This is a genomic window from Anaerotignum sp. (assembly GCF_040307045.1).
Taxonomy (GTDB): domain Bacteria; phylum Bacillota; class Clostridia; order Lachnospirales; family Anaerotignaceae; genus Chakrabartyella.
In genome coordinates, this window is record NZ_JAWRKF010000010.1 from 1 (window position 1) to 57,671 (window position 57,671).

General features: G+C 37.8%; 55 protein-coding genes, 4 tRNA genes, 1 rRNA gene and 1 pseudogene (1 of these 61 running past the window's edge). 47 read left to right on the forward strand and 14 right to left on the reverse strand.

The window, feature by feature from the left end:
• The 6 genes from ABVZ64_RS06850 to ABVZ64_RS06875 form a co-directional block, all read left to right on the forward strand.
• Positions 1–119 (forward strand): 23S ribosomal RNA (locus ABVZ64_RS06850); the annotation flags it as partial.
• Positions 120–194: 75 nt separating this feature from the next.
• Positions 195–270, forward strand: a tRNA-Trp gene (locus ABVZ64_RS06855).
• Between the two features lie 36 nt (positions 271–306).
• Positions 307–380: transfer RNA gene (locus ABVZ64_RS06860), tRNA-Asp, on the forward strand.
• Positions 381–385: 5 nt separating this feature from the next.
• Positions 386–458: transfer RNA gene (locus ABVZ64_RS06865), tRNA-Val, on the forward strand.
• Between the two features lie 89 nt (positions 459–547).
• Positions 548–724: a DUF6472 family protein gene (locus ABVZ64_RS06870; protein WP_352400292.1), complete on the forward strand. Its 177-nt coding sequence runs from the start codon at positions 548–550 to the stop codon at positions 722–724.
• An 11-nt stretch (positions 725–735) separates the two neighbouring features.
• Complete coding sequence (locus tag ABVZ64_RS06875) at positions 736–1,104, forward strand: ACT domain-containing protein (protein WP_352400293.1); 369 nt, start codon at positions 736–738, stop codon at positions 1,102–1,104.
• Positions 1,105–1,219: 115 nt separating this feature from the next.
• Here ABVZ64_RS06875 and ABVZ64_RS06880 read toward each other — a convergent pair whose 3' ends face one another.
• On the reverse strand, positions 1,220–1,633 hold the full coding sequence (locus ABVZ64_RS06880; protein WP_352400294.1) for a YrvL family regulatory protein: 414 nt from the start codon (positions 1,631–1,633) through the stop codon (positions 1,220–1,222).
• Between the two features lie 187 nt (positions 1,634–1,820).
• Between ABVZ64_RS06880 and lepB the strand changes: the two genes are divergently transcribed.
• The 6 genes from lepB (at position 1,821) to ABVZ64_RS06910 (ending at position 7,871) form a co-directional block, all read left to right on the forward strand.
• A complete protein-coding gene (gene lepB, locus ABVZ64_RS06885) occupies positions 1,821–2,324 on the forward strand; it encodes a signal peptidase I (RefSeq protein WP_352400295.1) in 504 nt (167 codons plus the stop codon).
• 404 nt (positions 2,325–2,728) lie between these two features.
• Complete coding sequence (locus ABVZ64_RS06890) at positions 2,729–4,291, forward strand: DUF3794 and LysM peptidoglycan-binding domain-containing protein (protein ID WP_352400296.1); 1,563 nt, start codon at positions 2,729–2,731, stop codon at positions 4,289–4,291.
• Positions 4,292–4,567: 276 nt separating this feature from the next.
• Complete coding sequence (locus ABVZ64_RS06895) at positions 4,568–5,413, forward strand: amino acid ABC transporter substrate-binding protein (protein ID WP_352400297.1); 846 nt, start codon at positions 4,568–4,570, stop codon at positions 5,411–5,413.
• A gap of 110 nt (positions 5,414–5,523) precedes the next feature.
• Complete coding sequence (locus ABVZ64_RS06900) at positions 5,524–6,255, forward strand: amino acid ABC transporter permease (protein WP_352400298.1); 732 nt, start codon at positions 5,524–5,526, stop codon at positions 6,253–6,255.
• 13 nt (positions 6,256–6,268) lie between these two features.
• On the forward strand, positions 6,269–7,030 hold the full coding sequence (locus ABVZ64_RS06905) for an amino acid ABC transporter ATP-binding protein (protein WP_352400299.1): 762 nt from the start codon (positions 6,269–6,271) through the stop codon (positions 7,028–7,030).
• Positions 7,031–7,043: 13 nt separating this feature from the next.
• The gene (locus ABVZ64_RS06910; RefSeq protein WP_352400300.1) at positions 7,044–7,871 is read left to right on the forward strand and encodes a histidine racemase CntK family protein; all 828 of its coding nucleotides are present in this window, start codon (positions 7,044–7,046) and stop codon (positions 7,869–7,871) included.
• A gap of 128 nt (positions 7,872–7,999) precedes the next feature.
• On the opposite strand, the gene ABVZ64_RS06915 is transcribed toward ABVZ64_RS06910, so the two are convergent.
• The 11 genes from ABVZ64_RS06915 to ABVZ64_RS06965 form a co-directional block, all read right to left on the reverse strand.
• A complete protein-coding gene (locus ABVZ64_RS06915) occupies positions 8,000–8,224 on the reverse strand; it encodes a carbon storage regulator (protein WP_352400301.1) in 225 nt (74 codons plus the stop codon).
• A 1-nt stretch (position 8,225) separates the two neighbouring features.
• Positions 8,226–8,669, reverse strand: a complete 444-nt coding sequence (gene fliW / locus ABVZ64_RS06920; protein WP_352400302.1) for a flagellar assembly protein FliW — start codon at positions 8,667–8,669, stop codon at positions 8,226–8,228.
• A gap of 15 nt (positions 8,670–8,684) precedes the next feature.
• Complete coding sequence (locus ABVZ64_RS06925; protein ID WP_352400303.1) at positions 8,685–9,290, reverse strand: DUF6470 family protein; 606 nt, start codon at positions 9,288–9,290, stop codon at positions 8,685–8,687.
• A 26-nt stretch (positions 9,291–9,316) separates the two neighbouring features.
• Positions 9,317–10,309, reverse strand: coding sequence for a flagellin N-terminal helical domain-containing protein (locus ABVZ64_RS06930; protein ID WP_352400304.1), 993 nt, complete (start codon positions 10,307–10,309; stop codon positions 9,317–9,319).
• Positions 10,310–10,328: 19 nt separating this feature from the next.
• Positions 10,329–11,909 (reverse strand): flagellar hook-associated protein FlgK, encoded by a 1,581-nt coding sequence (flgK, locus tag ABVZ64_RS06935; RefSeq protein WP_352400305.1) that lies wholly within the window; start codon positions 11,907–11,909, stop codon positions 10,329–10,331.
• 32 nt (positions 11,910–11,941) lie between these two features.
• Positions 11,942–12,397, reverse strand: a complete 456-nt coding sequence (gene flgN / locus ABVZ64_RS06940; protein ID WP_352400306.1) for a flagellar export chaperone FlgN — start codon at positions 12,395–12,397, stop codon at positions 11,942–11,944.
• 22 nt (positions 12,398–12,419) lie between these two features.
• Entirely contained in the window at positions 12,420–12,725 is a 306-nt protein-coding gene (locus ABVZ64_RS06945; RefSeq protein WP_352400307.1) for a flagellar biosynthesis anti-sigma factor FlgM, read from the reverse strand.
• Positions 12,726–12,867: 142 nt separating this feature from the next.
• Positions 12,868–13,914 (reverse strand): protein-glutamate methylesterase/protein-glutamine glutaminase, encoded by a 1,047-nt coding sequence (locus ABVZ64_RS06950; RefSeq protein ID WP_352400308.1) that lies wholly within the window; start codon positions 13,912–13,914, stop codon positions 12,868–12,870.
• Positions 13,915–13,947: 33 nt separating this feature from the next.
• Positions 13,948–14,760, reverse strand: a complete 813-nt coding sequence (locus ABVZ64_RS06955) for a CheR family methyltransferase (RefSeq protein ID WP_352400309.1) — start codon at positions 14,758–14,760, stop codon at positions 13,948–13,950.
• Positions 14,761–14,777: 17 nt separating this feature from the next.
• The gene (locus tag ABVZ64_RS06960) at positions 14,778–15,257 is read right to left on the reverse strand and encodes a chemotaxis protein CheW (RefSeq protein WP_352400310.1); all 480 of its coding nucleotides are present in this window, start codon (positions 15,255–15,257) and stop codon (positions 14,778–14,780) included.
• Between the two features lie 13 nt (positions 15,258–15,270).
• Entirely contained in the window at positions 15,271–17,382 is a 2,112-nt protein-coding gene (locus ABVZ64_RS06965; RefSeq protein ID WP_352400311.1) for an ATP-binding protein, read from the reverse strand.
• Between the two features lie 114 nt (positions 17,383–17,496).
• Between ABVZ64_RS06965 and ABVZ64_RS06970 the strand changes: the two genes are divergently transcribed.
• From ABVZ64_RS06970 to ABVZ64_RS06985, 4 genes are read left to right on the forward strand one after another with little or no spacing between them, the layout of a single operon-like run.
• Positions 17,497–18,909 (forward strand): hypothetical protein, encoded by a 1,413-nt coding sequence (locus tag ABVZ64_RS06970; protein WP_352400312.1) that lies wholly within the window; start codon positions 17,497–17,499, stop codon positions 18,907–18,909.
• The gene (locus ABVZ64_RS06975) at positions 18,896–19,210 is read left to right on the forward strand and encodes an EscU/YscU/HrcU family type III secretion system export apparatus switch protein (RefSeq protein WP_352400313.1); all 315 of its coding nucleotides are present in this window, start codon (positions 18,896–18,898) and stop codon (positions 19,208–19,210) included. Before ABVZ64_RS06970 ends, ABVZ64_RS06975 begins: the two co-directional genes overlap by 14 nt.
• Before the next feature lie 48 nt (positions 19,211–19,258).
• Positions 19,259–19,867 carry a PilZ domain-containing protein gene (locus ABVZ64_RS06980; RefSeq protein ID WP_352400314.1) on the forward strand — a complete coding sequence of 203 codons (609 nt, stop codon included), beginning with the start codon at positions 19,259–19,261 and terminating at the stop codon, positions 19,865–19,867.
• Positions 19,854–24,992, forward strand: coding sequence for an S-layer homology domain-containing protein (locus ABVZ64_RS06985; RefSeq protein ID WP_352400315.1), 5,139 nt, complete (start codon positions 19,854–19,856; stop codon positions 24,990–24,992). The genes ABVZ64_RS06980 and ABVZ64_RS06985 overlap by 14 nt, the downstream gene beginning before the upstream one ends.
• A 134-nt stretch (positions 24,993–25,126) precedes the next feature.
• Here ABVZ64_RS06985 and ABVZ64_RS06990 read toward each other — a convergent pair.
• A tRNA-Arg gene (locus ABVZ64_RS06990) sits at positions 25,127–25,199 on the reverse strand.
• A gap of 184 nt (positions 25,200–25,383) precedes the next feature.
• On the opposite strand from ABVZ64_RS06990, the gene ABVZ64_RS06995 reads away from it, so the two are divergent.
• The 4 genes from ABVZ64_RS06995 to ABVZ64_RS07010 are packed head-to-tail and all read left to right on the forward strand — an operon-like array spanning position 25,384 to position 30,804.
• Entirely contained in the window at positions 25,384–26,982 is a 1,599-nt protein-coding gene (locus tag ABVZ64_RS06995; RefSeq protein ID WP_352400316.1) for a response regulator, read from the forward strand.
• An 11-nt stretch (positions 26,983–26,993) separates the two neighbouring features.
• The gene (locus ABVZ64_RS07000; protein ID WP_352400317.1) at positions 26,994–28,805 is read left to right on the forward strand and encodes a sensor histidine kinase; all 1,812 of its coding nucleotides are present in this window, start codon (positions 26,994–26,996) and stop codon (positions 28,803–28,805) included.
• 1 nt (position 28,806) lies between these two features.
• Positions 28,807–29,766 carry a hypothetical protein gene (locus ABVZ64_RS07005; RefSeq protein WP_352400318.1) on the forward strand — a complete coding sequence of 320 codons (960 nt, stop codon included), beginning with the start codon at positions 28,807–28,809 and terminating at the stop codon, positions 29,764–29,766.
• 12 nt (positions 29,767–29,778) lie between these two features.
• Positions 29,779–30,804: a galactose ABC transporter substrate-binding protein gene (locus tag ABVZ64_RS07010; RefSeq protein WP_352400319.1), complete on the forward strand. Its 1,026-nt coding sequence runs from the start codon at positions 29,779–29,781 to the stop codon at positions 30,802–30,804.
• Between the two features lie 55 nt (positions 30,805–30,859).
• Here the strand turns inward: ABVZ64_RS07010 and ABVZ64_RS07015 are convergent.
• A pseudogene (locus ABVZ64_RS07015) lies at positions 30,860–31,206 on the reverse strand (YjdF family protein).
• A gap of 697 nt (positions 31,207–31,903) precedes the next feature.
• On the opposite strand from ABVZ64_RS07015, the gene ABVZ64_RS07020 reads away from it, so the two are divergent.
• The 27 genes from ABVZ64_RS07020 to ABVZ64_RS07150 all read left to right on the forward strand — a co-directional run.
• Positions 31,904–32,938: a galactose ABC transporter substrate-binding protein gene (locus ABVZ64_RS07020; RefSeq protein ID WP_352400320.1), complete on the forward strand. Its 1,035-nt coding sequence runs from the start codon at positions 31,904–31,906 to the stop codon at positions 32,936–32,938.
• 97 nt (positions 32,939–33,035) lie between these two features.
• Positions 33,036–34,541, forward strand: a complete 1,506-nt coding sequence (mglA, locus tag ABVZ64_RS07025; protein ID WP_352400321.1) for a galactose/methyl galactoside ABC transporter ATP-binding protein MglA — start codon at positions 33,036–33,038, stop codon at positions 34,539–34,541.
• 16 nt (positions 34,542–34,557) lie between these two features.
• On the forward strand, positions 34,558–35,559 hold the full coding sequence (locus tag ABVZ64_RS07030) for an ABC transporter permease subunit (RefSeq protein ID WP_352400322.1): 1,002 nt from the start codon (positions 34,558–34,560) through the stop codon (positions 35,557–35,559).
• 97 nt (positions 35,560–35,656) lie between these two features.
• Positions 35,657–35,911: a hypothetical protein gene (locus ABVZ64_RS07035; RefSeq protein ID WP_352400323.1), complete on the forward strand. Its 255-nt coding sequence runs from the start codon at positions 35,657–35,659 to the stop codon at positions 35,909–35,911.
• A 14-nt stretch (positions 35,912–35,925) separates the two neighbouring features.
• The gene (locus ABVZ64_RS07040) at positions 35,926–37,191 is read left to right on the forward strand and encodes a galactokinase (RefSeq protein WP_352400324.1); all 1,266 of its coding nucleotides are present in this window, start codon (positions 35,926–35,928) and stop codon (positions 37,189–37,191) included.
• Positions 37,192–37,194: 3 nt separating this feature from the next.
• A complete protein-coding gene (gene galE / locus ABVZ64_RS07045; RefSeq protein WP_352400325.1) occupies positions 37,195–38,184 on the forward strand; it encodes a UDP-glucose 4-epimerase GalE in 990 nt (329 codons plus the stop codon).
• Between the two features lie 12 nt (positions 38,185–38,196).
• A complete protein-coding gene (gene galT / locus ABVZ64_RS07050) occupies positions 38,197–39,699 on the forward strand; it encodes a UDP-glucose--hexose-1-phosphate uridylyltransferase (RefSeq protein ID WP_352400326.1) in 1,503 nt (500 codons plus the stop codon).
• A gap of 3 nt (positions 39,700–39,702) precedes the next feature.
• A complete protein-coding gene (locus ABVZ64_RS07055) occupies positions 39,703–40,719 on the forward strand; it encodes an aldose epimerase family protein (RefSeq protein ID WP_352400327.1) in 1,017 nt (338 codons plus the stop codon).
• Positions 40,720–41,382: 663 nt separating this feature from the next.
• The gene (locus tag ABVZ64_RS07060) at positions 41,383–42,588 is read left to right on the forward strand and encodes a flagellar hook-length control protein FliK (RefSeq protein ID WP_352400328.1); all 1,206 of its coding nucleotides are present in this window, start codon (positions 41,383–41,385) and stop codon (positions 42,586–42,588) included.
• Position 42,589: 1 nt separating this feature from the next.
• A complete protein-coding gene (locus ABVZ64_RS07065) occupies positions 42,590–43,126 on the forward strand; it encodes a flagellar hook assembly protein FlgD (protein WP_352400329.1) in 537 nt (178 codons plus the stop codon).
• A 136-nt stretch (positions 43,127–43,262) separates the two neighbouring features.
• Positions 43,263–44,204, forward strand: coding sequence for a flagellar hook-basal body complex protein (locus ABVZ64_RS07070; RefSeq protein WP_352400330.1), 942 nt, complete (start codon positions 43,263–43,265; stop codon positions 44,202–44,204).
• 344 nt (positions 44,205–44,548) lie between these two features.
• Positions 44,549–44,752 (forward strand): flagellar FlbD family protein, encoded by a 204-nt coding sequence (locus ABVZ64_RS07075; protein ID WP_352400331.1) that lies wholly within the window; start codon positions 44,549–44,551, stop codon positions 44,750–44,752.
• Between the two features lie 44 nt (positions 44,753–44,796).
• A complete protein-coding gene (locus ABVZ64_RS07080) occupies positions 44,797–45,597 on the forward strand; it encodes a motility protein A (protein ID WP_352400332.1) in 801 nt (266 codons plus the stop codon).
• A gap of 65 nt (positions 45,598–45,662) precedes the next feature.
• Positions 45,663–46,454 (forward strand): OmpA/MotB family protein, encoded by a 792-nt coding sequence (locus ABVZ64_RS07085; RefSeq protein ID WP_352400333.1) that lies wholly within the window; start codon positions 45,663–45,665, stop codon positions 46,452–46,454.
• Between the two features lie 125 nt (positions 46,455–46,579).
• Entirely contained in the window at positions 46,580–47,578 is a 999-nt protein-coding gene (locus ABVZ64_RS07090; RefSeq protein ID WP_352400334.1) for a flagellar motor switch protein FliM, read from the forward strand.
• 28 nt (positions 47,579–47,606) lie between these two features.
• Positions 47,607–48,818 carry a flagellar motor switch phosphatase FliY gene (gene fliY, locus ABVZ64_RS07095; RefSeq protein WP_352400335.1) on the forward strand — a complete coding sequence of 404 codons (1,212 nt, stop codon included), beginning with the start codon at positions 47,607–47,609 and terminating at the stop codon, positions 48,816–48,818.
• Between the two features lie 39 nt (positions 48,819–48,857).
• Positions 48,858–49,217: a response regulator gene (locus ABVZ64_RS07100; protein ID WP_352400336.1), complete on the forward strand. Its 360-nt coding sequence runs from the start codon at positions 48,858–48,860 to the stop codon at positions 49,215–49,217.
• Positions 49,218–49,256: 39 nt separating this feature from the next.
• On the forward strand, positions 49,257–49,589 hold the full coding sequence (locus ABVZ64_RS07105) for a flagellar biosynthetic protein FliO (RefSeq protein WP_352400337.1): 333 nt from the start codon (positions 49,257–49,259) through the stop codon (positions 49,587–49,589).
• A gap of 66 nt (positions 49,590–49,655) precedes the next feature.
• Positions 49,656–50,312, forward strand: a complete 657-nt coding sequence (fliP, locus tag ABVZ64_RS07110) for a flagellar type III secretion system pore protein FliP (protein WP_352400338.1) — start codon at positions 49,656–49,658, stop codon at positions 50,310–50,312.
• Positions 50,313–50,327: 15 nt separating this feature from the next.
• Positions 50,328–50,585, forward strand: a complete 258-nt coding sequence (gene fliQ, locus ABVZ64_RS07115; protein WP_352400339.1) for a flagellar biosynthesis protein FliQ — start codon at positions 50,328–50,330, stop codon at positions 50,583–50,585.
• 149 nt (positions 50,586–50,734) lie between these two features.
• Positions 50,735–51,499 carry a flagellar biosynthetic protein FliR gene (locus tag ABVZ64_RS07120; RefSeq protein ID WP_352400340.1) on the forward strand — a complete coding sequence of 255 codons (765 nt, stop codon included), beginning with the start codon at positions 50,735–50,737 and terminating at the stop codon, positions 51,497–51,499.
• A gap of 139 nt (positions 51,500–51,638) precedes the next feature.
• Positions 51,639–52,703 carry a flagellar biosynthesis protein FlhB gene (flhB, locus tag ABVZ64_RS07125; RefSeq protein WP_352400341.1) on the forward strand — a complete coding sequence of 355 codons (1,065 nt, stop codon included), beginning with the start codon at positions 51,639–51,641 and terminating at the stop codon, positions 52,701–52,703.
• A gap of 18 nt (positions 52,704–52,721) precedes the next feature.
• Positions 52,722–54,779, forward strand: a complete 2,058-nt coding sequence (gene flhA, locus ABVZ64_RS07130; protein ID WP_352400342.1) for a flagellar biosynthesis protein FlhA — start codon at positions 52,722–52,724, stop codon at positions 54,777–54,779.
• A gap of 16 nt (positions 54,780–54,795) precedes the next feature.
• Entirely contained in the window at positions 54,796–55,563 is a 768-nt protein-coding gene (locus ABVZ64_RS07135; RefSeq protein WP_352400343.1) for a sigma-70 family RNA polymerase sigma factor, read from the forward strand.
• A 22-nt stretch (positions 55,564–55,585) separates the two neighbouring features.
• Positions 55,586–56,335, forward strand: a complete 750-nt coding sequence (locus ABVZ64_RS07140; protein ID WP_352400344.1) for a flagellar hook-basal body protein — start codon at positions 55,586–55,588, stop codon at positions 56,333–56,335.
• Between the two features lie 143 nt (positions 56,336–56,478).
• Entirely contained in the window at positions 56,479–57,255 is a 777-nt protein-coding gene (locus ABVZ64_RS07145; RefSeq protein WP_352400345.1) for a flagellar hook-basal body protein, read from the forward strand.
• A gap of 30 nt (positions 57,256–57,285) precedes the next feature.
• Positions 57,286–57,671: the 5' portion of a chemotaxis protein CheC gene (locus ABVZ64_RS07150; protein WP_352400346.1), read on the forward strand. The gene runs 241 nt beyond the window's last position; the window shows 386 of its 627 coding nt (coding positions 1–386); it begins with the start codon at positions 57,286–57,288; the stop codon falls past the right edge of the window.

The window sequence follows — 57,671 nt, forward strand, 5'->3', positions numbered from 1 at the left end:
TAAGATTTCCCATTCTTCGGAAGTAAGATCCCTTGAAGATAACGAGGTAGATAGGTTGGAGGTGTAAGCACGGTAACGTGTTCAGCTGACCAATACTAATAGATCGAGGGCTTGACCAATAAATCGATTGATGATATAATAATTCTTGTGTTCAGTTTTGAAGGTGTATCTTCGCTTTGCGAAATACCTTATAAAGGGGTATAGTTCAGTCGGTAGAACGTTGGTCTCCAAAACCAAATGTCGAGGGTTCGAGTCCTTCTGCCCCTGCCATTTAAATAAAAAATATCCAGCGCCATATTCTAATGTGGCTCAGTAGCTCAGTTGGTTAGAGCGCCGGCCTGTCACGCCGGAGGTCGTGGGTTCGAGCCCCATCTGAGTCGTTTATGGGAGTTTAGCTCAGCTGGGAGAGCATCTGCCTTACAAGCAGAGGGTCACAGGTTCGAGCCCTGTAACTCCCATTTTTAACCACTTCTTAATATTAAGAAGTGGTTTTTACTTTATAAAAAATTTTGTTTTAGAATAGGTTGTGAACATAGGGAGGTACAAAATGCAGTCAAACTGTGACACCTGTATGTATTTTTGTTATGATGAAGTGTATGATGAGTATTATTGCCAAGTAAATTTGGATGAGGATGAAATGGAGAGGTTTCTAAGAGATGAGCATCGAGAATGTCCCTACTATCACTTAGACGATGAATATAAAACTGTACAAAAACAAATGTGAGGCGACTAAATATGTTGTTAGAGTGGATAAGCGGGGATTTTTCAATTGCAAAATGGACAACAAAAAGAAAGATAGAAGATTTAGATCAGTTTAGCTTCTGGTCAAGAACGGATAAGGAGCTTTCTTTGGTTTGTCCCACAAATAAATTACCTAATGATGTTGAGATGAATGAGGATGGGTGGAAACTTTTTCGAGTGTCAGGAAAAATGGAATTTTCTTTGGTTGGTATTCTTTCTCAAATATCAGGATGTTTAGCGAAACAAAAAATAAGTATTTTTGCAATATCTACTTATGATACTGACTATATATTAATTAAGGAGATAAATGCAAAATTGGCACAAGAGGTATTAGAGTCCGAAGGGTGGGACTTTGTAGAATAAAAAAGTGATAGCTTATGCTATCACTTTTTTGATTTACATATTACAATTTAATATCTAATGGAATAATTTTTAACAAATATATTTAAAACACATTTAAATAATGTAGTTGACATCCCTAAAGTCCTTTTCTCTCGAAGTAAACAGTTATAAAGGACATAGTAAGGGCAAATATTAGAATAGATAATTTTGTAGAAACGATGCTAGGCATAAAACAGTCCACCACGTTCATTGTGATAAAACAAGTACTCACATCTAAAACGATATAAAATACACCATATGCCTCTTTTGCAATTCCGATTTGGATCAAAATATTTGTTATAAACAAAGAAAACGATTCCAAAGGAACACAGATGATACTTACTATAATAAAAAAGAGCACCAATGATGCTACAGTTTCATATTGAAACCCAAAAAGATGCATATAAACGCCACCAAACAGTGCAAGGAGGGTGATGACTGCAAGAACAGCAAAAATAATAATGAAATACCCTAAAATGTGTGAAATCCACTGCTTCATTTTATTCCACATAAGCCACCTCCTGTAAAAAATAGTGTAACGGAATTATAACTTATTATCAATAATAATTTAAAAGTTAAAAGGGAATAAATTACCAGTGTGTTTTTCTTGCTATTTTTGGAGAAACTTGTATACTTTTATATATAGAGGTTAAATTTTGGATTTTTGGGTAAATATTTGCATTGAGAGGTAAATGGTTTTGAATGAAACACTAAAAGATTGGGGAAACGTAATTCTGCGAGCAGCAGTAATTTTAATTATATTATTTTTCTTTTTCTGGCCTGTGAGGTTGGAAGGGAGTTCTATGGATCCAACATTAAATGATGGCGACATCGTCTGTATGAGTCGCTTTTATGCAAATATGGGTATGTACGAAAAAGGTGATATTGTAGTTTTTAGATACAACGATCATGGGAGGAAAAAAACAGTTCTAAAACGGGTAATAGCAACGGAAGGTGATCATATTCGATTTCTTGATGATGGCTCTGTAGCAGTAAATGGCGAGGTATTGCAAGAAGACTATATTGATAGCCTAACAAATGGTATAGTTGATATGACAATCCCTCCTAAAACGGTTTTCGTTTTAGGAGATAATCGGGATTTGAGCTTTGACAGCCGACACATGGGGGTAATTTCATGTGATGACTTGCAGGGAAAAGTTATTTTTCGTTGGTTCCCTTTAAAGGAAATGGAAGTTTTTTAAACCGGACTTTTGTCTCGTTGTAATAGGAAAAAGAAATAGGTTTTGTAAATATTTTTAGAACATACGATTAAAAAATGCTTTCAAAAGGTTTCATTTGAACTGGGAAGTAATAGTTTTTGAAAGTATAACTTGATTTTAGTTTATAAGTTCATAAGGAAAAACAAAAAAATTCCCTTAATGCATACCTTGAAAAAAAGGTTTTGTAATAAGGGTTTTTTAATGGGAACAATTCTTTTGGCATAAAAAGAGATGGTTTTTTCTTAGAAACCCTTAGTTTTTAGGAATACAATAGAAGAAAGCCAATATATTTATATATAGACAAAGGGTGGATGGTGACCGAGAAAAGGGAAAAGCCCGAAATCAGTGTCTGAAAACTGCCGCAAGAATAGCGAAGGAGGTTTTTTATGCCGATGGAATGGGAAAGAGAAGAAATCATATTGAAACAGCAGGGTGGGAAGCAATCTTCTCAAATCTTGCTGGAAGGGGATATCATCGCGCCTGACAGCAAGCCTGACGTAAATGAAGTTTTAAGTTGCCACGGAAAAATTAGAATGAAAGATGTACGGGCTGGAGAGGACCGAATTAATCTCTCTGGTGATCTGGAACTTAACATTCTATATACCTCTGATAAGGGGGAGGATGCTGTATATGCCATGACTGCAAGCCTACCAATTGAAGATGTAATTAATATGGATGGCTTGGATAAGGATATGCAGGTAAAGATAAGAACAGTATTAGAACATCTGGATTGCCAAGTAATCAACGATCGAAAGTTAGGCGTCAAGGCAGTAATTGGGTTAACTGCAGCTGCAGACCGCGTACATAAAGTAGATGTAGTTGTACCGTTAAATGGAAATGGTATGGCCTTCTTAGATGGAAAACTTCGACTGGAAGAGGCTGTGACTGAGAAGAAGGACAGGTTTACAATAAAGGAAGAAGTCACTTTGCCACAAACGGCTGCTGCAGTTGGCGAAATTTTAAGTAGTGAGTTTTATTTAGCTGATCAGGAAATTAGGCCAATGGATGGAAAAGTAATGGTACGTAGTAATTTGATTATGGATATTTTATATACCGATGATCAAGGGAGCGGCACAGTTCATGTATGGAGTGAAAAAATTCCATTTAGTGGTTATCTAGAGGCAGACGGGATTACACCTAAAAGCATGATTGAGATGGATTTGGACATTTCCGATGCATCCATTAAAACGGCCCTTGATGATGATGGTGAACCGAGGGTTTTGGATGTTGATGTAACAATTTTAGGAGAATTATCTGCTTGGGATGTTTCTGAGAAGGATGTTGTAACAGATGCCTATGCCCCTGGCATGGAGACAGAAGTAATGCAGGAAACCGTAACGTATCCTATTTCAATTGGACGTACCAAAAATCAATTTTCGTTAAAAGAGAAAATCACTCTAGACAAAAACGAACGTCCAATGTTGCAGGCAGGAAAGTGCTGGGGAACCCTTCTTATACAGGATGTAACAGCTGAAAATGATATGATTGAAGTTGAGGGTGTTTTAACTGTTGAAATTCTATATTTCTGCCAGGAGGATGATCATGCAGTTTGTATGGTGAAGAAGGGGATTCCTTTTAGTCAGAAAATAGAAATGAAGGGCGTTGCAGCCGAGGATGAAATCAAGGTTAAGGAGAATTTGGAAGAAATTGATTTTCAAATTTTATCTGACAAAGAGGGAGAGTTATTTGCTTCTATCATGCTTGAGGCTGATGCAAAGAGACTGGAAACTGCACAACTGGTAACGGATATTCGTTTGAAAGATGCGGAAAAGTCACAAAGACATTTGGCTGGGGCAGTAATCTATAAAGTTCAGCCAGGAGATAGTCTTTGGAAAATTGCAAAACGATTTGATACTACCATTGAGCGTATTTTGATGGTAAACGATATTGAGGATCCAAATAAGATTTATCCAGGCCAAAAGATTTTAATTATAAAGATGATTCGCTGATGGGAAGGTTAAAACTTCGAGTGGAACATTGTTCAGGCAGTTTCAAAGGCGCTGGAGGTAATAACAAAACATGATAGAAACTAGCTTGTTCAGAAACAAACCATTAATGTTATCTGTATTTTGTTAAAAAGCGGGCGGCAATTGCTGTCCGCTTTTTAGTAGAAAAAAATAAATAAGAAAAAAAACTTTACTTTAGTGTGGTAATGTGATAATATAATAAAGAATTAAGCGGCAATAGGTCGTAATAGTAGAAAAAAGGAAAAGGGGAAATGAAGTATGAAGAAATATTTAGCACTGCTTTTAACAATGGTAATGAGTGTTTCTGTATTGGCAGGTTGCGGTGGCAGCAATGCTGAAAGCAATGAAGCTCCTGCAGTCGATAATGCAGCAACTGAAGAGCGCACAAAGTTAATTGTTGGCTTTGATGCAGAATATCCTCCCTATGGATATCGTAACGAAGCCGGCGATTATGTTGGTTTTGACTTAGACTTAGCGGCAGAGGTTTGCCAACGTCGTGGTTGGGAGTTAGTAAAACAGCCTATCGATTGGGATGCAAAGGATATGGAATTAAATAGCGGTTCTATTGATTGTATCTGGAATGGCTTTACAATGACTGGCAGAGAAGCAAACTATACTTTCTCTGAGCCATATGTTGATAACAGCATCGTTTTTGTGGTAAAATCAGATTCAGGGATCAAAACAAAAGCGGACTTAGCTGGGAAGGTTGTAATGACCCAGGCTGATTCTTCTGCATTGGCTGCTTTGACTAATGAAGAAGATAATGAAGAAAATCTAGCTCTTGCTGCAAGTTTTGCTTCATTGGAGCAAACAGCAGATTATAATACGTCCTTTATGAACTTAGAAGCAGGCTCTATTGATGCAATCGCTGTTGATATCGGTGTTGCACAGTTCCAGTTGACTTCTCGTGGAGATGCTTTTGAAATGATGGAAGAGCCTCTTTCTAAAGAACAATATGCAATTGGTTTTAGATTGGGCGATACAGAACTTCGTGACCAGGTTCAGGAAACATTAGATGAAATGTTAGAAGATGGTACCTTTGATTCTATCGTAGCAAATTATAAAGATTATAATCTGGATCAAATGGTTTGCCTTGGTAAATAATTTGACAAAGGAATAAATTGGATCATTAAAGCGTGCTGGGAATCCGGCACGCTTATCCTCGCTTTAAAAGAATGAATTGGTAATAATTAGAAAGGATGGGGCGTTTTTATATGGGTATAGCCGAATATCTGAATATTATTCAGCAACTTGCAGGAGGTATGCTAGCAACGTTGGTAATCTTCGTTTTGACATTGTTATTTTCTATGCCTTTGGGACTTTTGGTTTCCTTTGCACGTATGTCAAAATGGGCACCCTTTGCTTTTTTACTTCCAGAGAACAAATTTGAGGCAAAGGTGTTAAACAAATGGATTGGTAATTTTAAGCCAATTCAATTTTTAGCAAGAGTGTACATTTCAATTTTAAGGGGTACCCCCTTAATGTTACAGCTTTTGGTTGTATATTTTGCACCATACTATATTTTTGGTATTACATTAAGTAAAAGCTACCGTTTTCTGGCGGTATTGATTGGTTTTTCTGTTAATTACGCAGCTTACTTTGCAGAAATTTATCGCTCTGGCATAGAATCTATTCCTGTTGGTCAGTATGAAGCAGCCTCCGTTTTAGGCTACAATAAACAACAAACCTTTTTTAAGATCGTTTTTCCTCAGATGGTAAAACGGATCTTGCCGCCTGTAACCAATGAAATTATTACATTGGTAAAGGATACAGCTATGGCCTTTGTATTAAATTACACAGAAATGTTTACATTGGCAAAGCAGATTGCAGCGGCAAAAACAACGATTATGCCTCTGTTTATTGCAGGCGTGTTCTATTTCATTTTCAATGGAATTGTGGCATATTTAATGGAACGGGTGGAACGATCCTTGAGCTATTATCGGTAAGGAGGTTATCAGAATGAAAGTATTGGAAATTAACCACTGTAATAAAAGGTTTGGCGAAAATGAAGTGCTAAAAGATATTTCTCTATCGGTATCCGAAGGACAAGTTGTATCTATCATTGGGCCTTCGGGTTCAGGAAAATCCACTTTGTTGCGTTGTGCCACCTTACTAGAAACTATGGATGGTGGAGATTTGATTTATTTGGGGGATTACGCTGCAAAAAGGGATGAAGGTGGCAAATCGGTTTATAGTGATACAAATAAACTGAGAGAGATCAAAAAACACTTTGGATTAGTGTTTCAGAACTTTAATCTTTTCCCCCATTATTCTGTAATGAGAAATATAACAGAGCCACCAATTTTAATTGGTAAGCGAGGGAAAAAAGAAGTATATAAAGAGGCGAGAGAGCTTTTGGAAAAAATGGGGTTATCCGATAAGGAGGATGCCTATCCATTTCAGCTTTCTGGGGGACAGCAACAGCGTGTTTCTATTGCTCGTGCTTTGGCAATGAAGCCTAAAATTTTGTTTTTTGATGAGCCGACTTCTGCTTTGGATCCGGAGTTAACTGGTGAAATCCTTAAGGTAATTAAGGATTTGGCAGCGGAGCATATGACAATGGTTATTGTTACTCATGAGATGTCTTTTGCAAGGGATGTATCAAACCATATTATTTTTATGGATGGCGGTGTGATTGTAGAAGAGGGCGCCCCTGAAGAGGTAATTAACAACCCAAAGCAAGAAAGAACAAAAGCTTTTTTGGGGCGCTTTCAACAGTAAAGGTGGGGTAATTATGGAAATTGAATTTATCAAAACTAGCCCAACTCAGAATATGACAATTTTAGTTGAAACACAAATTCAAGAGGATAAACAATTGAATGTTGCGCAAAAGCTGATCGCTTATAACAGCGTCTATGGGGAGCAGGTAGGCTTTATTCAAGAACCTAGTGATAATCGTGCAGCGAAGGCTTTGCGCATGATGGCCGGGGAGTTTTGTGGTAATGCTACCCTTTCTTTAGCAGCCTGGATAATGGAACAAAAGGGGTTACCCGTTGGCCAGAGGGAATCGGTTTTATTGGAAGTATCAGGGGCCAAAGGCTTGGTTTACTGTGAAATACAAAAGGAAGAAGATTGCTATTTTGGCAAGGTTGATATGCCATTACCTCTATCAGTAGAATGGGAAGAATTTCAATTGGGCAGAGAGTCGTTTACATTGCCTGTAGTGCGCTTTGATGGCATTGCTCACATTATTGTGAATAGAGAAGTATGGGGCGAGAATGCAAAGTATAAGGCGGAACAGGCGGCCTTTATTTGGGAAGAAAGAATGCCAGAAGCATATGGTATTCTGCTTTGGGATGGAAGGACAGAGCAGTTGGAACCCTTAGTTTGTCTGAAGGATACAAGTCTGATTTGGGAGAGAGGCTGTGGAAGCGGAACCTCTGCCATTGGAGCTTTTTTGGCAGTGCAGACTGGCAAGGGAGTATCCTTGGACTGCAAACAGCCAGGGGGTATTATGGGCGTAGAAGCTTCTGTAGAAGATGGTAGGATCACTTCCTTGCAGATATCAGGTTGTGTTTCTATTATAGCCGTTGGGAAGGCTTTTATTAAATCAGATGAATAGTGTTTTTAAAAAGGGTGTAATGATTGAAAGATATTGCACCCTTTTTTGTTGATGGGTTGGAGGAAGTGGGAAGATATACATTAAAAAAGAAGTGTTAATCATAACGATTAACACTTTAAATATAAATCTTATTCTTCAAATATTTTTTTCAATAGGGCAACGGAGTCGCCAGAGGAGGATAATGCTTCCAGGTTACTCATTGTTGCAAGCTTTAACTCCTCACGAACAATGGTGATATCCTTAGGAGCCTCTATGGAAATTTTCACTTTGTCGGAGTTAATGTCTTGTATTGTTACTTTTATATCATCGCCTATATATATGGATTGACCAATTTTTCTCTGTAATACCAGCATATTAGCCCTCCTTATTTATAAGCTTTTGAAATGGATATTTAAAGGGGTAGTCAGAATTTTCTAATATAATTTGCTTTGCCAATCCGTTATCTGTATTTACTATAACGGGGCACCTTAAATTGACAGTACTTTTTGGTACATCATCACGTAGCACACAAATGTTGTACACAGCTAGTTTTTGAATATCCTGTAGGTCTAAGTCCTGGACGTCTGCATCTTCTAGTGTAATTTCATAATCAGGAATCAGATTAGAGGGGTTAATCATCACAAAAGCGATGTCCGCATCGTCAATACTTTGAAGGCAAATGAAAGAGTTGGTGCTGTTATCAAACCTAATCAGAATAAACTTCTTATATTTTTCAAAACCAAAAATTCCTGTTTTAAACAAGAGCACATCGTTATCATCATATTCCATGTTAGAAAAATATTTTGTTACTAGCTCCATTTTTGCACCTCGTTTTTAAACTCTTAAATCAGTAATTGGAACGTATTCTGGATCTGCACTTGGGGGCACATAAATAGGGCTGCCCACATATTCAATAATCACATCAGGTTGCTGCGTAATGGCGATTTCAATATTTCCTGGAATAAATTCAAAGTTACCGTTCATTACTTTCCAGTCAAAATTAAGTTTATCTATTTGATATTCAATGGTTATTTCCGGATCAGACCAGTTTAACTCAGGCCTTTCAGTTGGCGTAAAAGCCAACCCCACGTTGGTGTTTACTTCCATTTTAGATTCTGCAATTCTACCAATCACATCTTCGCCTATTTTTGCACTTAGAAATAGTTTACCCTCACGTGCATATGCGGCAGTTGCTTCATATGCTGCCATTTTTCCCTTATCAGCGGCATCCTTTATGCTTGTCCTAACTGTTGGATTCACACAATTATAACACTCGAAGGAATCAATGTCTAATTTAATTGGATTACTCTTTATTCTGAGTCCACCAGAATTTTTTGTAATCTCTAATTCTGCATTAGAGTTCTTATATTCTAGACGTGCATTATTTACCGTCATTTCGAAGGTTAACGGTATTGTCGTGATTTTTAGTAAAGGATCCACCTTATTACGCCCCTTCCCCGATATTTTTAGTTCATAAAATCAATAAAAGACTGACTTAAAATGCTATTGCCAACTTTCAATGCTGCGTTATATGCAAACTGTGCCCAAGAATATTCTGTAATAGCTTCTGATAAATCAACATTTTCCAATGAAACAATCTTTTCATTCAGCGTGATTCTGTTATCATCCAGGCGGTTGCTGGTCGCTTCTAAGAAGTTGTTTTTTGTCCCTAAAACTGTAACAAAGTCAGTGAGATTATTTCTGGCCTTATCAAATTGTTTTGTAAGTGCGTTCATTGTATCGTCATCTACAGTGTCTTTTTCCAGCTCAGTTGCAATGTCGCCAAGTAAATTTACAATATTCTGGTCAACACCGTCTTTGTTGCCAAAGCCTAGTGGAGTAAGCCCTGAGAAGGCAGTGTTGAACGCACTGTTAGCAGTCACGTTTCCGCCACTAAAGGACATACCAAACCCTAAATCCACTAAAATTTCTTCGCCAGCCATTTTTTTTAGCTTTGCTTGCACATCTGGGTCGGTGCTAGAAACATCAAGGCCAAAATATTGAAGCTTGCCATCAACAAGTTCAAAAGGAACAGAGTCTGTTGTTTGTCCACCAAAAAGAAAGGTTTCACCAAGCTTGGAATTGGCAGATAACACAAGGGATTCCTGCATATTTCTGAGGCTAGTTGCAAGGGTTTTACGTTGCTCTATGCTTGCTGTACTTGTGATACCCTCAAGGATAAGGGCATTGGCTTGTTTGGTGATTTCACTCATTTGCAGGGTGCTACTTTCCACCGCGTCAAAATGTGAAATAACATTTTTTACGTTTTCCAGATAATTTTCATTATCAGCATATTCTTTTCTTAGTTTATAGGCCTTTGCAGCGGCTGCTGGATTTTCAGAGGTTTTATTAAAGTTTCTTTTTGTTAGTACACGGTTACGAGCATTATCTAACTCAACAGATGATTTTGAAAGATTTGATTGATAATTTCGTAAAACCTGGTTGGTCGTAATACGCATTAGTAGCAACTCCTTTTCACTATCTACCTACAACACCCATTTTGTTAATTACGGTGTCTAATGCTTCGTCTAAGGTTGTCATTAATCTTGCGGCTGCCGCGTAAGATTTTTGATATTTTAATAAATTCATGCCTTCTTCGTCTAAGCTAACCCCTGAGATGGAGTCTTTTGCATTTGCAATTTCTTTTGCTACAGAAACATAGTTATCCAAAAGGGATGTTGTTGATTTAATATCAATTCCCAAGGTTGAGTTCATATTTGATATAAATTCATTAAAAGATCCAGTAAATAAAGTTACGTCATCCGAGGTATCAGGAAGAGTGCCTTCAAATACGAAAGATTGTTTTGCTTGCAACGCTTCAATCATTTTAAGGATATTATCATTTGCGCCAGAAGATGGGGTGCTACCATCCGTTGTTATAGAAGCGGTAAGCCCATATTCCGAATTAGCCCAACCAGAAGCAATAGAGATGTTTTTTGCCGAAATAGGTTCTCCGTTGGAGGAACCAAACATGTTATGTAGATCTTCTGGTGGTGTGCCTGCAGGTAAGCCGGCGTTATTAATACCATTGAAGACAGTGGCGATTTTGTTTGCAAAAACATCTAGCATTTTTTGATAGTAGCCAATACCTTTAAAAGAGTTGGTTTTTCCATCGAACTCTCCTGCTGCATTTAAAAGTTCTAAAGAGCCTTTTAGGGAACCCGTTGTAAGTTCACTGAAAATATCCTGACCAATAATATTTCCGCCAGCATCTTTGATGGGATTACCGTTTTTATCTAACACATTAACTTGTGTTGTTCCGTCGGTTACACTAAACTTCACATGGTCAGTGTGGCCTAGAAGGTTGATTTTATTTTTTGCGCCAACAAAGTCTATTCTAAGTTCATCAATGGTTAAGTTGTCGGATATTTTAGTAGGAACATATTTGACATCTATCTTCATGTAGCTTGCCAACTCATCAATTAGTACATTTCGCTGATCGATCAGTTCTAATGCAGGGTTCCCATTAATTTGACCATCTTTGATAGATTTATTTAACTCTGCAATGTTTGAAAGGATGTTATTTACCTCAGGTATATCAACTTGCGTTAAATTGTATTCTTGGTTTTCACGAATGGTTTCCAGCTGTTTTGCGCATTGATTCAAATATTTTGTCAAAGAGTCAGCAGAAGACTTTACCATGTTTTCAAATTCTTTGCTACTAACATTTGTAGAAAGCTTTTGCAGCATACTTACTAAGTCATTGAGCTGTGTTTGGATACCATCCTTTGCAATTTCATCTAAGATGGATTCGATTTCTTCAAGGCCTGATAATTTCACATCAGCCTCACCAACTTTTGAAATTTCGTTACGAAATCGAATGTCTAAATATGGATCCCTGACTTGAGAAATACCTGTAACAAGAACGCCGTGGCCTACAGTGGTACCATTGGCGTATCTTCCGGAGTTTTTTAAGTTTAAGCTGACTTGATCAACAACCTGTCTTGTATAACCGGATGTATTAATGTTGGAGATATTTTGACCCGTTACATTTAAGCCGTATTGGCTTGAACGGAGGGCTAATTGGGCAGTTGTAAAGCCTGCAAATGTTGAACGCATTCAGGTTCCCCCTTTGGTAATCATTGGTGTCGTTAAGCAAATCTATTTTTCAAATTACTCCCTGTGGGAGTTTGATTTTGTTCATTGTCTGGGTTTAGGTTTAATTTGCTAAGTGTAGTGTTAATGGAATGTAAATTTACATCAAGGGCTGTTTTTACACTGCCGTTTAATGCATTAAATTGATTTGTTGTTTGCTGAAGAATAGTAAAAAGTTTTTTGCTTTCAGCTTGCTGTTCTATGGGAAGTAACTTAATAATCTCACGAAAGCTAAGGTTTTCATAACCTAAATCAGTTTGGATTTGCTCCCTTTTTTTATCTAAGCCTCTAAGCTTTAGCACTTGTACCTGTTCGTTTTTGATACAGGAGTTTAGTAAATCAAGATCGTTGGTACTAACGGCCTTCAGCTTGTCCTGTTCGATGTTAATTAGAGTTTCAATAAGCTGGATTAAGCTCAAAACAACACGATTGAAATCTATTATTGTTGTCATTTAGTTCAGTCCTTTTCTAATTTTAATGAAGCAACATTTTCTTGGCAATCTGGTCTATATCAAGTTGATAGCTACCTTCCTCAATTTGTTGTTTCAGGTTTGTGATTTTCTGTGTGGAACTGGGCGCATTGACTTCGTTCAATATCTGATTTTTCAGCTCATCAATAAAGGTGGGTTGATCCACCTTTTCAACTTTTGAACTGATGATTATTTCGTCACAGTTTCTATTCCTAGCTGTGGAAACATTTGGGGGGGGAGGTTGTATTGGTTTTTCTTTGCTTTTATTGTTTGGCTGCATATTAAAAAAGTTATTTAGATTGACTTTCATATAATTCTCCTTATTAGTAATCAGATAATTATGTTCATATATATATATCGGCAAAGAGCCTATAATAATAATATTCTAAAAATTAAAAAATAAAAAAGCACACCTTTACAGAGGTGTGCAGATGTTTCAAACTGGCTAGAAATTAAAGGCTTGATAGATGTTTGCGTAAAACATGGGGGATGTTTTCACAAGAAGCTTCAACACATACTGCGCCAATGTTTTTTGCTACCATAGGCATGCCATATACCACACAGGATTCCTTATTTTGCCCGATTGTATAGGCACCTTGTTTGCGCATATTTAGAAGACCTTGTGCTCCATCCCGGCCCATTCCTGTCATGATGATACCAATTGCATTTTTCTTAGCTATTTCAGCAACAGAGTTAAAAAGAACATCGACAGAAGGTCGATGTCCGCTGACCTTTTCGGCTTGATAGCATTTTACAATAAAGTTTGAACCAATTTTTACTAGCTTCATATGGTAGTCTCCAGGAGCAATCAAAACGAGTCCATTTTTGACAATATCCCCGTCCATTGCCTCTCTAACCTCCATCTTGCAAAGGCGATTTAGCCTTTCTGCATACATTTTTGTAAAGCCCGGCGGCATATGCTGAACTACTAAAATGCCAGGTGTATCGGGGGGTAAGTCCTTAATCACAGAGATGGTTGCTTCGGTTCCCCCGGTGGAAGCACCAAGGGCAATAATGGTTGCGTTTGCCAATGAAGAAGTCTTCATTGGTGAAAAATTTGTTTTAGACAGTGTGGATATTACGCCTTTGTCTGCATTGGGGGTTACCTTTGCGCGGCTTGCAATGGTAATTTTGGAAGCAAGCTCGTTCATAAAAGAGGAAACACTATCTGTCTTAGAAAGGTCGGGCTTTCTAACAAAATCCACTGCCCCTGCTGCCAATGCATCAAAAACATTCATGTTGACAGAGGAAACCAAAACAACTGGAATTGGGTACTCAGGAAGAAGTTGTTTCAACAATTCAATTCCATTTACTTTTGGCATTTCTACATCAAGGGTAACAACATCAGGATTCAGTTGCGGTATTTTTTCTTTTGCTTCAAAGGCATCTCTGGCATATCCCAAAACTTCAATATTACTAAACTCGGCAAGTTTTTTGGTGAGTACTCCTCGGAAGAATAGTGAGTCATCTACGACTAATACCTTAATTTTTTTGTTCATGTAAAGCTACCTTTCTTTTATTATCACGTTTTGTTAAATTTTCCTATACACGGCGGGCATGATATATTTATATTTTGAGCTATTTTTATTAATGGTTTCAGACAAACCAATAATAAGATATCCTCCCCGGTTTGTGGAGCTATAAAACCGATCAACTAAATCATCCTTGGTGGATTGATTAAAATAAATCATTACGTTCCGACAAAAAATTACATCAAAGGGTATTTTAAATTGTATGGGATCCATTAGGTTAAAGGTTTTAAAGATAACATTTGACCGAAGGTCCTGAGTCACTTCATACTGGTCGGTATCTCCAATTCGTTTGAAGTACTTTCTAACCCATTCACTAGGCATATCTTTAAAAGAATCTTCGGGATAAATACCTTTTTGGGCCTGAAGAAGAACTTTTTGAGAGATATCGGTTGCCAAAACCCGTGTATCCCACAGATGTGCTTCTTTGCCTAAAAACTCTTTGATTAAGATGGATAGGGTATAGGGTTCCTGCCCAGTAGAGCATCCTGCACTCCATATACTTAACACCTTATCTTTCTTATTTTTTACCAGGGCTGGCAGAATGTTTTGAGAAAAAAAATCAAAGTGAACTTTCTCTCGCATGAAATAGGTATAGTTGGTTGTCAGTTTATTTAGCATAACCTCAATATCTTTTTCTGTGGCCTTGGTGAGAATAAAATCTACATATTTTGAAAAGTCATCAAACCCCATGGAAAACAATGTAGAATTTAGCCTTCCTTCGATTAATTGTTTTTTCTTAGATAAATTAATCCCGTATTTTTTTTGAATAAAGGTATACAGACGGAAAAAATCATCTTCTTTTAACGTATTCATTCATAAACCACCTTGTTTTATTTATTGCTCACCAACGAATCACAATCTAGACAGAACATTACACTACCATCACTAAGATTTGTCATTCCACTAATGAAGGCAAGATTTTTTGAAGGTGGCTCAGAAATTTTATTGGTGACATTAATTACTTGCAGTACAGTATCTACTAAAATTCCAATGGAAATAGTGCCGATTTCTAGAATAATTACGCACAAAATTGAAGCATCTTCGATTTCTAGTTTATTCATGATTCGACGTATATCAATAATTGGAACAATTTGACCTCTTAAGTTAATGATGCCCTCTACAAAAGGAGGTACCATAGGTAGAGAGGTAATGCTTGGATTTGTAATAATTTCCACAACGTTTTCAATAGGTATGCCGTAAATTAAATCAGCAGAAACAAAGGTAAGGAATTTGTTCATATTTTCGTTTGTTTCTGCGAAGTCGTACTCCTCATCAATTAAATCATTGGATCTATTGTTTTCCATATTCATTGAAAATTCCCCCTTATAACGAATTCATGAATGCTGTATGAAGACTTAGTGCATCTAGGATGATACTTATATTTCCATCACCCAAAATGGTACACCCAGCAACCCCTGAGTTCTTAATGTTAAAACTGTTTAGATAGGTGGGCAAAGGTTTTACAACAACCTGTTGTTCTCCAATAAAGCTATCCACAAACAAACAATATGATTTATCACTTGCTTCAATCCATACCAAAATACCATCTTCGATATCTGTAACTTCAGTTTCAATATGATAAAGGTCATGTAACCTAACCACAGAGTAATAGTTGCCCATGCGCTCAATCAGCTCGTTGCCCAAAGAATCTAGGATGATTTCTTCGCGACTACACTTGAAGGACTGTCGAATGTTTGTAATTGGCATAGTAAATGTGGATTTACCAACGGCGATTTCCATTCCATCTACAATTGCTAAGGTTAGGGGGATTTTTAAGGTAATGCAAGTTCCTTCGCCCAGTTCGCTATCAATAGAAACAATGCCCCCAACTTTTTCGATATTTTGCTTTACTACGTCCATACCAACGCCACGTCCGGAATACTCGGTAACGGTTTCGTTTGTGGAGAAGCCAGGAGCAAGAAGCAGAGCAAGAATTTCCCGTTTTGTATACTCGCTTTCGGGCTTTGTCAAAAGGCCATTACGTTTTGCTTTTGCCAATACTTTTTCAGGGTCAACGCCTACGCCATCATCAGCAATGGTAATAATAATATCACTGCCTGTATGCTTTGCTTCAAGTATGATTTCACCTTGAGGCTCTTTGCCAGCGGCAACTCTGTCCTCAACACGTTCCTCGATGCCGTGATCCATGGAGTTCCTGACAATATGAATCAATGGATCGTTGATGCTATCCACAATGGTTTTATCAAGCTCTGTATTCTCACCAATAATGGTGAGGCGAACATCTTTATTTAAATTCTGGCCCATATCACGGACAATTCGGTTCATCTTGTTAAATACACCAGAAATGGGAACCATGCGCATAGACATAGCGATGTCTTGCAGCTCATCGGTAAGTTTTCTCAGCTGTCTTGCTGATTTTGTAAAATTATCCAGCTTTAGCCCTTTTAATTCAGGGGAGGAGGTTACCATAGACTCGGTAATCACAATTTCTCCAACGATTGCCATAAGTTTATCAAGTTTGGATAGATTCACACTAATAATGCTTTGCTTTGTCTGCTGGGCAGACGAAGAAGTATTGGAGTGGTTGTTAGCCTTTGCCCCTTTGTTTTGACTAGAACTAACACTGCTGGATTGATTTTCCATTAAAGGAGCACTTAGACTCGTTCCTTGCTCTTGCAAGCCATCTAAAGCTGGATTTGGAATAATCTCAAAAGAGGCAATATTCAGAGAACTCTTAATTGCAGAAATTGCAGAATCCACTAGGGTTTCATCATCAAGGAAGATGAAAAAACCGTTATCAATGATGTAGTTGCAGGAATCGGGATTGCTTTCTACGTCTTCAGGATAAAACTTAAAACTGTTACCAATGACTTCTGAAATAGAATTCTTTACCATAAAAGCCCGTAAATGCTCCATTCCGCAGCCATCATCAAATTGTATTTTGACGATATATGGGGCTGTTGTTTCAGGAATGGATTGCAAAGAGGTACTGTTTTGTGTTACGGTGTTTTTAACATCGTGATCAACTGTTTTTTCGGTTTTTGCGGTATCCGTTGCACCGGAATCCAATTTTTCAATAAAAGTATTAATATCGTTTATGAAATTGTCGATATTATCAGAGATTGGTTCATTTTGTTCGATTTTTGCTACTTCTGTACGCATAAAATCATTTGTTTTTAAGATAAGATCAAATAACTCTTTTCGCATAGATTCTGAAAAAGAATTTGTTGTATTGTTTTGCCGAAAAATAAAGAAAAGATCTTCAACCCTATGGGCTATTTTTGTAATTGAGTCGAATTCCATCATTGCAGATGAACCTTTGATTGTATGCATGATGCGGAAAATTTCATCAATATCTTCTGAAGAAAAGGACTTTGCTTTTTCCGCTTCCAGCATTATATTTTCTAACTGCTCAAGTAAGGAGTTTGTTTCGAAAAGATACATATCAATCATACTATCCATGTTGTTGTTCATTCAAGAGCACCACCTTAGAAAAGAATATGTTATACCAATTGGTTAATTATACTATATAATCATTTCGACAAAAAAATGTAAATCATAATAGTTGAAAAGAAAGGATGTGAAAAAATGTCTAATATCATGAAAGTATCTACGCCTGTTTCCGGATATGAAAATACTTCAAGAACGAATCCTATCACAACAAATGATCCTAATATAAATAATGTAACAAATCTAAATAAGGTTACAAGACCGGATAGTAAGTCTGCAAATACGGATTATCAGCAAAATAATTTTGTTCAATATCAAAACTCCAATTATGAGGGATTTTTAAAAATCTTAAAAGGAATGCCTTCCACGACAGAGCTCATGGCAGACTTAATGTTTACTAGAATGGCTAACTTAGTAAATTCAGGGATAAACGAAAACTTTGCTCAGGAAATTTCTCGATTTTTGGAGATGATTCAACTAACGAGTGAAGAACTTCAAAGTCATATGAAAGACCAATGCAATAAAGCAACAAAATTTGGGGGTGGGTTTTTCGATATCTTAAGGAATGTTTTGTCAGAGACCAACTCCACAGACTTACAGATGAGAATTTTAGATTTGCTCAAAAAATATAATGATTTTACAGCCAACCATCATATTTTAAACAGTATTTTAATTGATCTTTCAAATTTGTCTAAAAACTTGCCAAAAAGTTATTCCGATCAATTACTTGCTCTGACAGCTAAGCTTGACAAAAATACAAAAACCGGGGATACATCTGAAAATTTGGAAATTCTAAAAAAAGAGATTATTCCGTATCTATCTAAATATATTAAATATACAAATGATTTTGGTCGAGTGCGAGATTTCATATCTTCCCTTACCCAGAATATTGCCCGATATGAAAATGCTGATAAAAATGGATTTATTGATGCATTTGAGGGCTTAATGAATTATAATGTAATAAAGGATAAACTTGGTAACATTAATCCAGAAACATTTGCCAACATTTTAGCACAAATGAATTCTGAGGAATCGGGTAAAAGCGAGTTCAATCAAAAGCTCATTCATTTATTGGAAAGAGGTATAAGAGGAGAGGCTGGTTTCGAGAATATAGATGTGTTCAAAAGTGTTTTATCATCTATGCTTTTAAATGAAAGTGTATATGTGCCACTGTTGCATGTTATGCTTCCTTTGAACCTAGATGGAAATATGTTATTTTCGGAATTATGGATTGATCCCGATGATGGGGAGGGGAAAAGTGAAGAAAACGAAAGAAGTACAAAAATCTTGATTAAGTTTGATATGAAAGATATAGGATTCTTTGACTTAATCATAATGCATAAAAAGGGAAAAATTGATTTGCAGCTATTTTGCCCAGAAAAAATACTTGCCTTAGATAAAGGAATAAGGGCAGGGCTTACTGATATTATGGTTAGAAATGGTTTTTCCGTTGGTTCCATTTCTGTTGATAAAGGTAAGGCACCCCTAAGTATATCTGAGGTGTTTCCTAAAATTTATGAAAGGAAAAATACTGTCAATGTCAAGATATAAGGATAAACTTGCAAAAAGGGCTGTTGCTTTAAAGTATGATAACGATCAGATTGCACCTGTTATTGTTGCTTCTGGCATGGGGCATATGGCTGAGAAAATTGTGGAGGTTGCCTCTGGCAATAATATTCCTGTGTACGAGGATACATCTTTAGCCACCGTTTTATCCAGGCTTGAACTTGGCGCAGAGGTTCCTGAGGAGCTGTATAAGGCAATTGTTGACATATATGTGTATTTTCTTAAGTTTTCACCGTCAAATTCACCCAGCACCTCAGAGGTTGAAACAAATAAAACAGATGCTTAGAAACAAATGAAAAAAGAAAAAAAGGGGAATCGTTTGGAGGGATAGACCTTGGCAATTAAGTGTATTTTACTAGACGAACAAAGCAATATCATTGATTATGCGGACCTAAGTTTTATGGGAAATGGCATATCTTTTTTAATTCCGTTTACCGAGGACACAATAAATGAATTTCAAAAAGGGGATAAAATTATTTTTCAGGTGGAAAATAAGTATAATCAAATTTACGATGCCGATATTAGTGAAATTTCATATGGAAAAATTCATCTAGAAGAAGTAAGAAACTTAGCACCATTATTACATAGGGATGTAAGGGTTGAAGTTGAAATCCAATCAACCATTTTTTATAGCGAAGGCGGAAAAGATATTCCTGTAGATATTAATTTAAGAGACTTAAGCTGTGGTGGGATGTGTTTTGTTTGCAAAGAGGATTTGAGCATGGATAATGAGTATGTTTTTATGACCAACTGGATTGAAACACCCATTTTGGTTAAATTCAAAATTTTGCGTAAGGAAAGTGCCAACTACAATATGTTTACTTATGGATGCGAGTTTCAGGAGTTGCTTAGAACAGAAGAAAGCTTGTTAAGGGCAAGTGTCTTTAAGATACAAGCCATGAATTATAGACGAAAAAGGATGGATGAGGATGATGCAGTTTAAAAAGTCATTGCTGAATAAACTAAAGAAAGCAACGGCCTTTGCTTTAGTAGCAACAATTTTTACGGCAGATTTATGTTATGTACATACAGAAAGAGTCTATGCAGCCCCTTTTAACATGGGCCAGGAGAACCATTGGGCTGAACAATTTATGCGTAACCTATATAACCGGGGCATAATAAGTGGGGATAAGAATGGAAATATGAACCCAGATAAGCCCATTACAAGAGCAGAGTTTGTATCAATTATAAATCGTACTTTTGGCTACACGAAGGGGGGGAGAAATCCCTTTAAGGATGTAAAAGGTACAGAGTGGTATGCAGATGATATTGCAATTGGGTATAACCAAGGGTACTTTTCAGGGGATGGAAAAAACACAGCCAACCCCCAAGGAAGATTAACAAGAGAACAGGCAGTTGCCATGTTAGGTAGAAATCTAAAGCTAGAGGAAATTCCTGGGGTAAACACCTCTTTTGCTGATGGGAAAAATGTTGCCAGTTGGAGTAGAGGCTATGTTAATTCTGCAACGGAAAAAGGCTTTATTTCTGGCTATAAAGATAAAACATTTAAACCCCAAAACTATATAACCAGAGCGGAAGTGGCCAAGGTGCTTTCGGATGCGGTTGGTGAATTGGTCGTTTCTTCAGGAACAAAATACTTAGGATCCCAAAATGGTAATGTTACCATTGCATCATCCGGCGTAACCCTGAAAGATACCATTATCAAAGGTGACCTCTATATCACAGAAGGTACTGGACTAGGTCATACATATTTTGAAAATGTGCATGTTTTAGGGGATGTGATTGTCAGTGGTACTGGTGAAAGTTATGCAGGGAAAAGCAGTATTACATTCCAGGATTGTTCTGTAACCAATCTAATCGTAGATGGGACAAGCAAGAATATAAAGTCAATTAAGTTAAGTGGCAATACCATTGTTGATAATACAAAGATAAAGAGTAGTACCTATCTAGAAGAAACCGCAAGCCGTGGTGGCGGTTATAAAAATGTTGTGCTGGATGGGCCTATAAAGACAGAGCTCCATTTATCAGGACTTTTTGACCAGGTAACAGTAAAAGCCTCTCAGAATTATTTGTATTTGGATAAGGAAACCATAGATACCCTAATTATTGACGAAGAAGCCGTAGGTAGCAAGGTGCTTTTGGATGTTGATACTTATGTAAACAAAATGTATATGGATGTTGGCATTGAAGTTTCTGGCCAAGGGGAAATCGGCTATTTAAAAGTAAATGCTACAGGTGGTAAGGTTTCTATGCTCCCTGATGAAATAGAAATCAGACCAGGTTTAACTGCCAATATCAATGGCAAGGATATGACAAGTAAGGATGCGGAAGAGGCATCGGATTATCCTAGAATTCTGGCAGATTACCCTGAAGCTGTGGAAATTGGTTCAACAGATGCAGTGGGTAAGTTTAAAACCAACAAACCGGGTACAATTTATTGGACAATAACATACTACGAAGATGGTAGGCCAAAAGAAGAAGAAATTTTAAAACCTGGAAAATATAACACAAAAATTAAAAAGTCTGGATCATTTAAAATCGAATCTCAGACTGAAGTTTCCATAAAACTCTCTGGCTTAGAAATGGATACGGACTATATTTTATCTGCGGTGTTAATGGATGATAGAGGGGATAACAGCAACCGAAAAACTGATTATTTTACCACTTCCGATAACAGCAAGGCAGGGTTTTTGTCAGGATATCCAAAAGTAAAAGAAGTTGCTGATGTATCAGCAATTTTAGAATATGTTTCTAACAAAGACAGTGATTTGTATTGGGCTGTATATGAAAAAGGGCATCCAGCACCTGACAGCAAGGCTTTAAAATCACAAAAACTCTATGGAACAATTAAAAACGGAGTTGAAGAAGATTGTAAACGATATGAGGGAGATACCCTCTTGGTTTCAGGTTTAAAGGAATTAAATAGTTACGATTGTTACATTTTGTTATCTGATGGTTCAAACGATTCTTCTGTCACAAAGGTGCAGTTTACTACAAAGGATGCCACAGCTCCTCAGTTTAATTTGGGGTATCCTAAGCTTACAGCTTCAGAAAAAAACACCGCAGAAGTTGGGGTTAGCTTAAATGAAGAAGGTATGGTTTATTATGCTATTTACTTAGGTGGAACTCCTTTTCCTGTTCAAGAGCAAATAAATGCAGATCCTCCTGTTATTACTTCTGATGAAGCAAAACAACAAATCATCAAAGGAAAAGGCTCCGATAAGGCTGGCAAAACTTCAAACTTGAAGGCAGATACACCTACCAGCATCAAAATATCAGGCCTTAAGCCAGAAGAAGAGTATGATGTTTATTTCGTAGCTCAAGATAAGAGTGGGAATTTATCAGAAATTAAAAAGATAAGCATTGAAGCAAAACCTGATTTTATCACAAACTATCCTCAGTTGCGTGAAATTCACAATTTCTCAGCGAATATAGCAATTAATGTAACGAAAAACTGTAAGGCTTACTGGGCTGTGTTGCCTGCTGGCAGTATTGCACCAAATGCAAATAATCTGAAAACACAGATTATCTCTGGGTCAACCAATAAAGGCGTTATGGAAGGGTGTAAGAAAAACGAGGAATCAATTTTAACTGTGGATGGTCTGAAAGAATATTCGAAATATGATTTCTACGTTCTTGTATCCGACGGGCTAAAAGATTCTGATATTGTAAAACTTGAATTCCAGACGGCAGATTTATCCGCACCCATTTTTGCAAATGGATATCCAGCGCTAGACAAGGTTACTGATAAGTCCATTGATGTAAAGGTAAGAGTGAACGAAGCGGCTACAATTCACTATGTTTTATGCAAAAAAGGGGATACGTTTCCTCTTCCTGTGCCTCCTAGCACAGATAAACCGGCTTTAGATTCTGATGAGGCAAAGAATCAAGTTGTGCTGGGAAATAGTGGATTCAAGAGTGGTAAAATTTCTGCAAAGCAAAATGTTGAGACGAAAATCAGTGTGACGGGGTTAGTGGCAGAAACGCCCTATGACCTATTTATTGTTGCAAAGGATAACTTTGGAAATATTTCTAATGTTATTCATATGGATGTGAAGACAGCGGACTTTACAGCACCAAAGGCAACATTGGAATTCGAAGAAACAATCAGCGGAGATGTTGTTGCAGGAAGTGAGATTAGAATCAAGTTCAGCGAGGAAGTAATGGATAATGCCTCAAAGAAAAAATTGTCGGCTGTTAATAAGGATGCTTTGGGAGAAAATATTGTTCTATATGACCTTTCCGATGTTAAAAGACCAAAGGTGGGTATAGACTTTACAGGGGTTCGTGTAGAGGATATTGATGGAGCCACTGTTGTAACTTTCCCAAAAGGTGAGCTGAAGTTAAACAGTGGAAATACCTATGAATTTGAACTAAACAAAATTGTTGATACATCTGGTAATAGAATGGATGAAAAAACGTTGCTTCCATCTTTTAGCACAGTGGCACCTATGGTGGAGATTTTGAAGACTGTTCCCCCTCGGGAAATGGATATGACATTTGAGCTGGTTCCGCAGGTTTCAGAAACAAATGAAAATATTTTCTATGATGTTATATTCCGAAGCAGTGAAAAGGTAAGCTTTAAAGTATATGAAAAAGTAATGACTGATGCTATTCCCGCATTTAAAGAGGTTGAATCTGTGTCTGGGGAAAATGGCGTTATTGTAGAAAAGGGTAAATCTATTTCTCTTCAGTTTATCAAGGATAAATTGGTTGAGGGTGCGCCCTATAAGTATAATAAGTTCTCCGAGTTAGACCATACGGAATATGGGATTAAAATTATTTCTATCAATGGTGAAGAAGATAGAAATGGTTGGGAAAGTACCGTTAACTTTGGAGTGAAGTGTATCATCGGTGGTGAGGCAGGCCTTAGACCTGTTTCTGATAACCCAACAGATCGATTTGAAGGGGCAATAGCAGATGGTGATGTAACTATAGTAAACTATCCAAAGGACTTTAGTGTGAAGGTGTATTTTACAGATATGGTAGTTCCGGATTTTGTAGTTTCTGATCCACCTTATCCTAGACTTATAATAGGGGATACCATTGTAAGACCTGTGGTTCAAACAACAAAGAAGGCAACTTTCTATTATCTGGTTGCAAAAGAGGATAGTGTATCCAAGGTTACCCCTGATGCAATTATGAATGGAAGTTATAAGCCTCAAGACGGAGCCTGCGGTAGATTTAGCGTACCCAGTGGGTATACAGAAAATGAGTTTAGAATTGAAGGATTAAAACCTAATATAGACTATGTAATGTATTGCTTCTTAAAGGGAACGCCAGCGGCTACTTCGACAATGAAGGAAATAAAGTTTAGAACGAAAGAGATAGCACCTCCTATTATGAGTGGGGCACTAAAAGATAGGTTGGAAAACTCGGCTGTTATCGAGCTAACTTTGGATAAAGAGGCTGATATTGATTGGATTGTATTTGACAGCAAGCATAAACCTAATTCCATTTCTGCGGATACCATACGTAAAAAGGAAGAAAACGCAGTTTACAAACCCATTGATTATGGCTCATCTGTAGCTAAAATTAATAAGGGTGAAACTTTAGCAAAGTCCTCCATAACCATTAAAAATCTTGAAAGAAATGTTTATTATGATTTTTATGCAGTGGCAAAATCACCAGTAGGTGGTGGCGACTCTAAGGTTGTAGAAGTATTGAGTGTGACCCCAGCTGATAGAACTGCTCCAACTGTAAAGGTGCAAACTACGGTTACCAACTACGGAACAGGTAGTGCAGGAAGGCCATATAGTGGTTCGGTAAACCTTGCATTTAGTGAGCCCATTTATTACATTCCTGGTGATGGGGAAGAGTTAATAGCACTAACAGCACTAATTTTCCAGAATGAATTGGCGGTGGGGGATTTTACTGCAGATGTAATTTCTTCTAGCTCTACGGATGTAGGCGGGGGTGAAAGGGCATTGACATCGGTAACAATTAAGTTCTCCAATGTTTATAATAACTCCACCATGTATTTTAGTTATCCATTGTCAGATAAAAATACAAACGTTGCCGGGAAACTGTATTTATCCTTTGTAGACGAGGAAATAAATGGTCAAAATAGAGCCAAATCGTATTGGCAGCATGAGTTTGTTTATTAATATCTTTGCTTAAGCTGCGCTGATAAATAGTATTATTTGAAAGAAGGCAGATAACTTGGTTATCTGCCTTCTTTATGAGATAGAAAAAATAAAAGGCGTCTTTAGAAAAAGTAGTATTCTAAAGACGCCTTCTCTGCACTCTACAGGATTCGAACCTGCGGCCTTTCGGTCCGGAGCCGAACGCTCTATCCCCTGAGCTAAGAATGCATATATGGTACAGTTTATTTTACATGGATTGGAATAGGATGTCAAACTTTTCTGCATTATTATTAGCAAAAAGTCTGGGGGAATACAGGGAGGATATTATTTCTGTTGTTTCAATCGCCAAGTTTTTTTGCTATAATGACTATAAAAAGGGAAAACCTGGAACTTAGGTTTTAAGGAGGGAAAAATGTACGAGCCTTATAAAATTTTGCTGGTGGACGACGAAGAAGAGGTTCGTACCAGCATAATTAAAAAAATAGAGTGGGAAAAAGTGGGTTTCACGGTGATAGGAGATGCGGAAAATGGGCTAGATGCCTTAGAAAAGGTAGAAATTTATGAGCCGGATGTTGTTCTTACAGATATTCGTATGCCCTATATGGATGGTCTAGCTTTAGCGGATCAGATTAGGAAAATACGCCCGTCCATGAAGATTATTATATTTTCCGGATATGACGATTTTGATTATGCAAAACAGGCTATTTCCCTAAATATCTCAGAGTATATTTTAAAACCAGTGAATGCAAAGGAGCTTGTTGAGATATTAAAAAGAGTCAGAAAAAACCTTGATGACGAGATTGAACGTTTAAGGGGAGAAAAGGCTTTAAAAGAAAGTTATTATAAAAACCTTTCTATCCTTCGAGAAAATTTTCTTGGGAATTTGGTAAAAGGGAAGGTTAGAGGGGAAGAAATTGCCTCCTATATGGAAGAATATGATCTACCACTGCTTAAGGGAAACTACTGGGTTGTGATAAAACTAAATATGAGAAAAGGGGTTACAGAGCTAAACGGGCTACAAGGAGATGGGTTATTAACAGTCTCTATACGAAATCTAATAGATGAAAAGCTTGCCAACTGGGGCAGCTTTGCAACATTTCAGCGACCATCGGGTTTATGTGGCATTGTTGCTATGAGGAGCGAAAAAAGCCTGTCTGGACTCATGTCAGTATTAGAGGATGTATGCCGCGAGAGCAAGAGAATCTTAAAGCAACCCCTAACCATTGGCATTGGTACCGTGGTTAACCGTTTGGAGGAGATGGAGGTAAGCTATAGTGGTGCAAGGGAGGCTGTGGAGTATAGCAAACTTGCGGGGGATGTAATTTATATTAATGACGTAGAGCCTGTTCGAGAAGCAATCATGCGTTTGGATGAAAAGGCTGAGGCGGTTTTAAACTACTCTTTACGATTTGGCGATGAGGAGGCAATTATTTCTTGCGTTGAAAGTATAGCACAAAAAATGAAAACTGGAGCCGTAAGCCATAGTGGAATTCAAGCATATGTTATCGGAATTTTAAATGCCGTTTTAAGAGTGGTGCAAAAGTATGAGTTAGACGAGGCATTGATATTTGGAGAGTTTGCAGATTACAACGGTGTTATTTCTGGTGTTACAACGGCAGATGCTCTTTTTCAATGGCTAGAAAATATCTGTTTTTCTATTAGTGCTTGCTTAGCAAAGGAGAGGGTTGGAAGTACAAGGGCTTTAATCAGAGAAGCAAAGCGATATATTGCCGAGAACTACGCTAATACAGAATTGTCTTTGGAGACACTTTGTGGTCATTTGCATATGAGCACTGCCTATTTTTCTACAGTTTTCAAACGGGAAGTTGGAGAAAGCTATACATCGTATTTGACAGGAGTTCGATTAGAAAAAGCTGCAGAGTTATTAAAAGATACGGATTATAAGACTTATATGATTGCTGCTAAGGTTGGGTATGATGAACCCAATTATTTTAGCTATGTATTTAAAAAACGCTATGGTGTATCACCCAATAAGTTCCGAGGGAAATGAGGTGAAATCCTTTGAGTCTAAATAGCAGAGTCAAAGAATTGGTTCAACAATGGATTAACAGGCGAGGAAGAAGGCCTGAGCTAAAACAGGTAATTTGGTTTTCTTTCACGGCCACGGCGGTAGCCACGGCCATAATTATGGGTATTTCTTTTTATGGGCGTTTTTTGGCACAGATTAAGGAAACCTTTCGGGAGGAAAATCAATTTTTAATGGAGCAAGCCAGTTATAGCTTTAGCAACCACCTACGAAACATGATGAAAATTTCGGATTCTCTATATTATAGCGTAATTAAGAAGACGGACATGGAGACAGAGTCGGTAACAGAATCCTTTCAGTTGATGTACGATACCAATAAAGATCATATTGAGAGAATTGCATTATTTTCCATGGATGGACGTTTGTTGGAGTCGGCACCAGCAGGAAAGATGGCAAAAAATACTAATATCAAAAGAGAGGACTGGTATTGGGATACCTTATCCAGTGAAGAAAATATTTGTCTGGGAAAACCTGAGGTTGCCCATTTATTTGAACCAAGCCGCCAAGAGTATACCCGTGTGGTACCTATGACAAGGATTGTTCAGATGACCATTGGAGATCATATGGAAAGAGGAATTTTGTTAATACAACTAAGACATAATGACTTTCATGATATTTTTAGCAATATTCTGTTGGGGGGTGGGTCCTATCTTTATCTCACAGATGCAGATGGTAGTATTATTTATCACCCTCACCAAGAGCTGGTACAAAGTGGTTATATGGAGGAAGCAATGGATTTAGATAACATAACCACCACTAGGATTGTAAAAAATAAAGAGGGGAAGCAAGGGGAGTATTTTGTCAAAACCGTGGGCTATACAGGTTGGAAGATTGTGGGTGTAACGCAAACAGACGGAATCGCTCTAAACACATTTAAAAGTAGTATGTTTATAGCATTTTTAACATTATTTTTTCTAAGTATCATTGTTGTAATCAACTCGTTTTTGTCTAAGCGGGTTTCAGCACCTATGGGTCGATTAGAAGAAGCTGTGAATCAAATCGAAGCGGGAAATTTGGATACGGATATAGAACCTTCAGGTTTTTATGAAGTATGGCATCTGGGACGGGCCATAGATAAGATGAAAAACAATCTAAAAAGGCTTATGGAGGATATTGTTAAGGAGCATGAGGCAAAGCGAAAGAGCGAACTGATGGCTTTACAGAATCAAATCAATCCCCATTTTTTATATAACACTTTGGATATCATTGTCTGGATGATTGAAAACGGAAAAAAAGATGATGCAGTAAATGTTGTTACAGCCCTGGCTAGGTTTTTTCGTATAAGTTTAAGCCGTGGGCGTACGGTTATTACCGTGCAGGATGAGATAGAGCACGTACGGAATTACCTAATGATACAAGAGATGAGATTCAAAAATCGATTTTCCTATGAATTTTATCTGGAGGAGGGGGTAGAGTCATTAGGCACCATAAAATTGATTCTACAGCCAATCGTAGAAAATGCTGTTTATCATGCCATGGAATTTATGGATGGGGATGGTGTAATTAGGATTTCTGTTTTGCGCCAAGGGAAAGATTTATTATTCCTTATTCAAGATAATGGTTGTGGCATGACTCGTGATCAAGTGGTGAAATTGATGGGTGGAATGGAAATTTGCTCAGAGAAGGGGGCAGGTGTTGGGCTCAAAAATGTTAGAGAGAGAATACGCCTTGTTTTTGGAGATGCATATGATGTTTCTATTGTTTCTGAGCCTGATGAAGGAACGGAAGTGAGAGTTAAAATTCCTGCCATTGCCTATGATTCATTACGTCAGAGGGGGTTGGATTGAGGTGAAAAAAAGAAAAATTTTCGTTATTGTCATTATCGACATGATCCTTTTATCATTTTTTCTATTGGCATCTTCAACAGATTTGATCCTAAAAGAGCGTCAAGAAAAGTCATATAAACTGACTGTCCTTGTTGACGCAGTAAACTCAGAATGTGATGAGAATTTTAAAATGGGTATTACAAAAGGTGCTATGGATTGGAATATGGATGTCAACCTAAGCTATATTTCAAATTATGAGGCGGTTGAGGAAATTAAGTTGCTGCTGCAAAAAGAAATAGATAATGGCTCTGTGGGACTGATTTTAAATTGCAACAATAAAGAACTGGCAGAGGCTATTATTTCTGAAATTCCTGTTGGTATGCCTGTTATCCTGTGGAATATGAGTTTGGATGCACCTAGAGTGCGAGGGGAAGTTTCCGTGGACAGGGAAGAAGAGATTACGTTGTTGATGCAGGCAGTTATGGATGCAAGAACTGAGGGGCAGGATGTGGCGTTAATTGAGCGTAATGGTGTATATGAAAAGGAAAAAAGTATCCATGAGGAGTTGAGTAGAAGGCTTTTGGAGCAGGGAGTTCAGGTAAGATTGGTGAAAATTAATGAGTTAAGTTCCGCCGATACACTGGTTAAGGGAATGGCAGTACAAAATAAAAATATATTAGTGTCTGCTGATTTTATGGTACTAAAGGCCCTGGCGGACAGTTGCCAAAAAAGCAAGATAGTATTACCCCTTTATGGTCTTGGATGGGGGTTAAGCGTTAGAGATTGTCTTGAGGAGGGGTATATTAGCGGGTTGGTGGTACAGCGCAGTTATGAAGCGGGATATTTGGCCTTAAGCAAGGTGGCTGGATTGGTAAAAAAAGAGGATGCTAGGAAAGAGGTATTCGCTGTTGAAAGTGCTTTGGTTACCCCCATCAATATGTATCTGCCAGAAATAGAGACTTTTATTTTTCCTTATGTCTAAAAGGGGGACAAGATGAGAAATAGAAAACGAAGCTATAACTTTATAAGTGTAATTTTAGTTTTTTTAATGGTATCTATCTGGTTTTATTTTGACCAAGAACAACAAACAAAAAGTATTCAAATAGGGGTATCTTTGTACTTGGAAAACGACACTTTTGTGGAAAAAATTTTAAGCGCCATGGAACAGGAAGCCCTAAATTATGAAGAAGAGACTGGGGTAAACGTTATCTTAAATGTATCTGTTGCAAATGGGAGCCAGCGAACGCAAAATGAACAGGTAAAACGCTATGTTGAAATGGGATATGATGCCATTTGTGTTAATCTGGTAGACAGAACAAATGCTGCAGCCATCGTTGACCTGGGGGTTTTTGAGGGCGAGGATGTGCCCATTGTTTTTTTTAATAGGGAGCCTGTTGCCGAGGATATTATGCGTCGGGATATGGTGTATTATGTTGGATCGGATGCAAAGCAAAGTGCAGTTCTACAAGGTCAAGCAGTGGTAGAATGTTATCAGAATTACCCTAAGCTGATGGATAAGAATGGAGACGGTGTGCTGCAATATGTGATGCTTGAAGGAGAGATGGGCCATCAGGATGCCATTATGCGTTCGGACTACTCTTTGCAGACAATTGTTAACATGGGAGTGCCATTACATAAACTTGCTTCTGAAACAGCAGACTGGAACCGCAAGCGGGCATCGGATTTGATGGAGCAATGGATAGAGAGTTATGGTGATGACATAGAATTGGTTCTTTGTAATAACGATGATATGGCATTGGGGGCACTGGATATTTTGAGTAAAACTAGCATAAAGGCGGCAGTTTTCGGCATAGATGCAACGGATGTAGGCATACAGGCCCTGGATGAGGGAGCCCTTTGGGCAACTGTGGATTGCAATAGTAAGGAGCAAGGACAGGCGGTTTTGCGCATTGCAGCGGATTTAGCGATGAAAGGTTCTCTATCTGATAAGTTAGAGCTTACTCAGCAAAGGTATGTAAGAGTTCCTTTAATCAAAAAAATCAGTACCTCGTTAGGCTAGAAAAACACAGAGGTTAATGACCTCTGTGTTTTTCTATTCGTTTTTGTTGTTTTAATTAAAACTGTCGGTCTTTTTCAGCCTTCCGCTGTTCCCGGGTGGTTTTTTTTGTTCTGTTTTTTTCTGTTCTAGTTGAAGCTTTAGAGCCTGTTGTGCTTTTGTACCAATCCCGGAGTTTTGCATTTCCTTTTTAACTTGTTGTTGCCTTCTTTTGGGGTTGATACGTTGTTTTACTAGGGGTGCTGCATTGATGGAGGGACTAAACCTTAGCTTTCCGAAGTTTTTCAATAAAAAGTCGTGTACCTCATAGTCTTTTGGTTCTGGCCCAAATATGATTCTACAAACCTCATATTTTTTGTTGCTTTCCCTTTCGTATATTCCGACCCAAAAGGGTTCCTGAATCAAAGTGTCACTGTAAAACGAATCTTCTCCATACTGATTCCTCCTTTGATTTGCAATAACAAAGAAGGGACAACCAAGGAGGCAGGTTACTGACAGCGTTGCTGCGTCCGGACTACCAACCGGAACTGTGTTTTTATCTTTGTAACTTGATTGTAATACTCTTTTATTATAGGGTCAAATGTTTTTGGCTAAAAGAAAAATAATAAGCTGTTTATTATTTCCCCATAGATATTGATTTGCATTGTTTGCCCTTGCATGGAACGATTTGAGTTTCCATTGTCAGATCCCTTTATGTTAAGGTGTTAAAATAAAATACAATAATTTTTAAAAACATCCCTATACAGGGATGTTTTTTTGTTTGCGGGAAAGAATACTCTTTGATCTTACAACAATAATTTATATAATGGTGGTTTTGTAAAGGGAGCAATCTATTTAGCCATATTATTTTATGAAAAATAAATAGTACAAAAGTTAACTATTAATAACATAATATGAATGATATCACATCGTTTTTTGTCATTTTTGCCGATAAAATCAAAGAAATTTTAAGACTATGTGAAAAAAATTATATGTATCCTTTAAAAACCCTTTGTTATAATATGACTATCGACACATGGAAGGGAAAATCGGTTGGTTCCGTTGTCGAAAAGAATGAAATTATTGTCACGCAAGAGGACAAAACCAAGAGGAGGAGTAAAACATGAAGAAAAGATTTTTTGCGTTGCTTATGGCATCTGTTATGATGCTGGGCTTGGCGGCTTGTGGAAACAGCAGTAGCAGTGGTGAAGCTGGAGGGACAGATTCCGCAGAATTGCCAAAGGTAGGTGTATTGATCTACAAGTATGATGATACATACATCTCTACCGTTAGAAATGCTTTGCAAGAAGCATTGGACGGTAAAGCTGATGTAATCATGCAAGATGGTAAAGGCGATCAGGCCACACAAAACGACCAGTTAGATGTTTTAATCGAAAAGGGCGTTGACGTACTTGCAGTTAACATGGTTGATGCAAAGGCAGCAAGTGGGGTAGTTGAAAAAGCAAAAACAGCAGGCATTCCTACTGTATTCTTCAACAGAGAACCTGATACGGATGTAGTGAAATCTTTCGAAAAAGCTTGCTTCATTGGTACCAATGCAGCGGATGCTGGTAAGATGCAGGGCGATATCATCAAAGATTTGTTTGACGCTCACCCTGAATATGACTTGAATGGTGATGGTAAAGTTCAGTATGTAATGTTCCAGGGCGAACCTGACAACCCTGAAGCAATCGCACGTACACAGTATAGCGTAGAGCAGGCTGTTGCAAATGGCGTTCAGATGGAACAGGTTGGTCAGACTCAGGTATGTAACTGGGATACAGAAACAGCTCAGAAAGCAATGGAAGCTATGCTTGCTTCTAACGAAGGCAAGATTGAATTGGTAATTGCTAATAACGATGGTATGGCAATTGGTTGTATCGCGGCCCTTTCTAACATTGGCTACAACACAGGTGCTGAAGGTGCAAAATTCATCCCTGTTGTTGGTGTAGATGCAACTGATGCAGCAAAAGAAGCGATTTCCCAGGGCACAATGAGTGCAACCGTACTTCAGGATGGTGTTGCCATGGGTAATGCTATTGCGGCGGTAGTATTGAACTTGGCTAATGGTGCTGAATTCTTAGAAGGCACAGATTATGCTTTTGATGAATCCGGCGTAGCAGTTCGTATTCCTTACGCACCTTATACTGGAGAATAATCTTTCTTTTGAAGTAACAGAACATTTCAAATTAAGAACGCACAGTGGGGGTTCTCCACTGTGCGTTCTGCAATAAAAGAAAGCGTGGTGAATTGCAATGAGTGAAGGACAACATGAGTATGTATTGGAAATGACGGGAATTGAAAAACAATTTCCGGGGGTTAAGGCGTTGGATCAAGCTATGCTTAAGCTACGTCCGGGCACCGTCCACGCTTTGATGGGAGAAAACGGAGCAGGTAAGTCAACATTAATGAAATGCTTATTTGGTATATATAAAGAAGATGCTGGTGAAATAAAAATCGAAGGGGAGAAAATTCACTTTTCAGGCCCCAAAAATGCATTGGATAATGGTGTGGCAATGGTACACCAAGAGTTAAATCAAGTTTTAAAACGCAGTGTTATGGAAAATATCTGGTTGGGCCGTTTCCCCAAAACAGGTGGAATCATAAGCCATAAAACCATGTATGAAGAAACGAAAAAAGTTTTTGATGATTTGGATATACCCGTAAATCCGAAAACAATCATTGGTAAGCTAAGTGTATCCCAGCGCCAGATGGTTGAAATTGCAAAAGCGGTATCTTATAATGCGAAAATTCTGGTGCTTGACGAACCAACGTCATCCTTGACACATGAGGAGGTAGAGCATCTTTTTGAGATTATTAATAAATTACGCAATAAAGGCGTTGCCATGGTTTATATTAGCCATAAGATGGAAGAAATCCTTCGTATTTCCGATGAAGTGACTATCATGCGAGATGGCAAGTGGATAGCAACGGAAAATGCAGAAGACTTGACAACAGATAAAATTATTAAACTGATGGTGGGGCGTGACCTAACCGAGCGTTTTCCTCCCAAAACCAATGTTCCTGGAGATGTGGTTATGGAAGTGAAGAACCTTTCTGGAAGGTATACTCCCAGCTGCCAGGATGTAAGCTTTGAACTTCGAAAAGGTGAGGTTTTGGGCATTGCGGGGTTAGTGGGTAGCCGTCGTACTGAGCTGATGGAATTAATCTTTGGTATTGCCCATCGAGGATCAGGGGAAATTACCAAAGATAGTAAGGTAATAGAGAATAAGTCGCCAAAAGAAGCAATTCAAAATGGCTTTGCCATGTTAACGGAAGAACGCCGTGCAACAGGCATTTTTGCCGGAATGAGTATTACATTTAACTCCGTAATTGCCAATTTGAAAAGTTATAAGGCGGGCCCTTTTCTTTCGGATGGAAAGATGAAAGGCGATACCAAATGGGTTATTGATAGTATGCGTGTAAAGACACCTAACCAAAGAACCCATATTAGAACTCTTTCTGGCGGTAATCAACAAAAGGTTATCTTAGGTAGATGGCTATTAACCAAGCCAGACATTCTACTTTTGGATGAACCGACTCGTGGAATTGACGTTGGTGCCAAATACGAAATCTATCAGTTGATTTTAGACCTTGCCAACGAGGGTAAAAGTGTTATGATGGTATCCTCTGAAATGCCGGAGCTTTTAGGTATTTGTGACCGTATCATGGTCATGAGTAACGGGCGTGTTGCAGGTGTTTTGGACATAAAGGATGCAAGCCAAGAAGAAATTATGCGCCTGGCGGCACAGTTTGTATAAAGGGAGGTAAGATAGTATGGATAAAACAAAAAAGTGGAATGTGATTTTATTAGATTACGCCCTTTATCTAATTTTGGGTATTATGATTATCGGCGTTGTTATTGCGGATAGCTCATTCCTATCTATGAATAATATGTGGAAAATACTTTCCCAGGCATCTACAAGAGGTATTTTGGCGTTGGGCGTTGCCGGAATGATTGTTCTTGCTGGTACAGATCTTTCCGCAGGGCGTATTTTAGGCTGTGGTGCTGCCATTTCAGCATCTTTATTGCAAAGCGTGACATATGCTTCTCGTATGTATCCACAAATTACTGAACCATTGCCTATGATAATTCCTTTGTTTTTATCAATAGCAGTTTGCGTTGGTTTTTGTTTAATCAATGGTTTTGGTGTTGCAAAGCTTCATATGCATGCATTTATTATTTCCTTAGGTACTCAGCTCATTGCTTACGGTGTATTGTGTTTGTATATTGACAGCCAAAAGGGTGGCGCTCAGCCAATAGCCAGTTTGGACCCCAGATACATCAGTCTGGTGAATGGAAAGTTTTGGGGTGTTCCAAACCTTGTATGGTTTTTGATTCTTTGCGCAATTGTAATGTGGGTAATTTGGAATAAAACAACATTAGGGAAGAATATGTTCGCCATCGGTGGTAATACTGAGGCAGCTGCTGTTTCTGGTGTAAATGTTGCAAAAAATATAATGATGGTTTACTTGGTTGCCGGCGTACTTTATGGTATTGCTGCGTTCTTAGAAGCAGGCCGTATTCAGAGTGTTACCACAGCCACAGGTTTGAACTACGATTTGGATGCTATTTCTGGGTGTGTTATTGGCGGTGTTTCCTTCTCCGGCGGTGTTGGTACCATCCCTGGGGTATTGATCGGTGTAATTATTTTACAGGTGATCAATTATAGTTTATATTACTTGGGAGTTAACGCTTATTTACAATATGTAATCAAAGGGTTGATTATCATTCTTGCAGTAGCCATTGACGTTAGAAAATATATTGCCAAAAAGTAATGGTCCTCTTTACAATGCTAGGGAGGAAACATGATATTCATGATTCCCTCCGGATTTGTTTCGGGGGGAATTTTGCCAATAAAAGATGGGGGAGCCTATGGATAATCAAGATAGAAATGAAATCGCCTTATCTGCTGAGGTGCTAGAACAAAAACAACAGGAAATTGAATTAAAGGAAAAGGAACTTGCTGAAAAAGAAAGCATGATTAAAAAGGCTGAGGATCGGATAGCCAAGGCAAAATATAATCTGTATGATAAAATAGATGTTGATTTAAGCACCATGGACAAGATGATTGGTGTAGTGGCATTGGCCTTAGTGGCGGCCATCCTTTATGCAATTGTGAGCCGCTGATGAAAGGAGAAAAAATGGGAGTTTATACAATAGATGAGAAGGTTTTGCTAGATGCGTATCCAAGGTTTGAAAAAGATAAGGTTTATTATGAAAATAGAATCCAAAGGGTTATTAATGGATTTCAGAAGAGCTTTAATAATAAAAACCCCAGAATTTTCAGTGCCCCTGGACGAACGGAAATTGGGGGTAATCACACGGATCATCAACATGGGTGTGTGTTGGCAGCGGCAGTGGATCTGGATATTTTAGCAGCGGCATTGCCCAATGGAACAAATACAATTCGGGTGCTGTCTGAGGGTTTTCCTCCTGATGAAGTAAATATACAGGATCTGGACGTGAAAGAAGGAGAACGAAACACTTCTAAATCTTTAATACGTGGTGTGGCGGCAAGGATTACAGAGCTGGGCTATCAGTTGGAAGGATTTGATTTGTTTGCCACGTCCAATGTTTTGAAAGGCTCTGGGCTTTCTTCCTCGGCGGCCTTTGAAGTCCTTTTGGGTACCGTTATGAATGGTTTGTTTTGCAAAGGGGAGATTTCTCCAGTGGAAATTGCTCGCATTGGGCAATACGCAGAGAATAAATACTTTGGGAAAATGAGTGGGTTGATGGATCAAACGGCTTCTGCGGTAGGCGGTGTAGTGGCCATAGATTTTCATAATATTGAGATGCCGGTTGTAAAAAAATTAAATTTCCATTTTAAAGAATGGGGATATAGCCTTTGTATTGTTGATTCGGGGGCAGACCATGCTGATTTGTCTGATCAATATTCGGCAATACCTATGGAGATGGGATGGGTTGCCCAAAGGTTGGGGGTTAAGGTTTTACGGGATGCCGATCCTAAGCAGTTTGTTGCCAATCTTGCAGAAATAAGAAGTCAATTTGGTGATAGAGTTGTTTTTCGAGCATTGCATTTTTTTAGAGATAATCAAAGGGCAATTGAGGAGGCTCAGAGTCTATCTCAAGGAAAATTTCATGATTTTTTATCTCTTGTAAATGAATCGGGCATTTCCTCACTCATGTATTTGCAGAATGTATCTGTGGAAGGAAGCGTGCAAAACCAAGAGGTTTTATATGCATTGATGGCATGTGACATTTTGCTTGGTGGCAAAGGTGCCTTCCGTGTTCATGGTGGTGGTTTTGCCGGAACTGTTCAGGCATTTGTGCCCAATGAATTACTGGCTGACTTTAAAAACGGAATGGAAGCTATGGTTGGTGCGGGAAGTTGCCATGTACTTTCTATCCGCATGGCTGGCGGAGTTGAGTTAACAAAGGAGGGATAAAATATGGCGATTTTAGTTTTAGGTGGAGCGGGATATATTGGCTCCCATACTGTGTATGCCCTTTGTGAAGAGGGGCGGGATGTGGTTGTTGTGGATAACTTGGAAACGGGTTATGCAGCAGCAGTTCACCCCAAAGCCAGATTTTATAAGGGTGATATAAGCGATAAGAAATTTATAAATGGCGTTTTTCAAAAAGAAAAAATTTGTTCGGTAATTCATTTTGCAGCATATTCGTTGGTGGGGGAAAGTGTTACCCAACCCCTAAAATATTATGAAAACAATCTTTGTAAAACCAGGGACTTTTTAGAGTGCATGGTAGAAAATGGAGTGGACAAGATTGTTTTTTCCTCAACTGCAGCAACCTATGGTGAGCCAGAGCAAATGCCCATTATGGAAAGTGACCGAACAAAACCAACAAACCCTTATGGCGAAACAAAGCTTGCCATGGAAAAAATGTTTCACTGGGTGGCCCAGGCTCATGGAATTCGGTATGTGTCATTACGCTACTTTAACGCTTGCGGTGCCCATGATAGCGGAAAAATCGGGGAGGCACATAGCCCTGAAAGTCATTTGGTGCCGTTAATACTTCAGGTGCCCAATGGGCAAAGGGAGTATATTAGCATTTATGGGAATGACTATCCTACACCAGATGGTACTTGTATTCGCGATTATATTCATGTGACTGATTTAGCCATAGCTCATATTTTGGCGGTAGATTATCTTGAAAATGGTGGTAAAAGTGATATTTTCAACTTGGGAAATGGTATTGGTTTTTCTGTAAAAGAAGTAGTGGAAACAGCAAGAAAAGCCACAGGGCATCCTATTCCTGCCAAGGAAGTAGAACGTCGACCAGGGGATCCAGCCCAGTTAATCGCCTCCAGTAAAAAAGCCATGGATATTTTGGGATGGAATCCAACCCATGATAGTTTAGAAGAAATTATTTCTTCTGCCTGGAAGTGGCATAAAAACCACCCTAATGGATTTTTAAAATAAGGAGGGGATAAAATGGTTTTTAAGGCCATATGGGATTTGGTTTCCTATGGAATAGAAAAAGGTTTAATTGAGGAGTTTGACCGCGTTTATGTTACCAATTCGTTACTATCAGCTTTAGCTTTAGATGAGTTTGTGGAAGTGAAAGATAAGACAGAAGACAATTTAGAAAAAATCCTAAAAACTCTGGTGGATTATGCTGTAGAAAAAGGATTGATAGAGGACAGCATTGTTTATAGAGATCTGTTCGACACTAAACTGATGGGAATTTTGATACCTTTTCCTCGAGAGGTCATTGCAAAGTTTTTAAGGCTTTATAAAGAATCACCGGAAAAAGCCACAGATTGGTATTACGAATTTAGCCAAAATACAGATTATATTCGACGTTATCGACTAGAGAAAGACCGCAGATGGAAAACCCAAACTCCCTTTGGTGCGTTGGACATTACAATTAATCTCTCGAAGCCGGAAAAAGATCCAAAAGCCATAGCAGCTGCGAAAAATGCTCCGCCTTCGGGGTATCCCAAATGTATGCTATGCAAAGAGAACGAAGGATATGGCGGGCGTGTAAATCACCCGGCAAGGCAAAATCACCGAATTATTCCGATCCAAATTGGCGAAAAATCCTGGTGTTTTCAATACTCACCCTACGTTTATTATAATGAACATTGCATTGTATTTAGTGGTGAGCATACACCAATGAAGATAAATAGAAATACCTTTGAGAAAATGTTTGATTTTGTCAAATTTTTACCTCATTATTTTGTGGGCTCAAATGCAGATTTGCCTATAGTGGGAGGGTCTATCCTTTCCCACGATCATTTTCAAGGGGGAAAATATACCTTTGCTATGGAGCGGGCGAAGATGGAAAAAAACATCGTGTTTCATGGTTTTTCAGATGTTGTTGGGGGTATTGTAAATTGGCCAATGTCTGTTATTCGTCTGCAAAGTGAAAATGTGCAACAGATTATTGATTTGGCAGACCATATATTGCAAAGTTGGAGAGGATACTCAGATGAGGAGGCATTCATATTTGCAAAGACCCATGGAGAACCCCACAACACAATAACCCCCATTGCTAGGCAACGACAGGGAAAGTTTGAGCTAGACTTGGTTTTGAGAAATAACATTACTACAGAGGAGCATCCATTAGGGGTTTATCACCCTCATAAAAGGTTGCATCACATTAAAAAAGAAAATATTGGTCTAATTGAAGTCATGGGATTAGCGGTATTGCCAGCGCGCCTACTTACGGAAATGGAGCTTGTAAAGCAGGCAATTTTATCAAAAGCAGATTTGTATGCAGATGAGAAGATAGCAATTCATGCACCATGGGCACAGGAAATCGTAAATAAGTATAGTGATATTTCTAAAAACAATATTGATTCTATTTTAAGGGAAGAAATTGGGTCAGTGTTTGCTCAGGTTTTGGAAGATGCTGGCGTTTTTAAAGTGACGGAAAAGGGACGAGAATTTTTTGTACGGTTCCTAGAAAGTTGCGGCGGAGAGGTGAGATAGCCTGTGATATTTAAAGAGTTTTATGGAAATACCCAATACGACCAGCAGGTATATCGATTTACCCTGGTAAATAGGAGCGGCACAAGGGTATCCGTATTGACATATGGAGGTATTATCCAGTCTTTCTTTTTCCGAGGAATTGACATTGTTTTAGGTTTTGATAACCTTCAGAATTATGAGTTACAAGATGCCTACATTGGTGCCATTATAGGCAGATTTGCAAATCGAATCGGAAATGGGGTTTTTCCATTAAATAACACAACATATCATTTGGTAAAAAATAATGGGCCAAATCATTTGCATGGAGGGGTTGAAGGGTTTGACAGGAAGGTTTGGAGGGCAGAGGAAAAGGATGAATCCTTGCACTTATTTTATACTAGCCTTGATGGCGAAGAGGGATACCCTGGAAACTTAGAAACAGAAGTTGTCTATCATTTAGACGAAGAAAATTGCCTTTCCATTGAATACAAGGCAGCTACGGATAAAGATACCATCGTAAACTTAACAAATCATAGCTATTTCAATTTGAATGGTCACAGTTTTGGTACACTGGAGGAACATGAAGTCCAAATCTTTGGTGACACTTTTACAGAAAATGATGAAAATGCGTTGCCAACGGGGAAAATTAGGGGAGTTCATAATACACCCATGGATTTTAGGCAACCTAATCTCCTTCTAGACCGAATAGATGAGGATTATGATCAGCTTAAGTTTGGTAAGGGATACGATCATAACTGGGTGATTCATGGGGATGGCTTACGTCCCTTTGTTAAAGCAAGGGGGTTGGTATCGGGTATTATGATGGAGATTTTTTCCGATCAACCAGGGATGCAAATGTATACTGCAAATTTTTTAAATTTATCAATGAAAGGTAAAAATAATGCTATTTATCCAGCAAGGAGTGGGGTATGCTTTGAGACGCAAGGCTTCCCCGATGCACCTAACAAAAGGGGGTTCCCCTCATCTGTATTAAAAACGGGGGAACAATATAGGTCAAAAACCCTTATTGTTTTGCATTAAGAATAAAAGATAGAATTATTTTCTGGAAAAGAACTTCTTTTTTTAATATAAAGAAGTTCTTTTTTATTTTGTATCTGATATGAATATATTCAATATTACATAGGAATTCTATAAAACCTATGGACATAAGAAAATTGTTTTAAGAAATAAAAATTAGATTGTATGGAAGCTAATTTCGTAAATGCAAAGTGTTACTATTGAAAATTAAAAGGTAATATGCTAGTATGTATATAATATTAGCATAAATTACCACATATTGTAGATTTTATGCATGAAATTTGATATAGTATTAATAAAATGTGATTATTATTAAATAATTGTTATTTTGCAACAAAATGAAATGCAACTTAACATAAATGCTAACATATGTGGATGTTTTTATGATCTAGAGAGCAGAATTTTCTTACTAGGGTAAAAAGCAAATAAATATACATGGAGTTTTAGAAACTTTCAATCCAGATGAATATTATTATTTTTTGAAAATTATATGTACAAGTGAAAAAAATCAGTCTTTGTGGGTACAAAAAGGTATCTTGCTTTTAATTATATAAAAGGACGTAGTGAGACGGGCCAAAATTTTTTACTGGGATTGTTACTGAACATTAGATAGGCAGTAGAGCTGAAAAATTAAATATACCTGAAGAAAATTATGGAGGTGGGCGCTTGAATACTTGTTTTGTTTCGGCAAGCAAGGGTATACCCGAAAGCAATAAGGTTGGTATGACGTCAAAAGGTAACAAGTCTGAAGATAGTTTTAAGGATATGATAAAGAGTGTATCATCAGACACTAAGCTGAAAGAAAAGAACAATCAGGTCAAAAAAGAGGAGAAAAATGCAGCTGGTTCTAATGGGGAAATCTTCAATTGTGGAGAAAGTGCAGAAGAAAAGGACGATGAAATTAAAATCGCCCATCTGGAATCTGTTGTCACCAATTCGGCTGGCATCCTGGATTCTCTTCAACTTGTAAAGATTGTAAATCTTTCCATGGGCAGTCAAGCAGAGACGGATCCTATTCAAGGTGTGAAAAGTAATACCACTAAAGGGGATTTACTAGCAACGGGAAGTAGCTCACTACCTGTACTGGAAGGCACAAAAACGCCTACAGTTGTTACTGGGAAATTAGATACACTGGTGAGCCAAAAAACAATACATATACAAACCTTACAAGCTCCATTAGAGGAACATAGTGGACAAACCACTGATGTTGTAGTAAAGCAAGAAACTGCACCTCATTCTATGGTAAAGAAACAAAATCATGGGACTTCTCAAAATCAGAATTCCGCCTTTGCAGAACAAAATTTATCACCTGGTTTAGCAAAAGAAAATAATGACATAGATAATCAGACACTAACACCTACTGGGCAGAAGTTAATGAATTCAAGTGGGATAGACGATAATTTTGTTATCATAAAAGTTGGTGAGCCATCTTTAGACTCATCGTGGAAGCAGGTTGCAGAAGAAATAGGCAATATGATTGTTGAGAAGGTGAATGATGTAGTGCAAAAAGTCAATATCACCTTAAACCCCAAAAATCTTGGAGAGATAGACGTAGAGTTCTTTATAAACAAAGGGAAAATTTCTGTTTCTTTAAACTGTTCAAATGAGGGAACAAAGACATTATTGGCTTCCAATTTGGATTCTTTATCAAAGATTGTGCAATCTAGCCTAATGCAGGATGTTAATGTGAATTTAAACCATGACAAAACAAATGGTCAGAATACAAATAGCGAGAACTTTGATGGCAGAGGAAATAATGGACATTATCAAGGAGATTCGCAACAAAGGAAAAAAGACCAGGAACAACCTAACTTAGACTTTGTTCAAAAGTTACGCTTAGGTATTGAGGACGCCAATGGTGCGGAGGTGTAAAATGTCCAGTGTTAATAGTTTTATGACAAGTATTCCATATACAGGAAAGACAACTACAAGTAATCAGACAATCACTTCAGAAGTTAAGGGGAAAAGCAGCTTAGAAATGGATGACTTTTTTAAGCTGATGGCGGCACAGCTTCAAAATCAGGATATGACAAACCCCATGGACCAGAGTGAATTTATGAGCCAGCTCACATTAATGTCTACAATTCAGGCGATTAGCGAGATCACGAATGTTTCTGTAATAGCATATGCTGCCTCATTGGTGGGCAAAGAGGTTACAATTGGTGAGGTTGGTAATGACGGTAAGATAAAAGAGGTTTTTGGTAATGTTACTGCCACGGGAGTATATGGTGGTGAACAGGTTATATTCGTAGATGGAAAAAGCTATCGTTTATCACAAATTATGGCGGTTGGCAAGTTACCTGAAACCGAAGGTGAAGGTGATGGCGGCGGCATAGAAGAACCTGGCATAACGCCAGATTCTATACCATCAACTCCAGAAGGTAGTGGGGAGAACACAGAAATACTGTGAAAAACTGCACCCAAAAAATGGATGCATTCCAACTAAATTCCCAGACAAATACTAGTTAATATATGAACACATAATGTCAGTTTGCTAGATCAACTATTAATCAACGGTTAGGGGTAGAGAGAGGAGTACTTTTATTATGGTAAAATCAATGTTTTCGGGAATTGCGGGTCTTCGTGCGCATCAGCAAAAAATGGACGTTATTGGTAATAACATTGCCAATGTAAATACTTATGGTTATAAGGCTGGTAGAGTAACTTTTAAGGAATCAATTTATCAAACTACATCATCTTCAAGCAATGGTAATGATATTTTTGGTGGTTCTAATCCTTCGCAAGTAGGTTATGGATCTCAGGTGGGAACGGTTGACTTAATGTTTTCCAATGGTGCTTATGCACCAACGGATAGCGCCATGGATTGTATGATTGACGGTCAGGGTTTCTTTATAGTGGGACCTAAAAATCCCGATGGCATTGCATTAGATGGTGCTACTCCTGAGGAGGTTTCACAGGCGTTAAGCGGCACCTACTTGACCAGGGTTGGTAACTTTGCTTTTGATGGAGATGGCTATCTATGTGATGGTAGTGGCAATGTGGTTTATGGCTATGGAATAAGAGACGATGGCACGACGAATCGTGATGTTTTGGTGCCTTTACGTGTACCTTATGTAGATGAAAGTGGAATCATTGATAGCAGCAATCCTCCAGCTGATACTAGCACACCAATGAAGTTAAATAGCGTTAGTATTTCCAAAACTGGTGAAGTTGTCGGCAACGATTCTGACGGAGAAAGCAGGACAGTTGGCATGATTTCACTGGCTAATGTGCCCAACCCCAATGCATTGGAGAAAACCCAAGGACCTTATTACTCAATTCGTGAAAATACAGGTTTTGTTTTACCCTATGAACCCGGTAAAGGCACAACCGGAAAGATTGTAAACTATGGTCTGGAAATGTCTAATGTTGATTTGGCAAAAGAATTTTCTGAAATGATTACGACTCAAAGAGGTTTTCAGGCTAACACAAGAATCATTTCTGTTACAGACGAAATGTTACAAGAACTTGTAAATATTAAACGCTAATGAAACGTAACTATATTTTAGGGCGATAACTTTATAAAATATGGTGTAAACCGCTGCCAAACTGGTTGCGGTTTGCTGTTTTAAGCTATTCAAGAGATCAAGAAGGCTTAGAATATACCTATTATTTCAGTATCGGGTATGGATCAGTTTAGTAAATATAGGTACAAGCTAGCTATTTTGGGCATATTATGGAACTAAAACAACAACATCTTATACCATCTAAGTTACAAAATGGTTTTATGTTGAGTGCTTGAATAAAGTTTTACAGATGCTGGTTAAATTTACATATAATTACCGGCGGCGGAAATACTAAAAGCAGCTATGGCCATCTCAGGAGGGGTTTTATGATAAGACTAACAAAGCTTAATGGGGAAAAGTTTGTATTAAATTGTGAACAGATTGTAGCTATCGAATCTATCCCAGAATCAAAAATAATTCTACATAATTTAAGTTTTTACATAGTGAGAGAGACTCCGGATGAAATTATTCAAAAGGCAGTTGAATATTTAATGTTAACGCATTCTTTGAATATACACCCAAAGGTGTAGGCCTTAAATTGGTTCAATAGGATTAGTGATTTTGGAGGCGTATTATGGACTTAACAACGTTTATAGGGGTCATAGCCGGTTTTGCCCTGGTTGTTTTCGGTATCAAATTAGAAAATTTGGGAAATTTTTGGGATTTTTCTAGTGTTCTTATCGTAATTGGTGGAACATTTGCAGCATTAATTGCCAGCTATCCCGCTAGAGTTTTGAAACAGTTACCAAAACAATTTAAAATTATCATGAAAAATCCATATAACCCTATGGAATTTATAGATGAATTACATGAGCTGGCGATTATTGCACGTAAAAATGGACTTCTTGCATTAGAAGAAAAAGCTAATTCTATGCAAGATCCCTTTTTTCGTGAGGGATTAATGTTGATTGTGGATTCAACCACACCGCAGCAGGTAAATGAAATTTTAAATAACACTATGGATCATATCGAAGAACGACATAGCGAAATTATCGAGTTTTATGAAAAAGGGGCCAGTTATGCGCCAGCTTTTGGTATGGTAGGTACTTTGATTGGTTTGGTTAATATGTTGATGTCTATGAATATGGAAGATGGTGCAGATGGCATCAGCACAAATATGGGCATTGCTTTGATTACAACGTTCTATGGTTCATTACTTGCCAACTTATTTTTTATGCCTATCGCAAAAAAACTGCAAGTGAGAAGTGACGAAGAACTGCTATGCAGAAAAATAATTATAGAAGGAATTCTAGCCATTCAAGCGGGTGAAAATCCAACTTTCTTAAAGGAAAAATTGATTACCTATTTGCCCCAATATGAAAAGAACGGTAAAAAGAAAAAAGGCAAAGGTGACGGAGCTGAAGATGAGGATTAATCCAACAGGAAAGGCTTTAGAGTAGATGCTTATATAGTGTTTATTGTTTAATGAAGGTGAGGGTTATGAAAAAACGTAGAAAAGGTGGAATTTCCAACGAATGGTTGAATACGTATAGCGATATGGTTACACTTCTTCTTTGTTTCTTTGTATTGCTTTATTCGATATCCTCCGTTGATAGTGCAAAGTGGGAGAAAATTGTTAAAAGTTTTAATCCCACCGATAAAGAGGTAAGTCAGATTGTTGAGAATGCTGACGGTAGCCTAGGAAACTATGATGTGGAAGGCGGTTTTAACGGTGATGGTTTGGAAACCCAGTTTAACGATGAGTTTGACGAACTATACTATAGGCTATCTAAATATGTAGAAACACAAGGGCTAGATGCGGATGTCGAGGTTACAAAGGGCGATGGGTTTACATTTATCACATTTCGAAATAATATCTTTTTTGATGGTGATAGCTACACATTGAAAGATGAGGGTAAGGAAGTTCTTGATAATTTGTGTTATGCAATAGAGGATGTAAATCAATCTGTTGGTGAAATCCAAATTTTAGGGCATACCTCTCAGGCAAGCCCGACAGAACCCAATGAGGTGGAGAGTGATAGATTTTTATCATCCAATCGAGCATCAGAAGTTTTGGTCTATATCCAAAGGAAAAATATCATTGGTCCTGAAAAATTAGTTTCTAGCGGATTTGGTCAGTTCAGACCTTGCAGTTCTTTTGAAACACGGGAGAGCAGAGCCAAAAATAGGCGTGTAGAAATAATCATAACAAAAAATGATAGTGTTGTTAGAACGTTAGATAACTACTATAATGAGGTGTACGGCATTGATTCTACACAAGTACAAAATTAAAAAAAACAAAAAAAGCAAACGTTCTTTTTGTTTTGAAATATTTGGTTTGTGGTTAGGTCAAATGTTTAGATTGTGTCAAAAAGGGCTGATGGCCATATATTTAGGGGTAGGGGTGAGTGCTATAAATGTCTGAAGTATTAAGCCAGAGTCAGATAGACGAATTGCTGGCGTCTGTAATTGGAGGCGGCAATGTGGAAACTAAAGTCTACACAGAGCCTGGCGACAAATACCGTAAATATGATTTCTATAGTCCGAAGAAGTATACTAAGGACAAATTAAATATAATTAAAAACACCCATGAAAATTATTGCAGACTAGTGTCTTCTAGGTTAAACAGCTTATTAAGAGCATCAACTCAAGTTTCTCTTATTACTGTGGAAGAGGAACGTTACTATGAATTTAGCAATGCCCTATCTGACAATGACGCTCTAACATTGGTGAGTGCTGCTTTGCAAAACCAAGAAGGAAGTGGAATGGTTTATATGCATATAACCACACCTTTAATGCTTAGCATGATTGACCGAATGTTAGGTGGTAAGGGGGATGAACCACAAAATGTTTCATCCCTTTATGCATATACAGATATCGAACTTTTGCTTTATGAAAATATTGCTCGTTATTTGGTCTCTGTGATGAAGGATGGGTGGTCAAATTATCTGGATTTAAACTTTGAAATTGAAAAAGTAGAGACATCCCATGGGTTGTTACAAGAAATTGGGATGGATGAAATAGTGGTAATTGTTGTTATTGAGGTAATTATTAATGATGTGGCTGGGAAAATCAATATTTGTATCCCCAGCACATTGCTCACAAATATTTTTGGAGTCTTAGAAAGCAAGAAATCATCCAATGGTAAAAACGCTGGAGCTGCAGAAGATAAAACATCTAAAGATATTTTCGAATTTATAAAGGACTCCAATTTAGAGGTAACAGCTAAAATCGGAGACGCAACTGTAATGCTACAAGATATTTTCGATCTTAAAAAGGGTGACATTATAAATATGAATAGACCCCAAGACTCATTTGTCGATGTTTTTGTTGAAGATAATATCTGGTTTCACGGCAAGCTAGGTGTTCAAAATAAAAATTTGGCAGTGAGAATAAGTGAAACAAATAAACATTAATTATAGCAAAAGGGGGCGATTTATAGTTATGGACGAAAAGATTTTTAACTCTTTAGAGATGGACGCCATTGGCGAAATACTAAATATTAGTCTTGGGGCATCGGCCACAGCTGTCTCTACGATGCTTGATAGAAGAGTGGATATAACTGTTCCAAATGTAATGATATCAAGTAAGGAAGATTTTGAGTTTTCCTATATGGAACCAGCTGTTGGCGTAGAAATTACGTATGTGTCAGGTTTAAAAGGAAATAATATTATGCTTTTAAAAAGGCATGATGTAAAGGTAATCGTAGAAATTTTAATGGGGATGGAATATCCTGATGAGGAATTTGAACTTAACGAAATAAACTTAAGTGCAATCTGCGAGGTCATGAATCAAATGATGGGCGCATCATCCACGGCGTTGGCTGAATTGTTGGATGAACCTGTAAATATCTCTACTCCCAACTCGTTTGAAATAAATACTGTTGCAGAGTTTAGCGATAAGTACTTATTAGAAAATGAGCCTATGGTTGTTGTTAGTTTTTCGCTGAAGGTTGAAAACGCACTGGAAAGCGAGTTTCTAAATATTATGACAGTAGACTTGGCTAGAAAGTTGTTGTCATGCTTTGGGCTTGCTATGGAGGAGCCTGCACCTACAGGGGCTGAGGAGCCTGCACCAAAAGCATCATCTGAAAAGATGAGCTATGAAAGATTTCTAGAACCAGAACCTTCCCAAGAATCATCTAGTAGAATGATGTCTCAAGAGGAAATTGAAAAATTGCTATCTCAGAACTTTGAAACAAATGCAAGCGCACAGGTGCAACCTGAGCCTACGAAGTCAGAGGCGAAACCTATTAATCCTGAACCACCGCGGGTACAGACTACACCGGCAAGCGTTAGCGCGGAACCAGCTTATGTGCCACAAGCCCATAGTGGGCATACACAGCCAAGGGTAATTAATGTTAGACCAAATGCTGAATTGCATAATCAGGAAGAAGGAAATGCCTGTCAGGAGAGAACGGAAAACTTAGATTTGATTATGGGGGTACCTCTAGAAATTTCCGTTGAAATTGGGCGCACGAAAAAAAATGTACGAGAAATTTTGGAATATAATAAAGGATCCCTTATCGTTTTAGATAAACTTGCTGGAGAGCAAGTTGATATTTATGTAAACGGTCAATGTATTGCCAAGGGTGACGTTGTTGTAGTAGACGATAATTTTGGCGTACGTGTAACAGAGGTTTTAAGAAAGATATGAGAAGACAGGCTGAAATAGGGAAAGGATGGAATGATTACAATGTCTAAAATTTTATTGGTTGATGATGCTTCTTTCATGAGAATGATGATTAAAGATGCACTAACAAAAAATGGGTATAGTGATATATATGAGGCTGCTGACGGTGTTGAAGCAGTAGCAAAGTACTCGGAAATTAGACCTGATTTAGTAATTATGGATATTACTATGCCAAATATGGATGGACTGGGTGCACTGAAGGCAATTAAGCAAATAGATCCCAATGCAAATGTAGTTATGTGTTCAGCTATGGGGCAGGAAGCTATGGTAATTGAAGCAATTAAATCAGGCGCAAAGGACTTTATTGTAAAGCCTTTTAAACCCGATAGAATTTTAAAGACAGTTACAACTGTACTTGGTTAAATTGGGTAGGAGGAGAGTCTGATTTTTGAAGATTTCTTTATGATTTTTATCACTTTTTTATCGGTAATATTGATTCTCTTTTTGAGTTATTGGTTCACCAAATATGTTGGAACAAAAACCATGAGGTATGGAGGTTCTAAGCATATGGAAGTTGTGGATAAACTTTCTATTACGCAGGACAAGTCCATTATTATCGTTAAGGTGGAAAAAAGCTATTATTTATTATCTGTATCTCAAAATGGAATTGGGTTAATAAAAGAGTTAGATGGTGTTCAAGAGGGGACATTTAATATTTTGGATGAAGTCCAAGGTTACAAAGACCATGATTTTAAAGAGGTCTTGACACAGTATTTTGTCAATCGAAAGAAGTAGGAAATGCTGATTCATAGGGATAGGGTTTACTTGGTTTTATGTATTTAAAAAATGAAGGAGTTTATTATGAACGAAGCTTTTATTAATATAAATGGCGGCGGAATCCAGACCTTGGAGCTATTTTTAATGGTTACGGTTATTTCGCTGTTACCTTCAATTGTCATCATGATGACGTCATTTACTAGAATCATCATCGTGATGTCTTTTTTGAGAAATGCTTTGGGAATGCAGCAAACACCACCAAATACAGTTTTAGTGGGCATTTCACTCTTTCTTACGTTATTTATTATGTCTCCTGTGCTGAGTCAAATAAATGAAAATGCATACATACCATATAAAAATGAGCAGATATCTGCTTCTGAGGCAATAGAAAAAGCCTCTGTCCCTATGAAAACTTTTATGCTAAAACAAACAGAAGTAGATACCTTAGATATGTTTATGGAATTCTCGGGGGAAGAAATCACAGAAAACTATGAAGATTTACCATTAACAGTAATCATACCATCGTTTATTACCAGTGAGTTAAAAAGAGCCTTTATTATTGGGTTTCTTTTATTCCTCCCATTCCTTTTGATCGATATCGTAGTATCCAGTACACTTATGTCAATGGGTATGATTATGTTGCCGCCGGCTATGATTTCTCTGCCGTTTAAAATTTTATTATTTATTACGGTGAACGGTTGGCAGTTGTTATTCTCTACATTGATTAAAGGTTTTAATTAGTTAGGGGGATAATTAATGACGAATGGAGAAGTTCTAGACATTATGCGTTCTGCAATCGTTGTTGCGTTAAAAATTGGTGGACCAATTTTGATTTTAAGTATGGTTGTTGGCGTTTTCATATCTATCATACAAGCTGCAACACAGATTCATGAGCAAACAATTACCTTTGTTCCCAAAGTATTGCTAATTGTATTTGTCTGTTTGGTGTGCGGGCCTTGGATGCTTGAAACGTTACAGGATTTCTTGTATCAAGTTTTTGGCCTCATGATTTGATTCGTAACATAGAAGCTGCATTCTAAAATTCAGGACAAGCTTTTAAAAAAATAGCACAGCATTTTCAAGGTTTGAACTTTTATGGGCGTTTCAATCAGTTTTTTTGGGATACAGTTTGTATTTGAATGTAATTCGGAGGCTTTGGACAGATGGATTATTTCGATAATTTTGTATTTTTCTCATTGGTATTAATGAGGATGTCGGGGTTTATTTTCCTAAACCCTATTTTTGGAAGAAAAAATGTTCCCTCAATCGTAAAATCCGGATTAGTCCTTGCTTTGACCATGATTGTATTTATCTCAATGCCCCAACAGCAAATTCAATTTTCAGGGATGCTTGAGTATGGTGTTGTTCTGATGAAAGAATTTGCGGCTGGGTTTGCTGTAGGGTTTCTGATTAGTTTGTTTTTATATGTCATTATTTTTGCAGGAGAAATGATTGATATGCAGATGGGTATATCAATGTCAAAAATATTTGATGTTCAAAGTAATGCCTCTATTGCATTAAGTGCTACATATTATAATATTTTGTTTATGTTTTTGTTTTTTGCTACGGATGCACATCTGGCAATCATTCATATTTTAGTAAACTCTAGCAATGTGATACCTTATGGGCAAGTAATACTAGGACAGGATTTGGCCCAGTCAGTGTTGGATACATTTATCCTTTGTTCTGAATTGGCGTTAAAGATGGCCTTCCCTATAATTGCAATTGAATTTCTTTGTGCTGTGGGAATGGGCATTTTGATGAAAGCAATCCCCCAAATCAATGTTTTTATTGTAGATATTCAGCTTAAAATTTTTGTGGGACTCATGTTATTATTGCTTGTATTTTCCCCAATGGCAGATTTTTTGAACCAATTGATAGTTGTAATGGTAGATAGTATCAGAGATATTTTGACGCACATGGTCTAACATCGATATAAAAATACGATGTTTATTTTCGTCAATGCCTCAATGTAACGAACTTATGAGCCTTTTGGTTAGCATAGGGCTATTTTGTAAACAAAATTGTATCATTTAAAAGGAAAGGCTTCAAAGAGGGGGGAGAACATTGGCGGGCGATTCCAAAACCGAAAAGGCCACGCCCAAGCGAAGGCAAGACGAGAGAAAGAAAGGTAATGTCCTAATTAGCAAGGATGTTATTACAGTGATATCCCTAGTGGGGACTTTCTTTGCTTTGAAGCTTATGTTCCCTCAGATAATAGCGAATGTAAAGGACTTTCTTTATAAAGCTTTTGGGTATGCCCAAACCAAATCTGACATTACAGAAGACTTTGTAATGGTAATTACAAAAGAAACAATGCTTGCTTTCCTGCAAATTGTGGCTCCTATTGTATGCATTTCAATATTATTATCTATTTTGGCGACGGTTGCACAGACAAAACCCCTTTTTGTCGCAGACAGTTTGAAGCCGAAATTTAACAGAATCAATCCTCTGCAGGGGATAAAAAGATTATTTTCCTTAAAAAGTTTGTTTGATGTCATAAAAGGCATTATAAAAATCACGATTCTTATTGTTATCCTTTATTCTTTTATTTCCGATAGTTTATTGACAATTACAAGAACAACGCAGATGGATCTTTCTCCATCATGTTCTGTCCTTATGGACTTAACAATGGCCTTAGTTTTTAAGATATGCTTAGCCTTTGTTGCAATTTCCGTATGTGATTTCTTTTTCCAATGGTGGGAGTACGAACGGCAAATTAAGATGTCTAAGCAAGAGTTAAAAGAGGAATATAAGCAAATGGAAGGTGACCCTCAGATTAAGAGTAAAATCAAGGATGTGCAGCGTAAAATGGCCATGTCTCGTATGATGCAGGCTGTTCCAAAGGCTGATGTTGTCATCAAAAATCCTACCCATTATGCTGTAGCTTTAAAATATGATATTGAAAAAGATGGTGCACCCACGCTATTGGCAAAAGGTCAAGATGAGGTTGCACTTAGAATTATAAAGATGGCGGAAGAGAACAATATTTATGTTCTTGAGAATAAGCCCTTAGCTAGAGCAATCTATGCTACCACAGATATAAACCAAGAAATACCGGCAGATTTTTATGGTACAGTTGCTGAAATTCTTGTTTATGTGTATAAGTTGAAGAATAAAAAGTTGATATAGATTGAAATGGTGTGAGATATGAAAAAGTTATTTCAAAATTCAGTATCCTTATTTGTCATAGTAATTGTATTACTACTGATTATTCCGTTAAATCCCTTTGTGTTGGACACGTTGTTTATAATCAATATTTCTGTGTCCCTCATAATATTATTAATCACAATGAACATCAGGGAGTCACTGGAATTTTCCATTTTTCCCTCACTGCTTTTGATTACAACTCTTTTTCGGCTTGGGTTGAATGTATCCTCTACCAGATTAATTTTGACAGAAGAGGGTGCCGCGGGCCAAGTTATTGCGGCCTTTGGTAGTTTTGTTTTACAAGGAAACGTCGTTGTTGGTACGATTATTTTTATCATTATTGTTTTAGTTCAGTTTATTGTTATCTCCAAGGGTGCTGAACGTGTTGCTGAAGTTGCAGCAAGATTTACTTTGGATGCTATGCCGGGTAAGCAGATGGCTATTGATGCCGACTTAAACTCTGGCTTGATTACAGAGGATGAGGCAAAAACCAGAAGGTATAAAATTCAGAAAGAAGCAGATTTCTACGGAGCCATGGATGGTGCCACCAAAATTGTTAAGGGTGATGCCATCATGTCTATCATTATAACGGTGATTAACTTTTGTGCTGGTGTTATCATTGGTTTGGTACAATCGGGCATGAGCTTTTCTGAGGTGTTGCAGGTTTATTCCATTGCAACCATCGGTGATGGCCTTGTTTCTCAGATTCCTGCCCTTTTGATTTCTACTGCTACGGGAATGATTGTAACAAGAGCGGTATCTGATGGTAGTTTAAACACAGATGTGGCTGCACAGTTTTTGGCGCAACCCCAAGCAATTATCATTGGTGGAGCCCTGGTGGGGATGATTGCAGTAATTCCTGGGACCCCTACGTTGCCGTTGTTGCTAACCTCGGTAATGCTTCTTTCCTTAGGTATTTATGTTCAAAGAAATATGAAGCTGGCCATTGCCCAAGAGGCTCAGGCAACGGAGGCGCAATTTAGTCAAGATATGCCAACGGAAGAAGAGTATTTTAAGGATGTAAATAATATTTATTCATTGTTGAATGTGGAGCCAATTGAAATGGAATTTGGTTATAGCCTCATTCCTTTGGTTGATGATGCAGGCGGTGGAAAATTAATCAATAGAATAGTTATTTTTAGGCGTCAGTATGCTCAAGATATGGGATTTGTCATTCCTTCCATTCGCCTTAGAGATAGTGCCTCCCTAAATCCCAACCAATATACCATTAAAATAAAAGGTGAAGCAATAGCATCGGGAGAAATCCTTGTTGACTATTATTTAGCCATAGAACCTTCTGAACCAGTGGGTGAAATTGATGGAATTGAGACAATAGAACCAGCTTATGGTATACCTAGTAAATGGATTTTGCCGGATAATAAAGAATTGGCGGAAATTTATGGATACACGGTTATTGATCCCCTTTCTGTTATGCTGACACATATGTCGGAGATTGTTTCTCAGCATTCTTATGAGCTGTTATCCAGAACTGAGGTGCTGCAGCTGATAGAAAATGTAAAGGCTAATATTCCTGAGCTAGTGGAAGAGGCATTTCCAAATATAATTTCTTATAGTAGCTTCCAAAAGATATTATCAAACCTTCTGAAAGAGGGCGTGCCAATTAAGGACTTAGTAACCATTATCGAAACAATTGTGGATTCCTCCTCAGTTACCAAAGACTTGGATCTCATAACAGAAAATATTAGAGTAGCCTTAAAGCGTACCATTACTCGTAAGTTCTGTGAGTCTGGACAGATGAAGGTCATAACGCTGGATGCAGAATTGGAAAAAGTAATTGTTTCCAGCATGGCAAAAAGCGAGCATGGTGTGTATTTGTCATTAAGCCCCGATATTTTACAAAAGGTATTAATGCAGGTTGCAGATAATTTAAAGAAATTCAATGATTTATCTCATAAACCGGTAATACTTACAAGTCATGTGGTAAGAGTTTATTTCTATCGATTAATTGAGCAGTTCTATCCCAATGTGAGTGTAATTTCGTTTAATGAAATAGCAAACAATGTTCAAATTCAGTCAATTGGAAATATTGTGTTATAACATAGGAGCCGAGAGAATGATATTGAAGAAAAAATTCAATGAAATGACAAATGAAGAACTATTTTCTGAGTATAAAATCACCGGCGATTTGAATATAAAAAATGAGCTGGTCTTGCGTTACGTTTATATTGTGAAAAATGTAGCCATACAAATGCGGGGCGTTTATAGCGAATTTACCCAAGTAGATGATATTGTGAATGAAGGTGTGCTTGCTTTAATGAGCTCCATAGACAAGTTTGATATGGATAAGAATGTTAAGTTTGAAAGCTATATTTCCAAGCGCATTCGAGGGATTGTAATTGATATTGCCAGAAAAAATGATTGGGTTCCAAGAAGCGTAAGAAAGGCTGCAAAGGACATTGATAAAGCTACAAATTCATTGTTTGTTGAATTGGGTAGGATGCCGACAGATGAAGAGATTGCAAAATACCTGAACATACCTGTTGAAAAATATTATGACGATTTGGGGAAAACAAATCTGATGAATGTGCTTTCCTTCGAAATGCTATTGGAGGAAGCGGGAAACGGCAGGCATAACAATCAGATTATCAATCCTAATATGGAAACCATGCCGGAATACCATCTGGACAATTTAGAATTAGAAAGGGAAATCAAATTGGGCTTAGAGAGCTTGAGGGAGCGGGAAAAACTCGTGGTTTCTCTGCATTATGTGCATGATTTAAATATGAAAGAGATTGCAGCTGTTCTGGGAGTAAGTGAGCCTAGAATTTCACAGATACATTCCAATGCATTAAGGAAGCTAAGGTTGTTTCTACAAGAGTAATTATTTTTTGGGGAGGGATAATATGTTTAAAGGGTTTTACAACTTATCATCAAGTATGCTTACACAGAATAAAAATTTAAATGTAATTAGCAATAACTTGGCCAATGTTTCTACCAGTGGCTATAAGTCTGATAAAATGGTTTCTGGAACATTTAAAGATGCAGTGATGAATAGAACAGCCAACAATATTTTAGGTTTTCAAGGGAGTGCTTTGGGCAATTCGTCCATGATTACGGTTCCCTATGAAACAGTTACCAACCTTGCGGATGGAGGTTGGGAAGAAACTGGGAGCCCTCTAGATTTTGCCATTAATGGAAGGGGATTTTTTGAGGTACAGAGACAAGGACAAAATGTGTATACACGAAATGGCTCCTTTAGTTTGGATAACGATGGCTATTTGATGCTACAAGGGGTTGGTAGGGTCAATGGTAGTAATGGCCCAATCCGAATTACATCGGATGAGTTTAGTGTTGAGCCTGATGGTAGGATTTATGATACAACGGGTAACCTTGTTTCTCAGCTTAAGGTGGTAGATTTTAATAACTATGATAATCTAACAAAAGTGGGGGAAGGTGTTTTCACCGGAGATGGACAGGGTAGAGCGGTAGACTCTACGTTGATGTGGAAGTATGTGGAAACATCAAATGTGGATCCTGTTCAGGAAATGACAGACATGCTGGTTAGTCAGCGGTCTTTGCAAAGCGCAGCACAGGTATTAAAAATGTATGACTTAATGGCAGCAAAAGCATCTACAGAACTTGGTAAAGTATAATGCACCTTTAAAGTTGTTGTTTTGTATGCCAAAGTTTTTTATCAAATATACCTTATTATAAAGGGATTAGATAAACGGCTGGATTAAAATTAGAACGCAGAAGATTTTAAAAATAGCGATTTTTGTGCAAAGGGGAAATGTGTATGCAAATGTCATTTTATACTGGTAAGGTTGGAGCATCCGCCCAGCAGACAAAGTTGGACGTAGTTGCAAATAATATTGCCAATGTTAATACAGCGGGTTACAAATCGAAAAGCCTATGTTTTTCTGATTTAATCTATAATAATATGGCTGGAATAGATGGGGCACAATCTGATGTAAAATCGGGCAGTGGTGCAAAGCCAGAGCGAACTAACACTTCCTTTGAAAAAGGGAGCATGAATCTCTCCAATTCGCAACTAGATTTTTCTATTGAAGGCAGGGGATTTTTTGGTCTGCAAAACCCACAAACAAAAGAGATATACTATACAACAAACGGAAGCTTTGCCTTGTCGGAAAAAGGTGATGGCTTCTATTTGGCATCAAAGGATGGATATTTTGTGTTAGGTCAAGATGGAAATCCGATAAAAATTAAAACTGGCGACACAGAATTGGAGCCTGAAAATATAGAGCTTGGAAAAGATGGAACCCCTCTGGAAGGGGAGGCAATTCCCCTTGAGGATGCAGAACCCGCAGTATATGATTTTTTTCGTACAGAAGGCATGCTAAGCGTGGGTGATTGTAACTTTGCGGCTGTTGAAAAAAATGGTGCACCTTTTTTGGTTGATGCGAAAGTTACAAGGGGCGGTTTTGAAGGCTCTAATGTAGATATATCGAAGGAATTTGCAAAGGTAATAGAAGCGCAGAGGGCTTACCAATATTCTCTAAGAATGGTGCAGACAACAGATGAAATACAAAATTTAATCAATAATCTGAGATGATGTAAAAAATTATAATTGGTTGGTGAGACTATGAAAATTAACAGCTATCACGAAATGAATGGGTTTGCCTTAGATATGCTTCGAGAAATAGGCAGTATTGGTACAGGAAATGCTGCGACAGCTCTTTCAACAACACTATCAGCAAAAATTGCCATGTCTTTGCCGGAAGTGAAGATTATGGGCTATAATCAGGCAATTGACTGCCTGGGAGGGCCGGAAAAAATTGTTTCTGCAGTATTGGTTCATATGACAGGCGAATTTAGTGGCATAATGCTTTATTTATTGGATTTGGACTTTGTTAACATTGTGTTTGACCGTCTATCTCTTGGCACAATTGATGGGTTTGAAGATATAGACGAGCTTAGGGCATCGGCAATTGCGGAGGTAAGCAACATTATCATTTCTTCTTACGCCAA

Bases quoted from the DNA above. Each gene is read 5' to 3' on its own strand.
- ABVZ64_RS06870 (WP_352400292.1), top strand. From the start codon at position 548: ATGCAGTCAAACTGTGACACCTGTATGTATTTTTGTTATGATGAAGTG.
- ABVZ64_RS06875 (WP_352400293.1), top strand. From the start codon at position 736: ATGTTGTTAGAGTGGATAAGCGGGGATTTTTCAATTGCAAAATGGACA.
- ABVZ64_RS06880 (WP_352400294.1), bottom strand. From the start codon at position 1,633: ATGTGGAATAAAATGAAGCAGTGGATTTCACACATTTTAGGGTATTTC.
- ABVZ64_RS06890 (WP_352400296.1), top strand. From the start codon at position 2,729: ATGCCGATGGAATGGGAAAGAGAAGAAATCATATTGAAACAGCAGGGT.
- ABVZ64_RS06895 (WP_352400297.1), top strand. From the start codon at position 4,568: ATGAAGAAATATTTAGCACTGCTTTTAACAATGGTAATGAGTGTTTCT.
- ABVZ64_RS06900 (WP_352400298.1), top strand. From the start codon at position 5,524: ATGGGTATAGCCGAATATCTGAATATTATTCAGCAACTTGCAGGAGGT.
- ABVZ64_RS06905 (WP_352400299.1), top strand. From the start codon at position 6,269: ATGAAAGTATTGGAAATTAACCACTGTAATAAAAGGTTTGGCGAAAAT.
- ABVZ64_RS06910 (WP_352400300.1), top strand. From the start codon at position 7,044: ATGGAAATTGAATTTATCAAAACTAGCCCAACTCAGAATATGACAATT.
- ABVZ64_RS06915 (WP_352400301.1), bottom strand. From the start codon at position 8,224: ATGCTGGTATTACAGAGAAAAATTGGTCAATCCATATATATAGGCGAT.
- fliW (WP_352400302.1), bottom strand. From the start codon at position 8,669: ATGGAGCTAGTAACAAAATATTTTTCTAACATGGAATATGATGATAAC.
- ABVZ64_RS06930 (WP_352400304.1), bottom strand. From the start codon at position 10,309: ATGCGTATTACGACCAACCAGGTTTTACGAAATTATCAATCAAATCTT.
- flgK (WP_352400305.1), bottom strand. From the start codon at position 11,909: ATGCGTTCAACATTTGCAGGCTTTACAACTGCCCAATTAGCCCTCCGT.
- flgN (WP_352400306.1), bottom strand. From the start codon at position 12,397: ATGACAACAATAATAGATTTCAATCGTGTTGTTTTGAGCTTAATCCAG.
- ABVZ64_RS06945 (WP_352400307.1), bottom strand. From the start codon at position 12,725: ATGAAAGTCAATCTAAATAACTTTTTTAATATGCAGCCAAACAATAAA.
- ABVZ64_RS06950 (WP_352400308.1), bottom strand. From the start codon at position 13,914: ATGAACAAAAAAATTAAGGTATTAGTCGTAGATGACTCACTATTCTTC.
- ABVZ64_RS06955 (WP_352400309.1), bottom strand. From the start codon at position 14,760: ATGAATACGTTAAAAGAAGATGATTTTTTCCGTCTGTATACCTTTATT.
- ABVZ64_RS06960 (WP_352400310.1), bottom strand. From the start codon at position 15,257: ATGAATATGGAAAACAATAGATCCAATGATTTAATTGATGAGGAGTAC.
- ABVZ64_RS06965 (WP_352400311.1), bottom strand. From the start codon at position 17,382: ATGAACAACAACATGGATAGTATGATTGATATGTATCTTTTCGAAACA.
- ABVZ64_RS06970 (WP_352400312.1), top strand. From the start codon at position 17,497: ATGTCTAATATCATGAAAGTATCTACGCCTGTTTCCGGATATGAAAAT.
- ABVZ64_RS06975 (WP_352400313.1), top strand. From the start codon at position 18,896: ATGTCAAGATATAAGGATAAACTTGCAAAAAGGGCTGTTGCTTTAAAG.
- ABVZ64_RS06985 (WP_352400315.1), top strand. From the start codon at position 19,854: ATGATGCAGTTTAAAAAGTCATTGCTGAATAAACTAAAGAAAGCAACG.
- ABVZ64_RS06995 (WP_352400316.1), top strand. From the start codon at position 25,384: ATGTACGAGCCTTATAAAATTTTGCTGGTGGACGACGAAGAAGAGGTT.
- ABVZ64_RS07010 (WP_352400319.1), top strand. From the start codon at position 29,779: ATGAGAAATAGAAAACGAAGCTATAACTTTATAAGTGTAATTTTAGTT.
- ABVZ64_RS07020 (WP_352400320.1), top strand. From the start codon at position 31,904: ATGAAGAAAAGATTTTTTGCGTTGCTTATGGCATCTGTTATGATGCTG.
- mglA (WP_352400321.1), top strand. From the start codon at position 33,036: ATGAGTGAAGGACAACATGAGTATGTATTGGAAATGACGGGAATTGAA.
- ABVZ64_RS07030 (WP_352400322.1), top strand. From the start codon at position 34,558: ATGGATAAAACAAAAAAGTGGAATGTGATTTTATTAGATTACGCCCTT.
- ABVZ64_RS07035 (WP_352400323.1), top strand. From the start codon at position 35,657: ATGGATAATCAAGATAGAAATGAAATCGCCTTATCTGCTGAGGTGCTA.
- ABVZ64_RS07040 (WP_352400324.1), top strand. From the start codon at position 35,926: ATGGGAGTTTATACAATAGATGAGAAGGTTTTGCTAGATGCGTATCCA.
- galE (WP_352400325.1), top strand. From the start codon at position 37,195: ATGGCGATTTTAGTTTTAGGTGGAGCGGGATATATTGGCTCCCATACT.
- galT (WP_352400326.1), top strand. From the start codon at position 38,197: ATGGTTTTTAAGGCCATATGGGATTTGGTTTCCTATGGAATAGAAAAA.
- ABVZ64_RS07065 (WP_352400329.1), top strand. From the start codon at position 42,590: ATGTCCAGTGTTAATAGTTTTATGACAAGTATTCCATATACAGGAAAG.
- ABVZ64_RS07070 (WP_352400330.1), top strand. From the start codon at position 43,263: ATGGTAAAATCAATGTTTTCGGGAATTGCGGGTCTTCGTGCGCATCAG.
- ABVZ64_RS07075 (WP_352400331.1), top strand. From the start codon at position 44,549: ATGATAAGACTAACAAAGCTTAATGGGGAAAAGTTTGTATTAAATTGT.
- ABVZ64_RS07080 (WP_352400332.1), top strand. From the start codon at position 44,797: ATGGACTTAACAACGTTTATAGGGGTCATAGCCGGTTTTGCCCTGGTT.
- ABVZ64_RS07085 (WP_352400333.1), top strand. From the start codon at position 45,663: ATGAAAAAACGTAGAAAAGGTGGAATTTCCAACGAATGGTTGAATACG.
- ABVZ64_RS07090 (WP_352400334.1), top strand. From the start codon at position 46,580: ATGTCTGAAGTATTAAGCCAGAGTCAGATAGACGAATTGCTGGCGTCT.
- fliY (WP_352400335.1), top strand. From the start codon at position 47,607: ATGGACGAAAAGATTTTTAACTCTTTAGAGATGGACGCCATTGGCGAA.
- ABVZ64_RS07100 (WP_352400336.1), top strand. From the start codon at position 48,858: ATGTCTAAAATTTTATTGGTTGATGATGCTTCTTTCATGAGAATGATG.
- ABVZ64_RS07105 (WP_352400337.1), top strand. From the start codon at position 49,257: ATGATTTTTATCACTTTTTTATCGGTAATATTGATTCTCTTTTTGAGT.
- fliP (WP_352400338.1), top strand. From the start codon at position 49,656: ATGAACGAAGCTTTTATTAATATAAATGGCGGCGGAATCCAGACCTTG.
- fliQ (WP_352400339.1), top strand. From the start codon at position 50,328: ATGACGAATGGAGAAGTTCTAGACATTATGCGTTCTGCAATCGTTGTT.
- ABVZ64_RS07120 (WP_352400340.1), top strand. From the start codon at position 50,735: ATGGATTATTTCGATAATTTTGTATTTTTCTCATTGGTATTAATGAGG.
- flhA (WP_352400342.1), top strand. From the start codon at position 52,722: ATGAAAAAGTTATTTCAAAATTCAGTATCCTTATTTGTCATAGTAATT.
- ABVZ64_RS07135 (WP_352400343.1), top strand. From the start codon at position 54,796: ATGATATTGAAGAAAAAATTCAATGAAATGACAAATGAAGAACTATTT.
- ABVZ64_RS07140 (WP_352400344.1), top strand. From the start codon at position 55,586: ATGTTTAAAGGGTTTTACAACTTATCATCAAGTATGCTTACACAGAAT.
- ABVZ64_RS07145 (WP_352400345.1), top strand. From the start codon at position 56,479: ATGCAAATGTCATTTTATACTGGTAAGGTTGGAGCATCCGCCCAGCAG.